Raw genomic sequence first — 56,857 nt, forward strand, 5'->3', positions numbered from 1 at the left:
GACGACAAACTCTCCGAAGCCGCGATGGAAGACCGCAAGCGCGAGGGGTACTTCTAAGCATGAGCACGATCACCGCCGAGGAACTCTCGGCCACGACCCTCCTGCGGTTCGCCACCGCCGGCTCCGTCGACGACGGCAAGTCCACGCTCGTCGGACGGCTCCTGCACGACTCCAAATCGGTCCTCACCGACCAGCTGGAAGCCGTCGAACGCGTCTCGGCGAGCCGCGGCCAGGAAGGCCCCGACCTCGCCCTCCTCACCGACGGACTGCGCGCCGAACGCGAGCAGGGCATCACCATCGACGTCGCCTACCGCTACTTCGCCACCCCCCGCCGCCGCTTCATCCTCGCCGACACCCCCGGCCACGTGCAGTACACCCGCAACATGGTCACCGGCGCCTCCACCGCCGAACTGACCGTGGTCCTGGTCGACGCGCGCAACGGAGTCGTCGAGCAGACCCGCCGGCACGCGGCGATCGCGGCCCTGCTGCGGGTCCCGCACGTCGTCCTCGCGGTGAACAAGATGGACCTGGTCGACTACCGGGAATCGGTGTTCGCCGCGATCGCCGAGGAGTTCACGGCGTACGCGCTGGAGCTGGGCGTCCCGGAGGTCACCGCGATCCCGATCTCCGCGCTCGCCGGTGACAACGTCGTGGAGCCGTCCGCGAACATGGACTGGTACGGCGGCCCGACCGTCCTGGAACACCTCGAAACCGTTCCCGTGAGCCATGACCTGGCGCACTGCCACGCCCGGCTGCCCGTGCAGTACGTGATCCGGCCGCAGACCACCGAGCACCCCGACTACCGGGGCTACGCCGGCCAGATCGCCGCCGGCACCTTCCGCGTCGGCGACGCCGTGACGGTCCTGCCGTCGGGGCGTACGACGACGATCTCCGGGATCGACCTGCTGGGCGAGCCGGTCGACGCGGCGTGGACGACGCAGTCGGTGACCGTGCTGCTGACGGACGACATCGACGTCTCGCGCGGCGACCTGATCGTGCCCAGCAAGGACGCGCCGGCCACCACGCAGGACGTCGAGGCCACCGTGTGCCACGTCGCCGACCAGCCGCTGGCCGTCGGGCACCGGGTGCTGATCAAGCACGGCACCCGCACGGTCAAGGCGATCGTCAAGGACATCCCGTCCCGTCTCACGCTCGACGACCTGTCCCTGCACCCGCACCCGGGACAGCTCGTCGCCAACGACATCGGCCGGGTGAAGATCCGCACCGCGGAACCGCTTCCGGTGGACGCCTACGCGGACTCGCGCCGTACGGGCTCGTTCATCCTGATCGACCCGGCCGACGGCACCACGCTCACCGCGGGCATGGTCGGCGAGTCGTTCGCGTCCCCGGAGCCGGTCAAGGACGAGTCCGACGAAGACGGCTGGGACTTCTGAGACATGACTCCGACCGATTTCTACGCGACGTTCGCGAAGGAGGGCGGCCGCGTCGGCAGCGGCGCCCTCGGCAGCGGGCAGGGCGGGGTGGCCCGATGTGCGCTCTGACGTACGCGCACTGCCTGCGCGCCCCGTCCCCCCACCCGACGTCCCGGAAGCGACGAAGACCTTCTGCCGATTTCCCGGCCACGACCTGAAAGACCGTGACCGCCGGGCCAACGAGAGGAACCCCTCCCGTGCCTGCCAACAGCGCAGCCCGTTCCCGCTTTCTTCGCCGCGGCATCGCCGCCGTGGCCGCTCTGCCCCTGCTGACCCTCGCCGCCTGCGGCTACGGTTCCGACGCCAAGGACGACTCGTCCGGCCAGAAGGTCGCCGCCGGTGCGGAGAAGATCGACGGACTCGACTCCGTCAAGATCGGCTACTTCGGCAACCTGACCCATGGCACCGCCCTCGTCGGGGTGAACAAGGGTTACTTCCAGAAGGAGCTCGGCGCCACCAAGGCGGCGTACCAGGTCTTCAACGCCGGCCCGTCCGAGATCGAGGCGCTGAACTCCGGTTCCATCGACATCGGCTGGATCGGCCCCTCCCCGTCGATCAACGGCTACACCAAGTCCGCGGGCAAGAACCTGCGCATCATCGGCGGTTCGGCGTCCGGCGGTGTGAAGCTGGTGGTCAACCCGGACAAGATCAAGTCCGTGAAGGACGTCAAGGGCAAGAAGATCGCCACCCCGCAGCTGGGCAACACGCAGGACGTGGCGCTGCTCAACTGGATCTCCGAGCAGGGCTGGAAGGTCGACGCGGAGAGCGGCAAGGGTGACGTCTCCGTCATCCGCACGGACAACAAGGTCACCCCGGACGCCTACAAGTCCGGTTCCATCGACGGCGCCTGGGTGCCGGAGCCGACCGCGTCCAAGCTGGTCGCCGAGGGCGCCAAGGTGCTGCTGGACGAGTCCGACCTGTGGCCCGACAAGAAGTTCGTGATCACGAACATCATCGTGTCGCAGAAGTTCCTCACGGAGCACCCGAAGGCCGTCGAGGCGGTGCTGAAGGCGTCGGTCGAGGCGAACAAGTTCATCAACGCCAACCCCGACGAGGCGAAGGCCGCGGCGAACGCGCAGCTGAAGGTGGACTCCGGCAAGGAGCTGCCCGCGGACGTCCTGGACCCGGCCTGGAAGTCGATCCAGTTCACCAACGACCCGCTGGCCTCCACGCTGAACAGCGAGGCCGAGCACGCGGTGAAGGCCGGTCTGCTGGAGGACCCGCTGCTGAAGGGCATCTACGACCTCACCCTGCTCAACAAGGTCCTCACGGCCGCGGGCGAGAGCACGGTCGCCGACGCCGGTCTCGGCGCCAAGTAACCCCAGAGTCCGAAGAGTTCCCAGGAGGTGACGACCATGGCCACCACCCTCGCCAAGGCCGACGGTGCCGAGACGGTGGAGCACGCCGCCCGCATCGAGCACGTCTCGAAGTCCTTCGCCGGGCCCGCCGGACAGCAGCTCGTCCTGGACGACATCACGCTCGATGTCGCGCCGGGAGAGTTCGTCACCCTCCTGGGGGCCTCCGGCTGTGGCAAGTCCACACTGCTGAACCTGGTGGCGGGTCTCGACGACCCGTCCTCGGGCAGCATCACGACCGACGGGCGTCCGGCTCTGATGTTCCAGGAGCACGCCCTGTTCCCGTGGCTGACCGCGGGCAAGAACATCGAACTCGCCCTGAAACTGGGGGGAGTTCCGAAGAGCGACCGGCGCGAGAGGGCCGAGCGGCTGCTCGAGCTGGTGCGGCTGAAGGGTTCGTACGGCAAGCGCGTCCACGAGCTCTCCGGCGGTATGCGCCAGCGGGTCGCGCTGGCGCGGGCCCTCGCGCAGGACGCCCGGCTGCTGCTGATGGACGAGCCGTTCGCGGCACTGGACGCGATCACGCGTGATGTGCTGCACGACGAGCTGACCCGGATCTGGAAGGAGACCGGGGTGTCCGTCCTGTTCGTCACGCACAACGTGCGGGAGGCGGTGCGCCTCGCGCAGCGCGTCATCCTGCTGTCCTCCCGGCCGGGCCGGGTGGCGCGCGAGTGGACGGTCGGCATTCCGCAGCCGCGCCGCATCGAGGACGCCCCCGTCGCCGAACTGTCCCTGGAGATCACCGAAGTCCTGCGTGGGGAGATCCGCCGTCATGGCCAGCACTGAGACGAAGACGACGGACGCCGGCGCCGGGGGCGACCAGCAGATCGCCTCGGTGGAGGCGGGCCTGGACGCGCTGGAGAGCGGTGTCGTCGGCCGTACGTCCTTCCGGCAGACCTTCGTCAACAAGATCCTGCCGCCGATCGTCGCGATCGCCGTCGTGATCGTGGTCTGGCAGGCCCTGATCACGTTCAACATCGTCGACGATCCGGGCAAGCTGCCCTCGCCCTCCGACGTCGGGGACGAGTTCAAGGAGGCCTGGCTGGAGGGCAGGCTTCTCGAGTACATCTGGACCAGCGTCTCGCGCGGTCTGCTCGGCTTCCTGTTCGCGCTGGCCATCGGTACCCCGCTGGGTCTGCTGGTGGCGCGGGTGAAGTTCGTGCGCGCCGCGATCGGCCCGATCCTGTCCGGCCTCCAGTCGCTGCCGTCGGTGGCGTGGGTGCCGCCGGCCGTGCTGTGGCTGGGCCTGAACAACTCGATGATGTACGCGGTCATCCTGCTGGGCGCGGTGCCGTCCATCGCCAACGGTCTCGTCTCCGGCATCGACCAGGTGCCGCCGCTGTTCCTGCGGGCGGGCCGCACGATGGGCGCCACCGGCCTCAAGGGTGCCTGGCACATCGTCCTGCCGGCCGCGCTGCCGGGCTACCTGGCGGGCGTGAAGCAGGGCTGGGCGTTCTCCTGGCGCTCGCTGATGGCGGCGGAGATCATCGCCTCCTCGCCGGACCTCGGCATCGGCCTGGGCGCGCTGCTGGAGAACGGCCGCAACGCCAGCTCGATGTCCATGGTGTTCGAGGCCATCATCCTGATCCTGTTCGTCGGCATCGCCATCGACCTGCTGATCTTCAGCCCGCTGGAGCGGCGGGTGCTGCGCAGCCGCGGTCTGCTGGTGAAGAGCTGAGGCCGTCCCATGCACCGGAAACCCGTTCTGCTCGTCATCGCCCACGGCAGCCGTGATCCGCGGCACGCCGCGACCGTCCACGCCCTCGTCCGGCGGGTACGGTCGCTGCGGCCGGGGCTGCGGGTGGAGACCGGTTTCCTGGATTTCACCCTCCCGTCCGTGCACGGGGTGCTGGAGTCGCTGGCGGCGGAGGGCGTCCGTGACGTGGTCGCCCTTCCGCTGCTGCTGACCCGGGCGTTCCACGCCAAGGCGGACATCCCGGCGGTCCTGCGGGACGCGCCGCCGCGGCTGCGGATCCGGCAGGCCGAGGTGCTGGGCCCGTCCCCGCTGCTGCTGTCCGCCCTGGAACGGCGGTTGTACGAGGCGGGGCTGACGCCCGCCGACAAGTCCTCGACCGGGGTCGTCCTGGCCTCGGCGGGGTCCACCGACCCGGAGGCGATCGCGGTGATCGCAGAAATCGCGCGGGAGTGGCGGCACACCGGCTGGTGCGCCGTGCGGCCCGCGTTCGCCTCCGCTGGTTCTCCCGCGGGGTTCTCACGCACCGAGGACGCGGTGCGCGCGTTGCGGGCGCTGGGCTGTGCCCGGGTCGCCGTCGCCCCGTACGTCCTGGCCCCCGGCTTCCTGCCGGACCGTATCGCGCGGGGCGCCGCCGAGGCGGACGTCCTGGCCGAGGTGCTGGGCCCGGCACCCGAGGTGGCACGGCTGCTGCTGGAGCGGTACGACGAGGCCCGGATCGCTCCCGGTCTGTCGGCGTTGGCCGCGGTGGGGGCCTGAGGGTTTCGTCCCGTCCGTCGAAGCGGGCGTCGGTGGTGTCGCCGACGCCCTTCCTCCCGTGACCGCTTCGCCGCCGTGCCGTCAGCCGGCCGCCGCCTCCGCCTCCTCGGCCAGCCGGACCAGCTCCGCCACCGGCAGGGAGCCGGGCACCCTGCGTTCGCGGGCGAACGTGTTGGCGAGGTGCTGGAGGAGTTCGTTCAGCGGGGTCGGTACGCCGTGCAGGCGGCCGAGGAGGGCGATCTCGCCGTTGAGGTAGTCGGCCTCGATGGTGCCGACGCCCCGGCTGAGGGACTGCCAGGACGAGCCGCCGCCGCGCGGGGCGCCGTCGAGCGGGACGAGCGTGACCTTGTCGCCGCGGACCGCCCGCTGTTCCTCGGCGCTCACGTACCCGATCCCGGCCGCGTCGAGCGCGGCCGTGCCCTCCGCCCGCACCCGCGCGAGCAGCGCCTCGGCCACCGGGCCGTCGACCGGTCCGCTCACCGCCTCCACGGCGTTTCCGAGGTTGGACAGCAGCTTCGCGTACTGCCAGCGCGCCACGTCCGGGACGACCGGGGCCTCGAAGTGCGCCTTCTCCAGGTCGGCGGCGATCCGGCGGACGGTGTCGTCGGTGCCGTGCGGATGGCGGCCCAGGTGCAGGATGCCGGTGAGCGGGGCACAGGGAGCGGAGACGACGCCGGCCTCCACATGGGTGGAGGGCAGCCAGACGCAGACGCCGTACACCTGGCGGAAGCGGCGCAGGGCGAGGCGCCTGCTCTCCACGCCGTTCTGCGCGCAGAGCAGCGGCAGCCGCTCGGCCGCCGTGCCGCCGCCCTCGACAGGGGCCGGACCCCAGGTCTGGAGCGCCGCCTCGCTGTCCTGTGTCTTGACGGCGAGGACGAGGACGTCGTCGGCGCGCAGCGGGCCCAGTTCGCCGGGGCCCGCCACCACGGGCAGGCGCAGGGTCAGTTCGCCCTCCGGCACCCGCAGGCGCAGTCCGCCCTCCGCGAGCGCCGCCCGGTGCGGGCCACGCCCGACCAGCACGACCTCCTGCCCGGCCTCCGCCAGCCGTCCCCCGACGGCACCGCCGACCGCCCCTGCCCCGATGATGATGTAGCGCATGGGACGAGCCTCGCACACGCGGGTGTCTGCTCCCCGGCCGGTCGGGAGATCGCGGAGGGCTCGCCCGGGACCTAGGCCACCGGGTTGACCTTCCCCCAGGGGCAAGGCCGAGGGTGCGCCGCATGGACGACTTCCACCTCAGGTACCTGAAGCAGACGCCCTACAGCGACCCCGGCGACTCTGGCGGCCTCGGCCTGCGCGCCGGCACCCTCCCCCGCGACCCGGGCCGACTGGCCCGCGTCGTACGTGATCTGATCATCCATCGGGGCGAGGGCGGACGCTTCGGTCATGTCATCCCGGAGCAACGGCTGCGCGACGACGCCGAGTCGCGGTACGTCGGCGAGCTGCTGCGCATCCTGCGCGCCCGCTCGGACAGGCCGCTCACCGAACCGCGGCCGCCCGAGGAGCGGTTCGTCGGCACCTGCCGGGACTTCGCGCTGCTGCACTGCTCGTTGCTGCGGGCCACGGGCACGCCGGCCCGGATCCGCTGCGGTTTCGCAACCTACTTCGACGAGGGCTTCCACGCCGACCACTGGGTGACCGAGTACCTGGCCCCGGACGGGAGTCGGCGGCTGGCCGACCCGCAGGTCCACCACGGGTACGACGTGCCCTTCGACCCGATGGACGTGCCGGGCGACGCGTTCCTGCGGGCCGTCGAGGCCTGGCGGATGTGCCGGGAGGGCCGGGCCGACCCGGAGTCGTTCGGGGTGCGGGACCTCAACGGGATCGGGGGTCTGACGTACACGGGCCTGTGGTTCGTGCGTGCCGGTGTGCGCAGGGACCTGGCCGCACTCAACGGGGTCGAGGTGCTGCCCTGGGACGACTGGGGCCGGGCGGTCCTGGACGACGGCTCGCTCACCGGGGAGGATCTCGCCGTGATCGACGTGGTCGCCGCGGCCTCGGGCGAGGACGAGCTGCGCCGGCTGTACGAGGATCCCCGGCTGGCCGTGCCGGACGAGATCACCTCGTACACCACCTACGACGGCGTCCGGCGGGTCACTCTGTCAGCTCGACGAGCTTGACCACGGTGTTCCAGTTGCGGGTGGTGGCGATCAGGCCCTTGGTCAGCCGGGGCCGGGCGAGCTGCTCGGCGAGCTTGGAGCGGCCCAGGCCGTCGGGGGCGTACAGGTAGAGGGCGCGGTCGCCGAGGCGGAACTCCTCGGGGAGGAAGGCCTCCTGGTCGATCTCCGCGAAGCGCTCCGCCTCGGCGGGCGCCGAGAAGTAGGTGACGTGGAGCTGCTTGGCCTCCAGTTCGGCGGCCGGGAACGGACAGGCCTCGACGATCGCCCTCAGATAGGCGTGGCCGCGCACCAGCACGTCGACCCCGAAGCCGAAATGCCGCTCGATCGCCTCCCCCAGCTCGGCGGCGAGGCTGTCCTCGTCGCCGTGCGCGCAGGAGAAGACGGCCTGGCCGCTCTGGAGGTACGTGCGGACGTCGTCGTAGCCGGTCTCCTCCAGGAGAGCGCGCAGCTCGGCCATCGGGATCTTGCGGTTGCCGCCCACGTTGATACCGCGCAGCAAGGCCGCGTACATCGTCGCCATACGCCCCACCCTAAGGCGGCCGCCCCCGAGATCGCCGGATAGATGTAAGGGGCCACGTCCTCCCCTGCGGTGAGAGAGGGCGCTCCGAGCGGAGGACTCGGCCGTCGGGTACTTCACCGGGCAGTACGACGAGATGGCCTTATCCGGGCCATACCTTCGAAACGAAAGGTGGCGGCAGGGGGCTGTCACCGCTCACGAGGGGGCACGCCCATCATGGGGAACCAAGACACGCGGGTACGGGGCCTGGCGGCCCGGGCCGGCGGCTGGAGCGCACGCCACCGATGGGCTGCCGTCGGCATCTGGGTCCTGTTCGTCGTCCTGGCCATGGGGATCGGCTCGGCGGCGGGCACGGTCGAGGTCAAGGAGAGCGACCAGCTCAAGGGCGAGACGCACACGGCCGCCAGGATCATCGAGGACGCCGGGATCGAGGAGCCGGCCAGTGAGACGGTCCTCGTCCAGTCGAAGGACGGCTCCGTCAAGGCCACGGACCCCGAGTTCCGGGACGCCGTCGCCGCGGTCGTCGCGGCGGTCGACGCGACCGGCAAGGTCACGGACGTCAGCTCGCCGTACGACACGCAGACCATCTCGAAGGACGGCCACAGCGCGCTGGTGCAGTTCGACATGCGCGGCGAGTCGGACACCGCGGGCGAGCGGGTCGAGCCGGTGCTGAAGGCCGTCGAGGGGGTTCAGAAGGACCACGCGTCGCTGCGGATCGAGGAGATCGGCGGCGCCAGCATGATGAAGACGTTCGACGACGCGTTCGGCGACGACTTCCAGCAGGCCGAGTACTCCGCGGTGCCGGTGGCCCTGGGCATCCTGCTGATCGCCTTCGGCGCGCTGGTCGCGGCCCTGGTGCCGGTGGCGCTCGCGATCACCGCGATCATGGCGACGATGGGCCTGATGAGCATCGTCAGCCACTTCCAGCCGATGGACGACACCGCCAGCTCGGTGATGCTGCTCGTGGGTCTGGCCGTGGGCGTCGACTACTGCCTGTTCTACCTGCGCCGCGAGCGCGAGGAGCGGGCGGCGGGACGGGACCCGGAGACCGCTCTGCGGATCGCCGCCGCGACCAGCGGCCGGGCCGTGATCGTCTCCGGTGTCACGGTGTGCGTGGCGATGGCGGGCATGCTGTTCACCGGGCTCGCCACGTTCGAGGCGATGGGTCTGGCCTCCCTGATGGTGGTGGCGGTCGCCATGGTCGGCTCGGTGACCGTGCTTCCGGCGCTGCTGTCGCTGCTCGGTGAGCGCGTGGAGAAGGGGCGGATACCGTTCCTGCGTCGCAGCCGCAAGAACGGCAACGGGGAGAGCCGCTTCTGGTCGGCCGTCCTGAAGGGCGTCCTCGCCCGGCCGCTCGTCTCGGTCCTGGTGGCGGCCGGAGCGCTGCTCGCCATCGCCGCTCCCGCGGTCGGCATGAAGACCCAGAACCTCACCCTGGACCAGGAGTTCGGCGACTCGCTGCCCATCGTGCAGACCTACAACCGGGTCAACGAGGCGTTCCCGGGCGGCTCCGAGCCGGCCGAGATGGTCGTCAAGGCGGACGACATCAACGCCGCCGACGTCCGCGGCGCGCTCGCGCAGTTCAAGGAGCAGGCGGTCAGCTCGGGTGCCTCGCGCGGCCCGGTCGAGATCAAGATGCACGACGCGCAGAACATCGCCTATGTGTATGTGCCGCTGGTCGGTGGCTCCGACCTGGACAAGGCGGGCGAGAGCCTGACCAAGCTGCGCGACGAGGTGCGGCCCGCCACGCTCGGCAAGGTCGACGGCGTCCAGGCGCCGATCACCGGGCAGGTGGCCGGTTCGCAGGACTTCAACGACCAGCTGGCCGGAGCGGTCGCCCCGGTCTTCGCGTTCGTCGTGGTCTTCGCCTTCGCGCTGATGCTGCTGTCGTTCCGCTCGCTGACGGTCGCGATCACCTCGATCGTGCTCAACCTGCTGTCGGTGGGCGCCGCGTACGGCATCCTCGTCGCCGTCTTCCAGCACGGCTGGGGTGCCTCGCTGGTGGGTGCGGAGGGCGTCGGCGCCATCATCACCTGGCTGCCGCTGTTCCTCTTCGTGATCCTGTTCGGCCTGTCGATGGACTACCACGTGTTCGTGGTCTCCCGGATCCGTGAGGCGCGGCTGCGGGGGCGGAGCACGAACGACGCCATCAAGCACGGGGTCGTCACCACGGCCGGAGTCGTGACCAGCGCGGCCGTCATCATGGTCGCCGTCTTCGCGATCTTCGGAACGCTGTCCATGCAGTCCATGAAGCAGATGGGTGTGGGCCTGGCGGCCGCGGTGCTGATCGACGCGACGATCATCCGGGGCGTGCTGCTCCCGGCGGTGATGGCGCTGCTGGGTGAGCGCAACTGGTACCTGCCGTCGTGGCTGCGCTGGCTGCCCGACCTCACGCACGACGAGTCGCCGGAGGCGGTCGCACCGGCGGCGCGGGACGACGAGGGCGAGCGGGTCGGCGTCTGACACGTCCGGCACCGCTGTCGAAAGAGAGGGCCCGTCGACCTCCCGGGGGAGTCGACGGGCCCTCTCCGTCGTGCACGGGCGCAGCGGCCTACCTGCGCGGCAGTTCCGCCTCGATGAGGTCGGCCGCCCGGCGGGTGCCGCCCTCTTCGGCCATCTCCGCGCGGATGCCCTTCAGCCGACGGGCCGCCTCCGGGTCGTCGACGAGGGCGAGGGCGGCCGCCCGCAGCGCCTCGGCGGTCGCGTCCTGGGTGTCCAGCCGTCGGGCGACCCCGAGGCCGACCAGCATGTCCGCGTTGCCGAACTGGTCCACGGCCTGCGGTACGGCGATCATCGGGGTGGCGGTGGCCAGTCCCTCCTGACTGCCGCCGGCGCCGGCGTGGGTGACGAACAGGTCGGCCTGCTTCAGGATCGCCAACTGCGGTACCCAGGAACGTACTTCGACGTTCTCCGGTACGTTGCCCAGGTCGGCGGGACCGACATGCCGGCCGGTCTGGAGCACCAGGTGCCAGCCGGGCAGGTCACCGAAGGCGCGCACGCACTCCCGGTAGAAGTCCGGCTGCCTGGTGTAGGCCGAACCCAGGGAGACCAGGACGACCTTCTCGGCGCCGGCCGGCCGTGTCCACTCCCCCTCGGCGGCACGGTCGCCCTGGCAGGCGCCGACGAAGCTGTGGACGGTCTCGTCGACCCGGTCGGCGTGCGGTTGCAGCGCCCTGGGGATCAGGACGATCGACCGGTCGGGCCGGCCGGCGAACGGATCGGGGTGCAGGGTGATGCCGTTCTCCTCCAGCCAGGCGTGGAAACGGGCGTAGTAGGCCTTTCCCCGGGCGGTCTCCCTCGGCTCCGCCCACAGCGGTTCGGCGACCTCCTTCTCGTAGCCCTCCCAGGCGACGAGGTTGGGCGAGAGGGAGACCGCGGGCACGCGCCAGCGGTGGGCGAGGACGCGGGCCGGGTAGGAGGCGATGTCGTGCAGGACGAGGTCGGGCTCGTCCCCGTCGTACGCGTCGATCAGCTGGGGCAGGGCCTGGATCGCGTCGGCCAGGAAGGGTTCGACGTTGTCGAGGAGGGTGGTGCCCCAGGCGGCCGGATCGTCGTCGGGCGAGGGCAGGGTGGAGTGCCACGGTTTCACCTCGGCACCGGTGGCGGCGACCTTCTCGGCGAACACGGGCGGGACGGCGTAGGTGACGCGGTGCCCGCGTGCGACGAGTTCGCGGATCACCTCCAGGCTGGGGTTCACGTGGCCGTGGGCGGCGATGGAGAACATGGCGATGTGAGCGGGACTGGTCATGCCGTCGAGCCTAAGCGAGACGAGACGTCTCGTACAACCGCTTTTGGCCGGAGCGGGCGGGCGCCTGCGCACAGGGGTCGGGAATCAGCGCTGGTAGCGCGCGAGCACCAGGTTTCCGTCTCGCTCCAGCCGGGTGCGCAGCTCGTCCAGGTCGATCGCGCCGCTGTAGTACTCCTGGAAGGCGGGGGTGGCCACCTTGTCCTTCCACTCCGGGTAACCGCGCACCGACTGGGCGGGCGCCGGGCGCAGGTGCGCGGCGAGGGCGGTGCCGGTGGCCCAGTCGTTCTCGGCCGTGTGCAGGGCGGGGTCCTTCAGCGCCTCGGTGCCGGTGGGCAGCATCCAGTCGCCGAGCGCCAGCCGGACCATGTTCGGCGGCCGGAGCAGGAAGTCGACGAAGGCGACGGCCTCCTTCTTGTGCGGGCTGTCCTCGGCGACGGACAGCGTCTGCGGACTGACGCCCTGGGCGAGCCCGTCGGCGCCGGCCGGGGCGGGCAGCACCTGCCAGTCGAAGCCCTCGGGCGCCTGCTGGACGATCTGCTGGCGGTAGGAGAAGCCGAGCGGGACCATCGCGTACCTCCCGCCGAAGAAGCCCGGCAGGGTGTCCGATCCGCCGCTGCCCAGGGTGGTGGGCGAGGCACTGCGGTCGGTGCCGACCTGGTCCCGGACGGTGCGCGGGACGACCTCGTCGCCGGCCTCGAAGCGGACGGTCACCTTGCCGTCGGCGCCGCGGTGGAACAGCCGGCCGCCCGAGGACAGGGACAGGTTGAGGGTGGCGGAGACCGGGTCCTTCAGCGGCCAGGCGATGCCGTACTTCCCGTCGCCGCTCAGCTGCCGGGTGACCGCCGCGAACTCCGGCCAGGTCCAGGGGTGTTCGGGCGTCGGGATCCGCACCCCGGAGCGTTTGAGCCGGGTCGCGTCGGCGATCAGGACCCGTGGTTCCTGGAGGAACGGCACGCCGTAGATCCCGTCGCCGAAGGTCGTCGTCCGCCAGCTGTGGGGCGGGATGTCGGAGGTGAGGCGGTCCGGCAGGAGGCCGGTCAGGTCGGCGAGGTAGCCGCCGTAGGCGAAGTCGGCGAGGTCGTCGGAGGCGTCGTGGATGACGTCCGGGGCCTCACCGCCCTCGAAGGAGGTGAGCAGCTGGTCGTGGACGCTGTCCCAGCTCCCCTGCACGTACTCGACCTTGACGTCCGGGTGGGTCGCGTTCCACTCCTCCACCAGGTCCTTGTTGGCCGCGACGGACTCCTCCTGCCAGGCCAGGGACTGGAACCGGAGCGTGATCCGGTCGTCGTCGCGTGTCCCTCCGCCCGAGGAGCAGCCGGCGACGAGCAGCAGAAGCACCGCACACACCCATCGGCTCCGCATCAGCTCTTCACCGCCCCGGTGAGCATCCCGCCCGTGATCCGGCGCTGGATGACCGCGAAGACGACCAGCGAGGGGAGCGTGGCGAGGAAGGCGGCGGCGGCCAGCGGCCCCAGGTCGGCCACGCCCTCCGCCCCGATGAAGTGGGTGAGGACGACCGGCAGCGTCTGTTTCCCGGGCGTCTTCAGCAGCACCAGCGCGAAGAAGAACTCGTTCCACGCGGTGATGAAGGCGAACAGCGCGGTCGCGACGATCCCCGGCGCCAGCAGCGGTGCCGTCACCGACACCAGGGTGCGCAGCCGCCCTGCGCCGTCGATCGCCGCCGCCTCCTCCAGCTCCACGGGCACGGCCCGGACGTACCCGGTGAGCATCCACAGGGCGAACGGCAGCGCCCACACCACATAGACCAGGACCAGCCCCGGAAGGGAGTCGATCAGCCGCAGGTTCTTCAGCACCAGGAACAGCGGGATGATCACCAGCACGAACGGGAACGCCTGGCTGACCACCACCCAGCCGGTGGCGGCGCGGGCGAGCAGGGTGCGCCGCCGGGCCATGACGTACGCCATCGGCGTGGCGACGGCCACGGCGATCACGGCGGCGCCGAGCGCGGCGAGCAGGGAGTTGAACGCGGCCCGCAGGAGGGGCTGTTCGTCGAAGGCCTGGCGGAAGTTGGCGAGGGTGGGGCCCTCGGGGATCCAGGTGGGGTGCAGGCTGCCCAGTTCGCGGGGCGGCTTGAAGGCGGTGGACAGCAGCCACAGGAGCGGGAAGGCGAGGAAGACGAGGTAGGCGAGCAGCGCGGCGTACTGGCCGGCCCGGGCCGCGGGACGGGTCCTCATGTGTCGTCGCCTCCCCTGAGCCGGCCCACCAGGAAGAGGGCCAGGAACACCGAGATCACCGCGACCATCACGCAGCCCATGGCGGCCGCGTAGCCGAACTGGCCGTAACGGAAGGCCTCTTCGTAGGCGAAGAGCATGGGCAGCCAGGTGCGGCCGCCGGGTCCGCCGCCGGTGAGCACGTAGACCAGGGCGAAGGAGTTGAAGTTCCAGATGAAGTTCAGGGCGGTGATCGCGAGGGCGATGGGCTTCAGGGCGGGCCAGGTGACCGTGCGGAAGCGGCGCCAGGCGCCCGCGCCGTCGACGGCGGCGGCCTCGTGGAGTTCGCGCGGGGTGTTCTGGAGGCCGGCGAGCAGGGTGACCGTCGTCTGCGGCAGGCCCGCCCACACGCCGACGACGATCACCGCGGGCAGGGCGGTCGCCAACCCGCTGAGCCAGTCCCGGCCGTCGCCCAGGCCCAGGTCGCGGAAGGTCTCGTTGAGGATGCCGGCGTCCGGGTGGTAGACGAGACGCCACATGATGCCGACGACGACCTCGGGCATCGCCCAGGGAACGATCGCGAGCACGCGGGCCAGCCGGCCCAGCCGGAGGTCCTGGTCGAGGAGCAGGGCCAGGCCGAGGCCGAGGAGAAACTGCGGGACGGTCACCCCGACCGCCCAGACCAGGCCGATCCGGAACGACTCCCAGAACAGGGTGTCGTGCAGGAGGTCCCGGAAGTTGAGGCCGCCGATCCACCGGGTGGGCGCGGTGCGGCCGGACTGGGCGTCGGTGAAGGCCAGCAGGATCCCGTACAGCAGCGGGCCGACGCTCAGCAGCAGGATGGGGATCAGCGCGGGCAGCACGAGGAACCAGGCGCCCCGGTCGGCGGTGGCGCGGGGTGGGCCGGTGGCGGGCGCGCGGCGGACGGTCCGTCTCCTTGCGGTCGCCGACGACACGAAACGGCCCCCTTCCCGCGACGGTGACGGGCCTGGCCATGGTCGTGAAGGCGGGGTACGCCGTCAAGACACCGCACACACCGTCCGACCTGTGCGAATGCGAGACTGGCCGCCGGATGGCCGGATCCCGGCGGCATCCCGGCGAGCGGGCCGGGCACGACACGGAGGCGGACGATGGACGAGGCAAGGGCGCGGGACGTACTGGGCGCGGCGGGGGTGCTGCCCGGCCGGGCGGTGGACGCGCGGCTCCTCGCCCTGGGCGAGAACGCGGTGTTCGCCGCCGGTGACCTGGTGGTGAAGGTGGGCCGGGCCGCCGAGCTCCTCGACCGGGCCCGGCGTGAGCTGGACATCGCGGCATGGCTGGCGGACGCGGGCGTCCCCGCGGTGCGGGCGGCGGAGCCGGAGCCGCTGTTGGTGGAGGGGCACCCGGTGACCGTGTGGCACCGGCTGCCCGACCCGGTGCGGCCCGCCGGCCCTCGGGATCTGGCCGAACTGCTGCGCCTGGTGCACGCGCTGCCCGCGCCGTCCTTCGGGCTGCCGCCGCGCGATCTGTTGTCCGGGGTGGAGCGCTGGCTGCGGCTCGCGGGCGAGGCGATCGACCCGGCGGACGCGGACTTTCTGCGCGAGCGCCGTGACGGGTTCGCCGTGGCGGCCGCGGCCCTCGCCCCGCGGCTGGCGCCGGGCCCGATCCACGGCGACGCGCTGCCCCGCAATGTGCATGTCGGCCCCGACGGCCCGGTCCTGGTCGACCTGGAGACCGTCTCCGCCGATCTGCGCGAGCACGATCTGGTGGTGATGGCGCTCTCGCGGGACCGCTACGGGCTGCCCGCCGAGGCGTACGACGCCTTCGCCGAGGCCTACGGCTGGGATGTGCGGGAGTGGGAGGGGTGCGCGGTGCTGCGCGGCGCGCGCGAGACGGCGAGCTGTGCCTGGGTGGCCCAGCACGCGCCCACGAATCCCGGGGCGCGGGCGGAGTTCGTGCGCCGGGTGGCGTCCCTGCGGGACGGGGACGAGGCGGTGCGCTGGTATCCCTTCTGAGCGGGAGTCACGCGGTGGGGCTGTCGGCCGGCTCCCGGACCGGCCAGACCCCGTCCACCACGGCGTCCGTCTCGCCCTTGCGGCGCAGGAAGCTCTGGAAGTCCGCCGCCCACTCGGCGTACCAGGTGATCTGGCGGCGGTGCAGTTCGGCCGGGCCGAGGGCCGCCACCTTGGGGTGGCGGTGGGCTATCGCGCAGGCCAGCCGGGCGGCGGCGAGGGCGTCGGCGGAGGCGTCGTGGGCGGAGTCGAGGGCGATGCCGTACTCGGCGCAGACCGCTTCGAGGTTGCGCTTGCCGCGGCGGTAGCGGTCGGCCCAGCGGTCGATGGTGTACGGGTCGACGACCGGTGCCGGATCCAGGCCGCCCAGGCGGTCGCGCAGGGACGGCAGGCCGTGGCGGCGCAGCTCGGCGGTGAGGAGAGTGAGGTCGAAGGCGGCGTTGTAGGCGACGACCGGGACGCCGGTGCGCCAGTAGCCCGTCAGGACGTCGGCGAGGGCGTCCGCCACCTGGTCGGCGGGGCGGCCCTCGGCCGCCGCCCGTTCGTTGCTGATGCCGTGGACCGCGACCGCGTCCGCCGGGATCTCCACGCCCGGGTCCGCCAGCCATTCCCGGCGCCCCAGGACCTGCCCGTCCCTGACCTCGATCACGGCCGCCGTGACGATGCGCGCCTCGCGCGGATCCGTCCCGGTCGTCTCCAGGTCGAAGCCGATCAGCAGCTCCTGGTACCAGGCCATGGTGGCCCCCCTTCTTGGTGGTGCTTCCCCCAGTGGTCTCCACCTTCCCATGGGCCACTGACAATCAGAGGACCGCGTTCCGCTTAACGGGAGAGAGCGATACTTCAGGACACAGGGCGCGAATCAGCCCAAGCCAGCTCGTACTCCTCGCGGTATGCCGCGAAAAGCCCCCCTTCGTCCACCTCGCCCGGTTTGACCACCCGGTTGCCGTTGCGCAGCACCAGGACGGGCGCCTCCATGCCGCGCATCCGTCGCAGATAGGACTGGACGACGGCGATGCCGTCGCTGCCGTCGCCGTCGACGAGGTAGGCGGTGAAGCGGGGGGTCTCGTCGTACACCTGGATCTGGAAGGCGCCCGGGTCGCGCAGCCGGGAGCGGACCCGGCGCATGTGCAGGATGTTCATCTCCACGGCGCGGCTCAACTCTCCGCGCTTCATGCCGAGTTCGCGTTCGCGGCGCTTGACCGCGCTGGAGGCCGGGTTGAGGAAGAGCAGCCGGACGCGGGCGCCGGCCTCGGCGAGACGGACCAGCCGGCGGCCGGAGAAGTTCTGCACGAGCAGGTTGAGGCCGATGCCGATGGCGTCGATGCGGCGGGAGCCGTCGAAGATGTCCTCTGCGGGGAACTGGCGCAGCAGCCGTACCCGGTCGGAGTGGACGGCGACCACGTCCGCGTACCGGTCGCCGACGAGGTCCTCGACCGCGTCGACCGGCAGCCGGCGCGCGGAGGGCACGTCGCCGCCGGTGCCGAGCATCTCCAGCAGCCGCGCGGAGGCCCGTTCGGCCTGGCCGAGGACGGCTTCGGACAGGGCCCGGTTGCGGGAGACGACATTGCGCGTCACCTCCAGCTCGTCCAGGGCGAGTTCGACGTCGCGGCGCTCGTCGAAGTACGGCTCGAAGCAGGGCCAGTGCTGCACCATCAGCTCGCGCAGCTGCGGCAGCGTGAGGAAGGAGATGACGTTGTCGTCGGCCGGGTCGAGCAAGTAGCCCTTGCGGCGACTGACTTCACGCACGGCCACCGCGCGCTGCACCCATTCCTGCCCGGCGGGGCCGGCCGCGGCGACCACCCAGTCGTCGCCGTGGACGGGTTCGTAGATGGGTCGCAGAACGGCGGCCACGACGGCACGCAGCCGCTGTTCGACCAGGTTCAGCCAGATGTAGGCCCGGCCGGCCCGCTGGGCGCGGGTGCGTACCTCGCGCCAGGCGTCTGCGTCCCAGTCCAGCTCCGGTCCGATGGAGTTGGCCTCCATCGGCCGGGCCAGGGACACCGTGCCGGGCGGGACGTCTGCGGAGCCCCCCTCGTGACTCTCGTCACCAGGGGGCAGCTCCAGCCCTCCCGAGCCCACCCAAGCACCGCCTTCCGCTCCCCCGAGCTCTCCCTGTGCCAACGATCAAGGAAGGGTACTCCGGGAGCGGTCGGCGGTGCAGCCGGATGGGCAGGTCGTTTCTCAACTGCCGGTGTTCGGGCGACCGTTCTGGTCGGCGAGCGCCGGCGGAGTGAGCGGATTCATAGCGGTGACGTCCCGGGGGGCGATGGAGAAGCCCTGCCAGTGGACCGGCATGGGCTGCTGGTCCTCGTCGCGCGCGACATGGTGGAAGCCCACGTTCACCCAGGCCACCGGGTGCTTGAGGGTCTGTCCGTCGACCCACTTGTCCACGGACTTCGGGTGTCCCGTGCCGCAGGCGAGGGGGTTGTTGTTGGCGTACATCTCGCACTTGTTGTACTCGGTGAAGTACACGTCGTGCTTGGTGAAGGCGCGTCCGGAGTACTTGGTGGTGGCACCGGGGACGAGCTCGTACGAGCGCTGGTGGCCGTCCTTGTTCTTGCCGGTGTTGCTGACCACGCGCCACCAGCGCATGTTCTTGGCGTCGCCCGCGAGTTCCTTGGTGACCGGGGTGCGGGTGGTCTTGTTGGTCGGGCCCTGCTGGCCGCTCGCCGGCGGGCTGACCACGGAGTCGTACTGCTCGATCTTGTTGGCGGAGGAGCCGTCGAGGCCGAAGTCGAGCCGCCAGAAGACGTTGTGGCTGTGGCTGGTGGCCTTGGCCTGGGCGCCCTTGCCTATCGGCCAGCCGCGGCCGTCGCCGGCGTCGTAGTCGAAGGGCGAAAGGCTGCCGGTGGCGCCGACGTTCATGTTGACCGTGCCGTCGTCGGAGAAGCGCCACTCGGTCATGTACTCGTACCAGCCGACCTTGTTGACCGTGTAGATCAGCAGGTCCTTGCCCTGGGCCTGGTAGACCTTGTTGTTCTCGGCCTGCATCCGGTAGGCGTGGCCGCGCGAACGGGTCGTGGTGCACAGGCCCTTGACGTTCGGGTTCTCGTTGAACGACTCGGGGACCTTCACCGTCTTGATGGTGCCGCCCGGGCACTCGGCGGGCGCCAGATTCACCAGGCCGGCGCCGAAGTTGTAGTCCGTGACGTCGTTGTACTCGTTCTTGCCGTCGTCGTAAGGGACGTGGATCTGGGCGAGCTTGGCGCTGGTGAGGACCCGGATCGGCTTGGGCTCGCCGGGCGGCTGGTAGGTGACCTTCTCCAGGATGAGCCCGGACTTGGCCTCGTAGCGCCAGCACATGCGCCAGGTCGTGCCGGTGGAGAGCTTCTGTTCGATGCGGTAGGCCGCGCTGCAGTCCGCGGCGGGCGCGGGGGCCGCCTTCGGCTGGGCGACGGCGGGACCCGCCCCGGCGGTCGCGCCGGCGGCCAGCGCGGCCAGGGACAGGCCGACGGCCGCTCCCTTGCGGGTGCGGCTGATGTGGTTCACGCGCATGAGGACATGACTCCTAGGACAGGAGAAGTGAGTGGGAAAAGTGGACTCGGAGAGGACGGCTCAGCCGTCGAGCTCGACGACCTTGCCGGCGCTGAGATCGATCACCAGGGACCTCGCGTCGATCCACGGGCCGTTCTTCACCTTCGGCAGCAGACGCACGCAGCGGTGCTGTCCGCACACGTCCAGCGCGGACGGCTGGGCCCCCGGTACCGCCCGGTAGATCATGCTCGCGAGCTGGAGCTGGTCCGGGGCGGTGAGCTTCTTGCCGGTGGCGTCCTGGTAGTCGGCGCGCAGGCCGGCGCCGAGCGGGTCGGCGATCAGCAGCCGGGCCGCCTCGTTCTGCTCGGCGTTGCTCAGCGGCGGCTGCACTCCGCTCTGCGTGGCGGTGTTCTCGACCTTGCCGGTGTCGAGGTTCACGGTCTTGGTGACGACGGTGTCGTTCTTGTAGTCGTAGAACGTCACGTCGGCGCGCCGGGGCGCGTCGGGGTCGTCCACCTCGTCGGCCTCGGGCGCGGCGAGGTCCACGCCGAGGCGCTGCGGGCCTCGGTCGCCCTCGACGTCCTGGCTGGCGTTGAAGAGCTGCCGGCTGAGCGCGATCCGCTCGACCCGCTTCAGCTCGTCGTCGGTGAGCGGGTCGCTGCCCGTGCCCTTCTCACCCTCGGCGGGGGCCTGCTCGACCACACCGGGCTGCACCGTGCCGCCCTGGTCGCCGGCCGCCGCCTGTCCTGTCGTCTGTCCGGTCTTGCTGCCTCCGGTGTCGTCCGCCCCCGCCGTGCCCGGGAGAGTGATCCCGACCATCACGGCTGTCGCGGCCACCGCGAGAGCCGTACCCGCCACCACCTTGCCCAGGTGGCGGCGCACTGTCGTGCGCACAATTGCCCCCTACTCCCCCTGCTGCCCGGGAGTATGTCCGTCTGCCCCACTGGTTCGGCATACGCCGTATGCCGGCGTATGCACAGGTCGTCAGGTAAGAGGGACGTAAGTCGCAGGTGGTTCCCTCACTTTCGGGGAGACTCGACCTCAAGGCGCCCCCGGCGCGACGGCACACCTGAAAGAGTCGTGTCATGCAGGTCTGGCCTGGAGAGGCGTACCCCCTCGGTGCCACGTACGACGGTGCCGGAACGAATTTCGCGGTCTTCACGGAGGCCGCGGACCGAGTGGAGCTGTGTCTGCTGCACGACGACGGCTCGGAGACGGCGGTGGAACTGCGGGAGAGCGACGCGTTCGTGCGGCACGCGTACGTGCCGGGCATCATGCCGGGGCAGCGCTACGGCTTCCGTGTGCACGGCCCTTACGATCCCGCGCGCGGGCTGCGCTGCAACTCGGCGAAGCTGCTGCTGGACCCGTACGCGAAGGCGGTCGCCGGGTCGGTGCGCTGGGGCGAGGAGGTGTACGGCTACCACTTCGGCGCCCCCGACCGGCGCAACGACCTGGACTCCGCGCCGCACACCATGACGTCGGTGGTGGTCAACCCGTACTTCGACTGGGGCGACGACCGGCTGCCGCGCACCCAGTACCACCGCACGGTGATCTACGAGGCCCATGTGAAGGGCCTGACCATGCGCCACCCGGGGCTGCCGGAGGAGCTGCGCGGCACCTACGCGGGGCTCGCCCACCCGGCGGTGATCGAACACCTGACCAAGCTCGGGGTGACGGCGCTGGAGCTGATGCCGGTGCACCAGTTCGTCAACGACCACCGACTGGTCGACATGAGCCTGAACAACTACTGGGGCTACAACACCGTCGGCTTCTTCGCCCCGCACAACGCGTACGCCTCCTGGGGCGACCGGGGCCAGCAGGTGCTGGAGTTCAAGTCGGCGGTGCGGGCGCTGCACGCGGCGGGGATCGAGGTGATCCTCGACGTGGTCTACAACCACACCGCCGAGGGCAACCACCTGGGGCCGACGCTGTCCTTCCGGGGCATCGACAACGAGCGCTACTACCGGCTGTCGGAGGACCGCCGTTTCTACACCGACACCACGGGCACCGGGAACTCGCTGCTGATGCGGTCCCCGCACGTACTCCAGATGATCATGGACTCGCTGCGGTACTGGGTCACCGAGATGCACGTCGACGGGTTCCGCTTCGACCTGGCGGCGACCCTGGCCCGGCAGTTCCACGAGGTGGACCGGCTGTCGTCGTTCTTCGACCTGGTGCAGCAGGATCCGGTGGTGTCACAGGTGAAACTGATCGCCGAGCCGTGGGACGTGGGCGAGGGCGGCTACCAGGTGGGCAACTTCCCGCCGCTGTGGACGGAGTGGAACGGCAAGTACCGGGACACCGTGCGCGACCTGTGGCGGGGCGAGCAGCGCACGCTCGCGGAGTTCGGCTCCCGGCTGACCGGCTCGTCCGACCTCTACCAGGACGACGGGCGCCGCCCGCTGGCCTCCATCAACTTCGTGACCTGCCACGACGGGTTCACCCTGCACGACCTGGTGTCGTACAACGACAAGCACAACGAGGCCAACGGGGAGGACAACCGGGACGGCGAGAGCCACAACCGGTCCTGGAACTGCGGGGCCGAGGGCGAGAGCGACGACCCGCAGGTGCTGGAGCTGCGGGCCCGGCAGATGCGGAACTTCGTGGCGACCCTGATGCTGTCCCAGGGCGTGCCCATGATCAGCCACGGGGACGAGTTCGGGCGCACCCAGCGGGGCAACAACAACGCCTACTGCCAGGACAGCGAGCTGGCCTGGGTGCACTGGCCGGAGGACGGCAGCGAGCTGCTGGACTTCACGCGCGCGCTGGTGTGGCTGCGCAAGGAGCATCCCGTCTTCCGGCGGCGCCGCTTCTTCCACGGGCGGCCCGTGGAGGGCACCCACGACGAGCTGTCGGACATCGTCTGGTTCACCCCGGAGGGCCAGGAGATGACCCAGCGGGACTGGGACCGGGCGCAGGCGTCGGCGCTGTCGGTGTTCCTCAACGGCAACGCGATCTCGGAGCCCGGCCCGCGCGGGGAGCGGATCGCGGACGACTCCTTCCTTCTGCTGTTCAACGCCTCGCCCCGGCCGCTGGAGTTCGTGGTGCCGGTCGACCACGGACGGCAGTGGCAGGTGGTCGTCGACACCGCGGACCCGGAGGCGGTGGCCCGGGGCACCGGCCGCAAGGTCCAGGCCGGGGACCGGCTGACCCTGGTGGACCGGAGCATGACGGTGCTCCAGCGGCCCGCCTAGGTCGTGGACGCACGGTGGCGTCGCCGGCCGGACGGGACCGTGCGGGCACGGCCCGGCGGCGGCCGCCCGGCGGGGAAGCCCCGCCAGGTGGGCGCCGGGATGACACGAAACGGGGCTGGGCGGGTACGTAGGGTTCCATGACCCCTGCGTCCCCTGTCCCCGTCGTGCCCACGGCCACCTACCGGTTGCAGGTGCAGCCCGCGTTCCCGTTCGCCGCCGCGGCGGCGGCCGTGCCGTATCTGGCGTCGCTCGGTGTGTCGCACCTGCATCTGTCACCGGTCCTGGAGGCCGTGCCCGGCTCCCCGCACGGCTACGACGTGGTGGACCCCACGCGCGTGCGCGAGGAACTGGGCGGCGAGGAGGGGCTGCGGGCGCTGGCGGGCACCGCGCGCGAGCACGGGCTCGGCCTGGTCGCGGACATCGTGCCGAACCACATGGCGATGGCCCCGCGCCACAACCGCGCCCTGTGGGAGGTGCTGCGGGAGGGCCCGAAGTCGCCGTACGCGCGCTGGTTCGACATCGACTGGGAGGCGGGCGGCGGCCAGGTGCTCGTCCCGGTGCTCGGCGGGCCCGTCGGGGCGGAACTGGCGCACCTGCGGACCGACGGCGGTGTCCTGCGCTACCACGACCACGTCCTGCCGCTGCGCGAGGGCACCGAGGAGCTGCCGCTGCCGCAGCTGCTGGACGCCCAGTGGTACCGGCCGGTGTGGTGGCGGCTGGCCCGCACCGAGCTGAACTACCGGCGCTTCTTCAGCATCTCGGAGCTGATCGGGGTGCGGGTGGAGGACCCGGAGGTGTTCGAGGCGACCCACGGCACGGTCCTGCGGCTGCTGCACGAGGGCGTGCTCGACGGACTGCGCGTCGACCACCCCGACGGCCTCGCCGACCCCGACACCTACCTGGAGCGGCTGCACGAGGCCACCGGGGGCCGCTGGACGGTCGTGGAGAAGATCCTCGCCGACGGAGAGCGCCTGCCGGCCTCCTGGCCCGTCGCCGGCACCACCGGCTACGACGCCCTGCGCCGCGTCGACGGCCTCTTCACGGACCCGGAGGGCGCCCGGCGGCTCCTGGACCACTACCGGCACTTCGCGGCCCCGCAGACGGACCGGGGCGGCGACTGGGCGGCGACCGCGCGGCGGGCGGCGTACGGGGTGCTCTCGCACGAGCTGGCGGCCGAGCTGGACCGGCTGACCCGGGTCGCGTCCCGGGTCTGCGCGACCTCCCCGGACCCCGCCCTGCGCGACCGGGCGCCGTGGGCGCTGCGCACGGCGCTGGAGGAGCTGCTGGTGCGTCTGGAGGTCTACCGGCCGTATTCCTCGGGCGATCCGGCGGACGTGGTCACCGAGGAGGCCGCCGAGCAGGCGCGGGCGGCCTTCGCGGTGCCCGAGGAGGCGGGCGCGGTCGACGTGGTGCGCGGGCTGGTGCTCGGCGGCGCGGGTCCCGCGCGCGCGGACTTCCGGGCCCGGTTCGCGCAGACGGCCTCCGCGTTGCGCGCCAAGTCGGTGGAGGACACGGCGTTCTACCGGTACGTGCCGTTCCTGGCGGCGAACGAGGTGGGCGGCGACCCCGGCAGCCCCGGGGTGTCCCCGGCGGACTTCCACGCGTACTGCGCGCGCGTGCAGCGCGACTGGCCGGCCACCGGGACGGTGGTGTCGACGCACGACACCAAGCGCAGCGCCGACGTGCGGGCCGCGCTGGCCGTGCTCACCGAATGCCCCGCACGGTGGGCGGAGGAACTGGCGCAGGCCACGCACGCGGAGGAGGGCGGGCCGGACGGGCAGCTGGCGTGGGCGGCCTGGCAGACCGTCTTCGGGCTCGGCCCGGCGGCCCCCGAACGCGTCCGGGAGGCGATGCTCAAGCACGCGCGCGAGGCGGGCCTCTACACGAGCTGGACCGAGCAGGAGCCGCCGTACGAGGACGCGGTGGCCGCGTTCGTCACGGCGGGGCCGTGCGGGGTGCCCGGGGAGCGGGTGGCCGCGCTGCGCGACGCGCTGGAACCGCACGTCCGGGCCAATGTGCTCGGCACGGCGCTGGTGCATCTGACGATGCCGGGTGTGCCGGACGTCTACCAGGGCACGGAGCACGAGTACCTGGCCCTGGTGGACCCCGACAACCGGCGTCCCGCGCGCTTCGCGCCGCCCGAGCCGGGAGAGGAGAGCGCGAAGGGCTCGGTCACCACCGCCGCGCTGCGGCTGCGCCGTCGACGGCCCGAGGTCTTCGGGGCGTCGGCGACCTACGAGCCGCTGGCCGCCGAGGGTCCGGCCGCGGCACACTGCCTGGCGTTCGCGCGCTCCGGCGGGGCGGTGACGGCGGTGACCCGGCTGTCGCTGCGGCTGGCCGAGGCGGGCGGCTGGCGGGAGACGGTGCTGCCGCTGCCGCCGGGGCGGTGGGCCGACGCGCTGGCTCCGGAGCGTGCGTTCACGGGGCACGCGCGCGTGGCGGAGCTGTTCGCGCGGCTGCCGGTGGCGCTGCTGGAGCGGGTGGACTGAGGAGGAACCGGCGGGCCGGGGCGACGGCGCCGGGGTTTCACCCGGGCCCGCCGCCTCGGCCGGACCGTGGGACAGTCACCCGGGAAGTGCGGGCGGCATAGGCGCGCGAGCGGCCGCACCCGCCCGCGCATGCCTCCGGAAGCCCCCGGGAGCCTCCCCGGGGGAGTACTTGACAGGCCACAGAGTCCGTGGGGTACTGCGGATTGCGAGCAGGGCGGACGTAACGGGGGTGAGTCTCCTGCCGGTGCTGCGCTACCCGACGGTGACCGAACTGACCTCCTCCGCCCGGGCGCTGGCCGCCCAGCAGCCCGGCCTGTGTGCGCTGCGCCAGGTGGGTCTCTCGCGCGCCGGCCGGCCGCTGCACCTGCTGTCGGTGGGACACGCGCGGCGTGCCGTGCTCGTCGTCGCGGGCGCCCACGCCAACGAGCCGACCGGCGGCCCGACCCTGCTGGCCCTGGCCGAACGGGTGCTGCACGAGCGGGAGTTGCGTACCGGTACCTCCTGGCACTTCCTGCTGTGCGCGGATCCCGACGGGGCGAGCCTGCACGTCACCCCGGCGCCGCGCAGCCTGCTGGAGTACCACCTCGGCTTCTTCCGCCCCGCCGGCCCCGAGCAGCCGGAGTGGTCGCCCGCCGTGCTGCCGCCGGACCGGCTGCCGCCCGAGACCCGCGCGCTGACCCGGGTCATCGACGAGCTGCGGCCCTACCTCCAGGTGACGCTGCACGGCACCGATCTGGGCGGCAGCTGGGTGCAGTTGACGAGGGACATCCCGGGGCTCGCGGAGCCGTTCGCCAAGTCGGCGGCGCAGCTGCACATCCCGGTGGAGACGGGCGCCTCCGACGCGGCGGGCTGGCCGGCGTCCGGTCCCGGCGTGCACGTGATGCCGGACCCCGGCGCCGACGTGGCCTACCCGAGCATGCCGGACGACGCCCGGCACAGCACCTGGTACCACGCCCACCGCTACGGCGGCCTGACCGCGGTCGTGGAGGTGCCGATGTGGGCGAGCGACCTGGTGGACGACCCCGCCCCGCACCCCGCGCCCGCCGCGGCGATCCGGCGGCTGGCGGTGCGGCTCCAGCGGGACGCGAGGGAGGTGGAGCAGGTGCTCGCCGAGGCGCTGCCGCGTCTGGAGGGCGACGAGGGGCCGCTGCTGCGGGCCGCCAAGTGGGCGCTGGAGCTGGTGCCGGGGCTGGCCTCGGACTGGACCCATGTGCCGCCCGCGGACACGACGATGGCGTACGTCGGCAGCGTGGACGCCTTCGCCCGCCGGCTGCCGCTGCGGGCGGCCGCGATGCTGCGGCGGGTCCTCCAGGAGAGCGACGACCACGCGGCACCGCGCCTGGAGCAGCTCGTCGAGACCTGGAGCGACGCCTTCGCCGTACGCTTCGGGGCCCGCTGGGTGCCGCTGGAGCACCAGGTGGAGCACCAGTCCCGCACGGTGGTGGCGGCGGCCCTGCACGCGCGCGAGGGGGCGGCGTAGCGCACACGCGCGTACCCCGCACCGCCCCAAGGCCCGGCGTCACACCTCGGGCGCGTCGGCCTTCCCGGTCTCCCCGCCCTTCCCGGTCTGCCCTGCCTCCCCATCAGCCTCATCCGCCTCATCCGCCTCGTCGAGGGCGAACACCGCGCCCGTGAGCGCCGCCAGCTCGCAGGCGTTGCCGAAGGTCCGGCTGTACTCGACCGGGCGCCCGTTCCACCGTCCGCTCGCGCGGGCCGTGACCGGGGCGTAGACCATCGCGCAGACGGCGTCCTGCGCCGCCGTCAGACCGCCGGGGTCGCCGTCCACCGCCGCGAGCTGCCCGCACGCCTCGACGGCACGGGAGTGGCCCTGGGGAGGGTCGCACAGGAGCAGGGCGCCCCGGCCGTCGGCGGACGGCGAGGTGCCCCGGGTGACGGTGAGCTGGAGCCAGTTGCCGGGGAAGGCGTCCCGGGCGGCCGCGTGGGCCGGGACGACGGCCGCGGCGAGAAGGAGGACGGCGGCGGCCGGCAGGACGCGCCGGACCGCTGTCGTGGGGAAGGAGTGCTTCATTCCCGGTGCATCGGCACGGCGGCCTGTGTCCCCCAGTCCGGCTCACCCGATCGTGCGCGGGCCCCGTGCCGGCCGGCCAGTTCGAACGCGGCGAGCACGACCCGCGCCTGGTACCCCGCGGTCCGTACGGCGATCCGTCGGCCGGCGATGCCGAGGGCGGTCAGATGGCCGGCGGTGAGCGGCGGCAGCGGGCGGCCGGGGTCGGCGGTGTCGGGGTCCCAGGCGTCGGCGAGGCCGGGGCAGACCAGGAGGTAGTCGTCGACGGGCGCGAGCAGGCGGGCCGCGTCGGGGGTGCCGCCCAGATGGGGCCGCACGCGCGCGAGGAGACGTTTCAGCACGCGGGTGTCGCGGCGCAGGGCGTCGCTGACGGTGTGCAGCACCGCGTCGCGGTCGGTGGGCGGGGAGCCGTCCTGGACCGCGGCGACACCCCACATGGGTGCCTCGACGACGGCGGTGACGGTGCCGTGCCGGTGCGGGTGGTACCAGGTCGACTCGACGGCGGCCTCGGTGATGGCGGCGGCCAGGTCGCGCGGTCGCGGCGGCGGGATCCGGTAGACGGCGGGTCCCAGCCGGGGCCAGTACAGGGTGTCGTAGGGGCCGAGCTCGCGCGGGATGCCGAGGCGGGCGGCCGCGTACGCCATACGGCGGTCGAGGCCGGGCAGGTCGTGGGTGAGTTCCACGAAGCCGCCGCCGACGTCGACACCGTGCAGCGAGCACTGGAAGAAAGGTTTCAGTTCGTCCTGGAGGCGGAGCAGTGCCCGGGTCTCCGGCAGCACGGCGGCGGCCGCTCCGTCGGGCAGCCACTCGGGCTGTTCGCGGAATCCGGGCCGGAAGAAGTTCCGGAAGTAGCGGCCGAGGGTGTACGGGCCGCTCAGCCAGCGCTCGTTGCGGCGCAGGCCGTCGGGGTCGAGGCAGAGCAGCAGGTTCCAGGTGGCGTCGGCGCCCTCGGTGAGCCGCGGGTCCGCGAGCACGCGTTCGGCCAGCCGCAGGACGGTGGCGCCGCCGACCGGCTCGTTGGCGTGCGGCCCGGCCACGACCAGGGCCTGGCGGGCGCCCCGGCCCAGGGAGAGCAGCCACAGGGGCGTGCCCGCGCGGGAGACGCCGACGCGGCGCAGCCGGGCGTCCCGGGGCCGTCGGGCGGCGATCAGGGCGGCGCGGGCCGCGATGTCGTCCACGGTCGGATAGCGCAGGAGGGGCGGCAGGGCACACCTCCAGGGCGATGCCGTCGGTTCACCGGGCGTGTCCGGTCTACGCACAGTGAGTCATCACCCAGGGGTACGTCAACACCGCCGGACGCGCCGGGACTTGGGTGCGACGGGCCCCGCGCGCGGGCTCGCGGGCGGACTCGGCGGGCGGGCTCGCCGCCCAGGCCCGGCGGGCGGGCTCGGCGGACGGGCTCGGCGGGACGGCTCAGTTCGCCGAGAGGCGGAACGCCATCCGTCCGAACGAGATCTGGTCGCCCTCGCGGACGACGGCGGCGCCGATGACCCGGCGTCCGTTGACGGTCGTGCCGTTGGTGGAGCCGAGGTCGCGCAGCACCCACATGCCGCCGTGGCGGCTGAGCTCGGCGTGCACCCGCGAGACGCTCTCGTGGGTCAGCCGCAGGCCGTTCGCGGGGTCGCGGCCGATGCGCAGGGAGTGCTCGGTGCCGGGGTGCGGCAGCAGCAGCTTGGGCAGCCGCTCGGCCTGCCAGGCCCGCCGCAGCCGTACGGTGAAGCCGGAGACCGCCTCGACGGTGCCGAAGACCAGGCGCGAGACGCGCTTCTCCCTGGGCAGGTCGGCCGTGAGCGCGGCGAGTTCGTCGGAGCGCCGGGCGGCGAGGGCCAGCTCCATGCGCCGGATGAACGTGTCGTGCGAGAGGCGTCCCATGGCGACGCCGTCACGCAGATCCTTCAGCGCCCTGTCGCGCTCCGCGTCGGACAACCGCGCGGGGTACGTGTTGAACTCGAAAGACGACGTCACGCTCGTGATTGTCGGTCAGTGAACCCCGGGTGTCCAGAAAACGGGTGAAGGCCCCCACGCGCGCGTGGCCGACGACACCTTCCGCAATGGGGGTGTTCCGCCCGTGGATCGATCGCCGGTGGAGCACGATGGACGGACTCCATCACGGTCAGCAGACGAAGGGGAACCGTCCGTGCAGTTCGAGGTGTGGGCACCGCAGGCCGAACGCGTGACACTCCGGTGCGACGGGGTCTCGCGGGCACTGGAGCGCGATCCGGAACGGTCCGGGTGGTGGACCGGCGAGGCGGAGGCGCGGGACGGTTCGCGGTACGGCTTCGCGGTGGACGACGGCCCGGTGCGCCCCGACCCGCGCTCGCGCCGCCAGCCGGACGGCCCGGACGGGCCGAGCGCGGTCGTCGACCAGGGCCGCCACACATGGCGTACCCCGTGGCCGGGGCGGCCGCTGCCGGGCGCGGTCCTGTACGAGCTGCACGTGGGCACGTACACCCCCGAGGGCACCCTGGACGCGGCCGCGGGACGCCTCGGCCATCTCGCCGGACTGGGCGTCACCCACGTCGAGTTGATGCCCCTGTGCCCGTTCCCCGGCCGGCACGGCTGGGGGTACGACGGGGTCGCGCTGTGGGCGGTGCACGAGCCGTACGGCGGGCCCGAGGCGCTGAAGCGGTTCGTGGACCGGGCGCACGAACTGGGGCTGGGCGTGGTCCTGGACGTCGTCCACAACCATCTGGGTCCGTCCGGGAACCACCTGCCCGAGTTCGGCCCGTACTTCACCGACCGCCACCACACGCCGTGGGGCGCGGCCGTCAACCTGGACGCGCCCGGCTCGGACGAGGTGCGGGCGTTCCTGCTGGGCAGCGCGCTGGCCTGGCTGCGGGACTACCGGCTGGACGGGCTGCGGCTGGACGCGGTGCACGCGCTGGCGGACACGCGCGCGTACCCGTTCCTGGAGGAGCTGTCGGCGGCCGTGGACGCCCTGGCCGCCGAGACGGGCCGGCCGCTGTTCCTGATCGCCGAGGCCGACCTGAACGACCCGCGGCTCGTCACGCCCCGCCGGGCGGGCGGCCTGGGGCTCCACGCGCAGTGGAACGACGACTTCCACCACGCGCTGCACACCGCGCTCACCGGCGAGTCCCAGGGCTACTACGCCGACTTCGCGCGCGCTCCCTTCGAGGCGCTCGCCAAGACCCTCACCGGCGGCTTCTTCCACGACGGCACGTACTCGGACTTCCGGGGCCGCCGTCACGGGCGCCCGCTGGACCGGTCCCGGATCCCCGGCCACCGGCTCCTGGGCTACAGCCAGACCCACGACCAGGTCGGCAACCGCGCCCAGGGCGACCGGCTCGCGGCGTCCCTCTCCCCCGGGCTGCTGGCGTGCGCGGCGGCCCTGACGCTGACCGCCCCGTTCACCCCGATGCTGTTCATGGGCGAGGAGTGGGCGGCGGGCACCCCCTGGCAGTACTTCACCGACCATCCCGACCCGGACCTGGCGGAGGCCGTACGGCGGGGCAGGAGACGGGAGTTCACGGCGCACGGCTGGGCCGAGGACGAGGTGCCCGACCCGCAGGACCCGGCGACCCGTGACCGCTCCTGCCTGGACTGGTCCGAGCCGGAACGCGAGCCCCACGCGCGCGTGCTGGCCTGGTACCGGGAGCTGATCGCGCTGCGGCACGCGCAGCCGGACCTCACGGACCCCGACCTCGCCGACATCAAGGTCGCCCACGACCCCGTGGCCCGCTGGCTCGCCTTCCGGCGCGGGGACGTCCGCGTCGTCGTGAACCTCGGCAAGGGCTCGGCGGCGATCCCCCTGGGCCCTCGCCCCGCCCGGGTTCTGGCGGCCTGGGAGCCGGTGGAGACCCCGGGGCCGGACGGGCTGCTGCACGTGCCCGGAGAGTCGTGCGTGGTACTGGAACAGGAGTGAGCGGGTCAGCGCCGCCGCGGGGCCGACGCCGGTGCGGGGCGGGCGCGCGTCGTGTCCGGGTCCCCGGCCCGCGCCGCCGAAGCCCACCTCGTCCGCCCAGCCGGCCCTCCTCGTCCGCCCCGTCAGCCCTCCTCCTCCCCGTCCTCCCGCAGCTCCGTCACCCGCTCCAGCAGGATCGCCTCCCAGGCCCGCCGCAGCTGGGTGCGCAGCAGCGGCGCGGGGTCGGTGCCGCGGCCGTCGAGGCGTTCGGCGAGGCGTACGACGGTGTCGCAGCGGGCGAGCCAGAGGCCGCGCAGGCAGGGGCGGGCGCCGTAGCCGGCGAGGGTGGCGGCGCGGACGGCGGCGCCGGAGCCGACCGCGAGGGCGAGTCCGGCGATGTCCTCGGCGGGGTCGCCGAGGACCACGTCCGTCCAGTCGAGCACGCCCCGCACCCGGCCGTCGGCGCTGACCACGAGGTGCTCGCCGCGCAGGCGGTGGTGGACGAGGACGGCCGAAGCGGGCTGGGCGGCGAGCTGGGCCGCGCCGGGCGGGGTGAGCTGGTGCAGCCGCGGGGCCTCGAACTCGTCCGCGCGGGCGAGGCGTTCGGCGGCGGCGACGGCCATCCGGCGCAGCGCCTCCAGGGAGCGCGGGGCGGCGCGCGGCACGCCGAGCGCGTCGGCCTGCCGGGGCGGCACCTCGCGCAGCCCGCCGAGCAGCCCGGCGAGGTCGGCCTCGCCCACGGCCGACACCTCGTGCTCCTCGGCGGTGCCGCCGGGCACCTTGGTGTCGAGGGTGTAGGTCAGCCCCGGGGACCATTCGCCGTGCGCCACGCCGGTCGGCACGGCGACCGGCACATGCGGCCGGACGAGGTCGCGCAGCCGCAGTTCGCGGCGCTGGCGGACGGCCGCGTCACGGTCGGGGGCGAGCCGCAGGACGTGACGGGTGCCGACCCACCAGGTGAAGGCCGCGCCCTCCTCCCGGACGGGCCGCACCTCGGGGCCGGGGCCGTCGGCGCCGCCCTCCTTCAGGAGCGCACGGACCAGTCTGCGGACGGTGTCCGCGGTGGGTGTCGGTGCCTGGGTCATGGTCGGGCCACTGCCGTTCGGGTGGGTGCCGGGGCTCCTGGGGGTGTGGGCTCCTGGGGGCTCAGTCCACGACGACCAGCTCGCGGGTGGTGTCGTTGAGACGGCGGCCGCCGTCCTCGGTGACGGTGACGATGTCCTCGATGCGCACCCCGAACCGGCCGGGCAGGTACACACCGGGCTCCACCGAGAAGCACATGCCGGGCACCAGGGGCCGCTCCTCGCCCTCGATCATGTACGGCGGTTCGTGGGTGGTCACGCCGATGCCGTGGCCGGTGCGGTGGATGAAGTACTCGCCGTACCCGGCGTCGGCGATGACCGCGCGCGCGGCCCGGTCGACCTCCTGGCAGGCGACCCCGGGGCGGACGGCCCTGAAGCCCGCCTCCTGGGCCTCGCGGACCAGGTCGTGGACCCGGCGTTCCTCGGCGGTGGGTTCCCCGACGTGGACGGTGCGGGAGGTGTCGGAGCCGTAGCCGTCCTTGAGGCCGCCGAAGTCGAGGACGACCATGTCGCCGACCTCGATGACGCGGTCCCCGACCTCGTGGTGGGGGTTGGCGCCGTTGGGCCCGGAGGCGACGATGGTGAAGTCGACCTGGGAGTGCCCGAAGCGGCGCAGCAGGTCGGCGAGGTCGGCGCCGACCTCCCTCTCCCGGCGGCCGGCGAAGCGCACCGTGCGGATCTCCTCGAACGCCCGGTCTGCGGCGGCTCCGGCGGCCGCCATCAGCTCCAGCTCCGCCGCGTCCTTGACGGCCCGCAGCATCGGCAGGACCTCGGTGAGGGAGGCGTACGAGGTGGCGGGCAGGGCGCTCTGGAGGCCCAGCAGGTGCATCGCCCAGGCGTTGTCGCTGATGCCGAACCGGCCGCCCGCCCCGAGGAGGCCGGCGGTGGCGGCGTAGGGGTCCTTGCCGTCGGTCCAGTCCCGCAGGGTGAGCGCGGGGGCGCCGGCCGCCTTGGCGGCGTCGGGGGCCTCCAGGGTCGGCACGACGAGGACCGGGTCGTGGCCCGCGGCGAGGACGAGCAGGGTGAGCCGTTCGGTGATCGCGGTGGGCGTGTAGCCGGTGAGCCAGACGAGGTCGGGTCCGGGTGCCACGAGAAGCCCGGCGAGTCCGGCGTCGGCGGCCTGCCGCGCGGCCCGTTCCATGCGGGCCCGGTAGTCGTCGGCGGTGAAGGGCGCATGTGCGGTGCCGGTCATCCGGACCTCCCTGGCAGGACATGGTGACTACGGGCAGCATCCTGCCCGGACAGCGGGAGCCGCGCGAGCCGGTCGGCACGGGATTGCGGCCCGCCGGGCTCCGGTCCGCCGTCGTGGGCCGGCCCGGAGGCGGCCGGCGGGGGCAGCGAGGTCGGCATGACGCCCATGGTGGCGCGCGGGGTCCGGTGTGGCCAGTGAGATACCGGATCCGTGAGATACCGGATCCGTGGGGTGCCCGCCGGACGACGCGCATGGCCGGTGAGGTGTCCGGCCTGTGCGGCACGGGGCGGCCCGGGACGTGCCTGGCCCGTGGCCCGGGACGTGCCTGGCCCGTGGCCCGGGACGTGCCTGGCCCGTGCCGGCGGCAGGACGACGGCCGGGCCGCCGTGCGCCCGCCCGTGCGGGACACCGTCAGGTGACGATCCCCGGTACCACCGCCAACTGCTGATATCCCCCACTTGCATGACGGATCGTCAGCTTGGCCTCCCGTCCGGGACGGGCCGCCTGGACCGCCCGTACGAGGTCCGTCGCCGAGTCGATCCTGGCCTCGCCGAAGGTCAGCAGGACGTCTCCGCGCACCAGGCCGGCCGTGAAGCCGGGGCCGGGGACATGGACGGCGACGATCCGGGCGCCCGCCTTCTCCGCGTCCACGACCTCCAGGCCGAGGCTGGCCCGGGCGGGGGCGGGCGAGGCCTCCGACGAGGGCGGGGCCGGGGCCGGGGATCCCGGGCGGGCGGACGGCCGGGTGCCCGGCGCGCCCCCGCCGCCCGCCGCCGTCGCCCGCTGGAGTTCCGCGAGCTTGCTCAGGCCGATCACGGTCGCCCCGGCCGTGCCCAGTCCGACGCCGGTCAGGACGAGGACCGTGCCGACGAGCAGCCCGGTCAGCAGGCTGGTCAGCCGCCGGTGCCGGTGGCGGGCGGCGTGCGGACGCCGGCCTCGGCCGTCCGGTTCGGTGCCGCCGCCGGGCTCCTGGCCGGGGATGGGCTTGGGACGCAACGCGGTCTGTTCCATGGATCGCCTCCGGCTGGTGCTCTACCCGGCGCACCGGCGCGCGACCTGCCACGAACGAGTGAGACTGACCCAGGGTCAGCAGCGGTAGGGCCGCGCCGACCAGGGACGGAACGGCTCAGGAGCGCACGGACAGCGCCGCCACGAGCGCGGCCGCCGCCCCCGTCGGAGTACCGACGTACACGAGTTCGATCCGATGGACGACCCGGGGCTCGGTCAGCGGGACGGCGACCGCGCCCGCGACACCCGTGGCGGCCGTTCGGGGCAGCATCGCCAGCCCGTGCCCCGCGGCGGCGAGGCCGGTCAGGACGCGGACGTCGGTGCCGTCGTAGCGCAGGGCGGGACGGAAGCCGCGGCCGCCGTTCGCGGCGCGCAGCCGGTCCAGTGGCAGGGCCGTGTCGGGGGAGTCCAGCCAGCGCGCGTCGGCGAGGTCGCCGAGGCGCAGCCCGGCGCGCCCGGCCAGCGGATGCGCGGCGGGCAGCAGGACACAGACCGGTTCCTCCGCAACGGCGTACGTCGTCAGCGGGGCCACGTCGGGCAGCCGGAGCGGGTCGCTGGGCGCGGCCAGACCGTCCACCAGACCCAGATCGGCCGTACCGGCGGCGACGGCGGCGGGGACGTCGTCGCGGGCCAGCACCCGCAGGGTCACCCCGGCGGGCGGGAGGGCGGCCAGGACCCGGGGCGGGAGGGCGGCCGGCGAGGCGGCCAGGGTCAGCCCGAGGGCGGGCGCGGCGGCCATCCGTACGACGTCGGCGCGGGCCGCCTCCAGGCGCAGCAGCAGCGGGCCCGCGTGTTCGAGGAGCCGCTCACCGGCCGTCGTGGGGGCGACGGGACGGCGGGTGAGCAGCGGCGCCCCGAGATCCTGTTCGAGGGCCGCGATGTGCTGGGAGACGGCGGACTGGGTGTAGCCGAGGTCCCGGGCGGCCTCGGAGAAGGAGGCCAGACGGGCCACGGTGACGAAGGTGCGCAGGAGATGCGGGTCCATCCCCCCAGCCTCTCATCAGAGATGCTGATGGGAAGTCCAGCAATCATCGTTGGACGTGAACCTCGGGCCGCGCCCAGGATGAATGCCATGACCGACGCACACACGCACTCCCCCTCCTCCGCCGACAGCACGGCCCGGATCGCCAAGGTCGCCCTCGTCGGCGACCGCTCCCCGAACGTCGTCTCGCACTCCCGTATCCCGCTGCTGCTGGACGCCCTCGCCACCCGGGAACGGCTGGTCCTGGACACGTACTGGATCCCCTCCGCGGACGCCGAGGAGGCGGACGCGGTGCGCGGCTTCGACGCGGTGTGGGTGGTGCCGGGCAGCCCGTACCGCAGCGAGGCCGGTGTGCTCGCCGCGATCCGCACCGCGCGTGAGGAGGGCATCCCGTTCCTCGGCACCTGCGGCGGTTTCCAGCACGCGCTGCTGGAGTTCGCCCGCAACGCCTGCGGGCTGGCGCACGTGGCGCACGCCGAGAACGACCCCGACGCCGACGACCCCCTGCTCGCCCCGCTGGCCTGCTCCCTCGAAGGCCACGAGGACACGGTCGTCCTCACCCCGGGCTCGCTCGCGCACACGGTGATCGGCGCGGAGCGCACCGTCGAGCGCTACTCCTGCCGCTACGGCCTGGCCCGTCACTTCGACACCCTCACCGCCCACGGGCTGCGCTTCTCCGGGCACGACGCGGCGGGCCAGGTGCGGATGGCGGAACTGCCCGGCCACCCCTTCTTCCTGGCCTCCCTCTTCCAGCCGGAGCTGCACGGCGACGGCTCGCGCCCGCACCCGATGGTCCAGGCGCTGGCACGAGCCGCGGTGGAGCACGCCGCGCGGACGGGGCGTCAGCCCGTGTGACCCCCGCCGTGGCCGCCGTGCCCCGCGCCGTGGTCGAACTTCAGGGCCTCGGGCGGCATGACGACGAAGGGCCGCATCATGCCCATGTCCTCGTGTTCGAGGAGGTGGCAGTGGTACATGAACCGCCCGTACGCCCCGTCGAACTTCCCCATCACCCGCAGGGCCTGGGGCCCGGGCACCTGGAAGACGTCCTTGTGCCCCAGCTCGTTGGGCGCGAGCGGGATCCGGGTGCCGGCGTCGAACCGCACCGGCGTCCGGGTGCCGCCGAGGGTGAGGTCGAAGCCGGACGCGTCGTAGGCGTCACGGCCGAGGACCTGGAAGTCGGCCAGGTGGATGTGCATGGGGTGGAGGATCGGCGAGAGGTTGAGGAAGGTCCACTGCTCGTAGGTGCCCTCCCCGATGGTGAAGCCGAGACCGTCGTTGAACGTCCGTGCCGTACGGCGGTACGTCTTCGTCGTGCCGTTGGCGCCGGTGACCTGGATGACGCCCTCGGCCGGGATCGAGACCTCGGCCGGGTCCTCGACCTCGGCCATCTCCCAGATCTCCGGGTGGCCGCCGGAGCCCTTGGTGCCGGGCGGGGTGAGCACGATCAGCCGGTGGCCGTGCGGGATGTCGTGGGAGAGCCGGCGGAAGGAGCCGGAGAGCACCTCGGGCAGGGCGAAGGAGTCCTCCTCGCAGGTCTCGCGGACCCGGAACTCCATGACCTCCGGGTAGCGCACCCCGCCCACCGGGTCGGGGGTGCCGGCCGGCTGGCCCGGGCCCTTGTCGACCAGCCGGAGCCGGCGGCCGCCGAGGCCCCGGAAGTCGACCAGCAGGTCGAAGCGCTCGGCCGGGGCGGCCGTCAAGGCCGGCAGGGCCTCGTCGAAGTCGACAGGCACCGGGCGCGGCAGCAGCCCGCCGTCGCTGCCGATCTGATGGATGATCCCCGGCACCGGCTGGTCGTCCTCGTCGATCAGGACGAGGTTGTAGATGCGCGCGTTGGACGCGTTGACCAGCCGGAAGCGGTACCAGGCGTCGTCGACGTCGGCGTACGGCCAGATCTGACCGTTGACCGTGTTGTACGGGCCGAAGAACGGGATGGAGACCGGCTTGCCCGTCTCCGGATTGGACTGCTGGACGATCAGCGTCTTGTGCAGCAGCCGGCCGTTGAGGCGGCCGTCCTCGTCGGTGTCGAGGTTGCGGTCGGCGAGGAGCAGTGGGATCTCCCGCTCCCCGGAGGGCAGGCCCAGCGCGTCCTCCTCGTCGTCACGGACGAGGTAGGTGCCGTACAGGCCCGCCATCACGTTCCACCGGGTGATGTTCATGGCGTGGTCGTGGTACCACCACTGCACCGCCTGGTGGTCGTTCGGATACTCCGAGAGCTGGGCGTCGCCGAAGCCGACCGCGTTGTCCGTCCAGCCGTCGTTGCCGCCGCCGGTCTGCGCGCCGTGCAGATGGGTCACGGTCCAGGCGGGCAGCGCGGCGACGTCCTTGTTCGGTTCGGCGCCGCCGCGGCCCGGTTCGGTGTTGGCCGCCGGGGTGCCCGGCGGCCCGATGGGCACCTCGACGGCGGTGACCGGGTACTCGCTCCCCTTGGGGATGCGGTTGGTCCAGGCGATGCGGACGCGCTGTCCGCGCCGCACCTCGATGGTCGGGCCCGGCACCTGGCCGTCGTACCCCCACATGAGGGTGGGCGGCAGCTGCGGGTGGAGGCGCACCCAGGCGGGGCGCAGGGCGATCTCGGTCTCGTGGGTCACGTCGTCGGTCGCGGGCCGCAGGACGGGCGGGACGGTCAGCGGCGCCACGTACGGCGTCAGCTCGCCGGGCGCCGGTGCCTGGTCGCGCTCCTTCGCTAAGACCTCGTTGATCGGCTCGATCGTGTCGGTCAAGGTCGAACACCCCCGTGTTCTCTTGGTCGTTCCCCTTGCCCCATAAGACGCCTGACGCCCCGGACGCGTTCCCCGAATGCCCTATTCCGTATATGTAAGTCCTGAAAGCAGGAGATGAACGGGCGGAGCCGCCGACGACCGGTCCGGCACGAAGCCATGGGCGCGGCGGGCCAGGTAGCCGGACTTGTAGCGGTCCACCTCGCGATGCCAGTGCAGGATGCCCGAGAGCCAGTTCCGGAGGTCGCCCACGTAGTTCCCCAGCGCCGCGCGCGCCTCGGCCGACAGCGCGAAGTCGTCCTGGAGGACGGGCAGTTCGTGGGTGATGATGTGCTCGAACTGCTGCATGCGCTGGGTCATCAGGTCGTGCACGATGCCGAGCGCGGCCGGGTAGTCGCAGCCGAAGAAGTGCTGCACGACGAGGATCGCGTTGTGCATCTCCCCCTCGTACTCGATCTCCTTCTGGTACGAGAAGACGTCGTTGGTCAGACACGCGTAGTCGATGGCCGCGTTCTCCAGCGCCCGGACGGGCCCGCTGCGGTAGACCTCCGGCGGGATCGCCGGGCCCGCGCCCATGCGGCACAGGCTCAGCGTGAGGTCGGAACCGAAGGTGGCGCGGCGCATCTCCAGGTAGTCCACCGGGTCGGGGACGCGGTTCTGGAGCTGGTTGGACAGCTCCCACACCCAGCTCTCGGTCATCTTGTCGACCGCGTCGCGCAGGGTGCGCCGCTGACCGGGGGTCATGCCGGCGGTGGTGCGGGCCCACAGATCGATCAGGCCGCGCTCCATGCCGTTGACGGGGACGACCGGCACCTGCTCACCGTCGACGGGCATACAGGCCGACAGCCGGGCCGTGGTCAGCCGGGCGGCGGCGAGGTCACGGCGGCCACCGAAGACCAGCGGGTAGTAGTCGTCGCCGTAGGTGCCCCAGGCGAGCCAGTGGGCGCTGAGGTCGAGGGCCTGCTCGGTGGCGTCCGGGTCCAGGCCGGCCGAGCAGAGCGGGAGGTCGTAGGCGGCGAGCTTGTCCTCGTCCCACACGCCCTCCTCCAGCATGCCCATGCGGTGCATCCACGCGGTCAGCCGCGGACGGCACGCCTCCAGGTGCGGGCTCAGCTCGACCTGGTACGGCATGTGGAAGTCGGGCAGCAGCGAGGGCCCGACCTTCTGGAAGGGCACGTGCGCGTACGCGCGCAGCCGCTCCGCGGCGGCCGAGGCGAGCAGCGCCACGACATCGGAGGCGGACGTACCGGGACCGGTCAGCCGCTGCCAGGGCGCGACGGAGGCGGCACCCTCGTTCATGTAGCGGCTGGAGCGCATGTGCCACTCGTGGCCGCCGGACTGCCAGTCCTGGAGCCCCTTGGCGTACGCGGCGACGGCGGCCACCTCGTCGAGGCGCAGTCCCTTCTCCAGGGCCAGCGCGGGGACCTCGGTGAACGCGGTGTGCTCGAACTGGTGGAGGCGGGAGGTGAGGATGTCGTTGACGGTGTCGGCGGCCTCCTGGGTGGTGCAGCCGAAGAAGGTCTCCAGGACGAGCACGCCGTTGCTGTTCTCCCCCTCGTCCTCGACCTCGCGCTGGTACGAGAACAGGTCGTTGCGCAGGTGGACGGCGTCGGAGAAGGTCTCCATCAGCACCCGCAGCGGCCGCGACCCGGCGACGGCCGTCGGGACCTCGGCGGTCGCGTACTCCACGAGCCCCGCCGACCAGGGGGCACCGCCCACCTTGCGGCGCATCTCGATGTACTCGACGGGGTTGGCGATCCGCCCCTCGTGGATGTTGGACAGCTCCCACATCGACTCGTTGAGCAGGTGCTCCGTCGCGACGGCGAACCGCCGCCGCCAGTCCTCGGACATGGCCGGCACCGTGCGCGCCCACAGGTCCTTCAGGCCGGCCTCGACCGGGTTCAGCGGCTCGGGCACGGGCGTCGCCGGGTCCGGCGGCATGAAGAGCGGAAGCCGGTCCAGGTGCGCCTTTCCGGCGGCCCGGTCCGGGGTGCGCTTGAACATGTCGAGGAAGTGGTCGTCGAAGAAGAACACCCACACGTACCAGTCGGTGATCAGCGACAGCGCGGGGCCGTCGCAGTCGGGGTGCGTGTAGGCGCAGAGCAGGCCGTAGTCGTGCGCCTCCAGATCGGCCTGCTCCCAGATCCCGGACCCCTCCAGCATGCCCATGTCGCGCGCCCACCGCGTCGAGTGGGCGCGCGCCTGATCGACATGCGGGTTCAGCCGCGCGGGATGCGGCATGTAGAAGTGCGGGAGTTCGAACGGCTGCTTCATGGCCGGGCCCTACCCTCGGCCTGCGCGGGCCATCCGTGGGGCGGCACATGATCACACCATCCAGTGAACCGGACGGGAAGCCCTGCGCGGGACGGGAGTCGCGCCGCGCGGGCAGCGCACGCACGGGACTTCGACCGCGGCCGGGCCGGCGGGCTCGCGCCCTTGCCGGACACCGCGGCCGGGGTCACCGTGGTCCCATGGCATCCTCCCCGGAGACCCTCACGCCCGCCCACGCGACTCCCGCCGCCGGGCACCACCCGAGGGACGCGACACCGCCGGAGCCGGTCCGGGTGGGGGAGGACTTCCTCCGGGCGGACTCCCTCGGAGAGGGCGGATCCGCGTGACCGTGCGCGAGACCCCGCCCGCGCCGGACGTCTTCGACCCCCGGCAGTACGCCGCCGGCGTGCCGTACGCCGCCTACCGCGTCCTGCGCGACCACCACCCGGTGTCCTGGCAGGCCGAGCCGGAGGTGCTGGGCTGGCCCGCCGGGCCCGGATTCTGGGCCGTGACCCGGCACGCGGACGTCGTGCGGGTGCTGAAGGACTCGGCGACCTACTCCTCCCACCTCGGGGCCACACAGATCCGTGACCCCGCTCCCGGGGACCTGCCGTTCATCCGGCGCATGATGCTCAATCAGGATCCGCCGGACCACGGACGGCTGCGGAGACTGGTGAGCCGGGCCTTCACCCCCGGCCGGATCGAGCGCTTCACCGCACTCGCCGGGGAACGGGCCCGCACCCTGTGCGCCCGCGCCGTCGCACACGCCCGCACGGCGGACGGGACCGTGGACCTGGTGGCCGCCGTCACCGACGACTACGCCCTGCTCAACCTCGCCGACCTGCTGGGCGTCCCGGAGAGCGACCGCGCACTGCTGCTGCACTGGACGCGCCGGGTCATCGGCTACCAGGATCCCGACGAGGCCGGTCCCGGCCGGCACGACGCCACGGGCCGGCCGGTCGACCCGCGCTCCCCCGCCGCCCTGCGGGACATGTTCGCGTACGCGCAACGACTCGCCGGCCACAAGCGGCACCACCCCGCAGACGACGTGCTGACGGTCCTGGCCCTCGACGGCGAACTCGCCGACGCCGAGCTGGAGATGTTCTTCTTCCTGCTCACCGTCGCCGGCAACGACACCGTGCGCAGCGCCGCCCCGGGCGGGCTGCTTGCCCTCGCCGAACACCCTCGCGGGTACGAACGGCTGCGCGCGGGCGAGATCGAACTCGCGCCCGCCGTCGACGAGTTGCTGCGCTGGCATCCACCGGTGCTGACCTTCCGGCGCACCGCCGCCCGGGACACCGAGCTCGCGGGGCGGCCGATCCGCGCGGGCGACAAGGTGGTCGTCTTCCACGCCGCCGCCAACCGGGACGAGCGGGCCTTCCCCGACCCCGACCGGCTCGACCTGTCCCGTACGCCCAACCCGCACGTGTCCTTCGGCGACGGACCCCACGTCTGCCTGGGCGCGCACTTCGCCCGGCTCCAGCTGCGCGTGCTCTACCGGGAGGTGCTGCGGGCCCTGCCCCGGCTGCGGACCGCCGGGCCGCCGAGGCGGCTGGTCTCCAATTTCATCAACGGGATCAAGTCGCTGCCGGTGCATGTGGATTGAGCGCACCTGGCGGACCGGACGGGCCCGGACGGGCCGGCCGGATCGCGGGTCACGGTCGCACCTGCACCAGGGCGTGGGTGCCGCCGGTGCGCCAGCGCTGCACCTCGGCGGCCACCAGGGCGGCCTCGGTCCGTGCGGACAGACCCGTGATCACTTCGGACTTCAGGGTGCGCAGCGCGGCCACCGGGCCGGGGAAGTACGCGGTGACCTCGGCGAAGGGGGTGGTCGGCGGCCACCGGCGGTCACCCACCAGACGGCGGTAGTTGAGGTCGCCCTTCACGATCGTCACGGCGGCCGCGGCGAACTCCGCCCGCAGATCGTCCGGCAGCTCCGCGTACGGCAGCGGGCCCGCGGAGAAGGGGTGGGCGCGGACCGTGAGACGGCCGTCCGCCATGGCCTCCCACAGTCGCCTGCCGTATCCGGCAGCCGCACCCGGCGCACGGGTCAGCTTCCGCAGCGCGTCGACGACGTCGGCGGGTGTGGCGTCGGAGACGTAGTAGGGGTACGGCTTGACCTGCAGTACGACCCGCCCGGCCCGGCCGTGGGCGAGGAGGTGCGCGGCGAGGAGCAGATCGGGGATCAGCTCACGGCCCGCGTTGTCGGCGATCAGACAGACGGTGCGGGTGGGCGCGGCGGCGCTCTCGTCACCGGTGCCCGCACCACGGTCGGGGGCCGGCAGCAGCGACCAGAGCGCCTCGCTGTCGTCGGCCACCAGGCCCGGTGCGGCGTCCCGTTGCTCCGCCTCGGCGTCGGAGAGACGAAAGCCCAGGTCGGCGCGGTTGCCCCAGAGCGAGCCGTGCAGCAGGGCGCGGGCCCGTTCGTCGGCGGGGCGGGTTTCGAGGGTGTCGAGGACGGCCAGTTCCTCGTCGGTCTCGGGCGCGTCGAGTTCGGCGAGCTTGAAGGGGCGGAACGGGTCGATGCCCTGCCAGACACCGGTACCGAAGTAGCCGACGGCGTCGAGGAGGCGACGGTAGAAGTAGCTCTCCGACCAGAGCCAGGGCACGTCGAACCAGGACCGGCCCGCGTACGCGTCGAGCCCCCAGTCGCGCCACCGCTCGCCGTCGTGCGCGTCGGCGGGAAGCGGTTCGATCACGCCCTTGACGCAGCTCTCCAGCAGCGCGTCCAGGGCGCGGTGGACGGCGCGGTCGTACGGGAAGGCGTCCCGTACCTGCCGGATGATCGCCGGGTGCCGTTCGGCGAGGACGCCGTGGGGGAAGGAGCCGGGCTCGTCGCCGAGGATCACGGGCGGCGGGGCGGGGGTGTCGGGCATGCGCCTCACCGTATCGCGCACACCGCCGACCTCCCCGTTTCCCGGGGTTTCTCCTCGTTTCCCCCGGTCACCCCACCATGATCTCGCGCTCCAGGCGGGCCGCCAGGCTGAGGTAGCGGGGCCGGCGGGGTACCGGCACCAGGCCCCGGATGAGGACGTGCCACATCTCTGCCATCCTGCGGGGCAGCCGGGCCGCCGGTTCCCGGGAGCGGCCGACGACCCGGGTACCGACGAAGAAACAGACCAGGGAGTGGGCGACGGCGTCCACGTCGACGTCCGCGTGGATGTCGGATTCCTTCACCGCGCCGATCAGCCGACGGGTCATCAGCTCCAGCCACTCGGTGAAGGGGTGGCGCAGGGGCGGTTTGACCTTGACGCCCCCGGTGGCGAGGCGGAGCCCCGCGCGAGCGATCGGGCCCTCGACCGACAGCCGCGCGAGGCCGAACGTGAGGCGCATCAACGCTTCCAGGGCCGGATAGCCGCGGTCGTCGATGTCGCCGGCGACCCGGCGCGAGGCCTGGGACTGGAGCTCCATGATGGCGTGCGCCAGGTCCTCCTTCGCCGCGAAGTGGAAGTACAGGGCGCCTTTGGTGACATGGGCGTGCTCGACGATGTCACTGAGGCTGGTCGACTCGTAGCCGTGCCGGTCGAACAGGTCGGCTGCGGCCGTGATGATCGTCGCGCGGGTCTGTTCGGCGCGTAACTGCCTCGCCATCGAGTGGACTCTCCTGGGCCGGTAAAGAACGGGTCGTGCCGTTTGTTTCTTACCCCCTGTACACAATAGCTCACCGTACGGCGGTGCCGACCAGGCACTCGAAAAACGTCGACTCCCCTTGTGTTCCGACGACTTGCACGTCGGTGCCGTGACCGCCCTTGATGTCGATCCAGATGGGTTCGTCCAGTTCGGCGTACCGGTGGAACAGGGCGTGGTACGCCACGGGCACCTGGCCGTCGGGTCTGCGCAGCCGGGCGGCCTGGCGCGCGGCCTCCAGGAGGAGCATGCCGGGGACGTGGTCGAGCGGGTGGTCGAAGAAAACGGGGTGTGCGGTATCTACTCGCAGTCGCCGGCGGTCGGGGTCACCGGTCGCGGCCAGGACGACGTCCGTGGGCAGCACGCGGTCCACGGCGGCCGGCGGCAGGCCGGGCGGGACGGGCAGGGCGGTCACCGTCTCGGGGCTGCGGCCGCCGCGCAGTCTGCGGTAGACGGACGGGCCGACACTGGTGAAGGCGACGTCCGCGGAGGCGACGCGTGCGCCGTCCCGCAGGACGTGCGCGGTGTAGCGGGCGCCGGCCAGGCGCCGGCCGCGGTGGCGGACGTCGGTGAAGACCAGGGTGATCTCCGGCTCGGCGGGCAGCGGGCCGACATCCAACTGTGCGGCGACCGTGTCGACTTGGAACTCCTGGAGGACGAACTGATGATCCAGGGGTACCTCGTACTCGGCGTGGGCGATGAGGGTGCCGGCCTGCCGGACGGTCTCGACGACGAGCAGCGGGTCGTACGCCGACCAGTCGGGGGACACGTGTAATCCGTGTGCGCGCGGCCATTGCACGGAGACCGCGAATCGGTCGGCTCCGGTGCGCCGCCAGCCGGTGAGCAGGGTCTCCGCGACCGCGGCGCGGTGCACCAGTTGGCGGGGCACGGTTGCGGTCAGCGTCGGAGCGTCGGCAAGCTGCCGCGGTCGAGTCATCTCTCTCCCTACGGTCCCCCGAAGGCAACGGCAGACGGCGAGCCGTCCGCTCCGGTTGGCGTTAGAGTACGAGGCGACCGGTTTGTTTTCAATGAGATCAGTCGACGGCATCCTATGATCGGGCCGAACCAGTGGACGATCGGCGGAACCGGCCAACTCGGTGCCGTTAAGGGGCTCTTATGGCGAAACAGGAGCGCGCCATCAGGACGCGCAGGGCGATCCTGGAAGCGGCCGGCGCGGTCTTCGACGAGCACGGCTACACGTCCACCACCATCGCCATGGTCCTGGAGCGCGCCGAAGTCACCAAGGGCGCCCTGTACTTCCACTTCCCGTCGAAGGAGTCGCTCGCCAGGGCGGTACTGGACGAGCAGGTGCCCTTCGGGGCGGTGCCGCCGCAGCCGTGCAAGATCCAGGAGATCGTCGACATGACGTTCGTGGTGGGCCAGCGGCTGCTGAGCAACTCCCTGCTGCGGGGCAGTGTCCGGCTGGCGGTGGATCAGGAGACGCCGTCCGGGGTCGACCACGGGGAGCCGTTCCTCCAGTGGGCGCGAGCGCTGACCAGTCTGCTCGAACTGGCCCGGGACCGGGGCGAGTTGCTGCCGACGGTGAAGCCGCCGGAGACGGTGGAGCTGCTGGTGGGCTCCTTCACCGGCATCCAGTTGATGTCACGGGCGCTGACGGACCGCGCGGATCTCGGCGACCGGCTGTCGGTGATGTGGGCGCACATGCTGCCGAGCATCGCCGTGCCCGGTCTGCTGCCGGGCCTCGACGCGCGGGCCGACCGGGGCGTGCGGGTGCTGGCCTCGCTGGAGGAGCGGGCGGCCTCCTGAGGAACGCCGAGCGGCGGGCCGGCCGGTGTCCATCCACACCGGCCGGCCCGCCCGTTCAGATCACGCGGAGAACGCCGCGTGGCGGTGTCAGAAGGTCAGCTTCCAGCCGTTGATCCGGCCCGTGCCCTGGGCGGCGGTGTCCTGGACCCGCAGCTTCCAGGTGCCGTTGGCGCTCTCGGTGGACGCGTTCACCGTGTAGGTGGTGTTGACATTGTCCGCGGAGTCGGAGGAGCTGGCGGCCTTCAGACGGTAGGCGGTTCCGTCGGGGGCGATCAGGTCGATCACCAGGTCACCGCGGTAGGTGTGGGTGATGTCCACGCCGACCGGGAGGGTGCTGGGGGCGTTGCCGGTGCGGCCGGTCACCGCGATCGAGGACTCGACGGCTGCGCCGTTGTCCGGGATCGACAGCGCGGTGGTGCTGGAGAAGACGGTGCCGGTCGAGCCGCCGGTGCCGCTCACGGCCGCCACGGTCTTCGCCGCGTCCGCCAGACCCGCGCCGCAGCCGCCCGAGCAGGCGCCGGGCAGGGCACGGGCGTTGTTCTTGATGGCGGTCTCGATCTGGGCCGGGGTCAGCGAGGAGTTCGCCGACTTCATCAGCGCGACCAGGCCCGCGATGTGCGGGGTGGCCATGCTGGTGCCCTGGTAGTAGGCGTAGTTCTCGCCGGACGCCGTCTTGGTGCCGGAGTTCAGCGTGGACAGGATGCCGTTGGCGGTACCGGTGCTGGTCTGGCCGCCGGGCGCCGAGATGTCCACCAGGGAACCGTAGTTGGAGTAGGACGCCTTGGCGCCCGTACGGTTGGTCGCGGCCACCGAGATGACGTTGTTGCAGTTGCCCGGCGAGTGGTTCGCGACGTTGTCGCTCTCGTTGCCGGCGGCCACGACGACCGTCGTGCCGCGGTTCACGGCGGCGGTGATGGCGCTCTGGGTCGCCGAGGTGCAGGCGCCGTCGCCACCGAGGCTCATGTTGATGACCTTGGCGACGTTGGAGTTGGCGGGGACACCGGACACGGTGCCGCCGGACGCCCAGGTGATGGCGTCGATGATGTCGGAGTCGTAGCCGCCGCACTTGCCGAGGACGCGGACCGGGGAGATCTTCGCGCCGTGGGCGATGCCCGCGACACCCTTGCCGTTGTTCGTGACGGCGGCGATGGTGCCGGCCACATGGGTGCCGTGCCAGGAGGAGTTGCTGGCCGGGATGCCCGAGCCGCAGTCGTTGGCGTTGTACCAGTCGCCCGGGTCGGCCGGGTTGCTGTCGCGGCCGTCGCCGTCCACCGAGACGGCGGTGTCGCCGATGAAGTCGTAGCCGCCGACGATGTTCGCGGCGAGGTCGGTGTGGGCGACGTAACCGGTGTCGATGACGGCGACGGTGACGCCGGTGCCGGTGGTGGTCGCCCAGGCGCCGGGCACGTTCATGCCGGCGGTGGCCTCGAAGAGGTCCCACTGCTTGGCGTACTCGGTGTCGTTCGGGTCGGCCTTCGGGGTGTTCAGGCGGTCCGGGACGACATAGGCGACCTGCGGGTCGGCCTGGTACTCGGCGACGACGTCGGCGACGTCCGCCCCGGTGAGGTCCGCGCCCAGGTCGACCAGGGCGGCGCCGGTGCCGAGACGGCGCTGGAAGTCGAGGTCCTCGCCGGTCTCCTTGCCCTTGGCGGCGGCGTCGGCCTCGGCGGCCGCGTTCGAGGTGGCCTCGGTGGCACCGGACCTGTAGCCGACGATCAGTCGCTCGGCCGGGGTGCCGGGCGCGGCCTCGGTCTGAGCCGTGGGAACGGCGGAGGCGGCGGATCCCTGGGAGCCGGCGTCCTGGGCGGCGACGGCCGAGGCCGTGGACGCGGCGGTGAGCAGGGCGGCGGAGAGCGCGGCGGCGGATATCAGCTTTCGCCGCAGAGCGGGTGAGGTGCGCAAGGGCGTGCCTTTCCTGGCCGACTCCGGGCAGGGCGGAGCGGCGGTCGAGGTGCTTCGGCATCGAAGCGGCGGGGGGTTGGATCGCGATGGCCGGCCAGGCGCGGGAGCGGACTCCGTGAGGGGTTACCTGTGGGTCGGCTGTGGTGGAACGATAGGCAAAGGAACAGTCATACGGATACAGGGGAAACCCTCGATCAGGCCGGAAACCCACCCTCTTCCTCGGCGACTTGGCCGCCCCTGTCCCGCTTCGCTCTCGCGAAACGCACGCGGGACCGCATTGAACGCGCCGGGCCCGATTCCCGTACTGGAGCGGACAGACCCCTCTCGCCGGCCGAGGAGACGTCCCCGATGCCCCGGATGACCGCCCACCGCACCGCCGCCCTGGCGGCCGCCGCCGTGACCCCGCTCCTGGTGAATCTGTGGGCCGCGGGTCCCGCCCTGGCGCACGGCGCGCCCACGGATCCGGTCAGCCGGGTGTACGGCTGCTCCCCCGACGGCGCGCAGAACGGCAGCGCGGCCTGCCGGGCCGCGGTCGCCGCGAACGGAACCGCGTTCACCGCCTGGGACAACCTGCGGATCGCGAACGTCGCCGGCAAGGACCGCCGGATCGTTCCCGACGGCAAGTTGTGCAGCGGCGGACTGCCCGCCTACAAGGGGCTCGACCTGGCGCGCGCCGACTGGCCGTCGACCCGGGTGACGGCGGGTGGGACGCTGCGGATGACGTACGCCTCGACGATCCCGCACACCGGTACGTTCAAGCTGTATCTGACGAAGCAGGGGTACGACCCGACGCAGCCGCTGACCTGGGCCGATCTGCCGGATCGTCCGTTCGCGGAGGTCAAGGACCCGAAGCTGACCAACGGTGCCTACCGGTTCGCCGCGCAGCTGCCGACCGGCCGGACGGGCCGTCAGGTGCTGTACACGATCTGGCAGAACAGCAGTACGCCCGACACGTACTACTCGTGCTCGGACGTGGTGTTCCCCGGAGCGGCGAGCGCGGGAGGGACGCAGAAGAGCGGGGAGACGCAGAAGGCAGCGGAAACGGGTAAGGAGACGAAGGCGGCGCCGTCGGCCACGCCGACACCGGCCGCGACGCCCTCCCCCGATACTGCGAGCCCGTCGGGCGCCGCCACCGCGGACGTCGGCGCCGGTGCGCGGGCCGCCGCGGCCACCGGGGAGAGCGGCCCGGCGGCGGACGCCGCCGGGGCCGGGGCCGGATCCGGGCCGTCCGCGCCGCTGCTGGCGGGCGGCGCCGCCACGGTGCTGGTGCTCACCGGCGGCGCCGCCCTGGTCCTGCGCCTGCGGCGGCGCTGAAGCCCACCAGTACGAGGGTCAGTTGACAGTGACCACGTCGGTCCCGTCGGTCACCGGGGCGTACTTGGCGGTGAAGTAGCCGGCGGAGGGGCAGAGCGTCGAGCCGGACGACTTGGTGAACGCCTGGTTGGCGAAGGCGATGCTGTTGTCGGTGTTGCTCGCCGTGCCGGACAGACCGGCCGCCTGGTAGACGCAGGTGACGCTGCCCAGCAGGGTGCGCAGGACGACGGTGGTCTGGACGGTGGAGCCGCTCGGCGGGGTCACCGTGACAACGCCGTCCGAGGTGACCGTGGCGGTGTACGGCAGGTTGTTGACGGTGATGCTGGTGACGCCGGTGACACCGAGGACGTTCGAGGTGCAGTTGCTGAACGTCTGACCGGTGACCGACTCGGTGGCGGCGCCGGGGGCGGCCGGGTTGTCGGTCACCGTGGCGCTGAAGGTGGACGTGGCACAGGAGATGCCGCTGGTGCCGGTCGAGCTGTTGTACAGCGTGGCGGCCGTGCCGCTGGCCAGTGACGCGTTCAGGACGTCACCGACCGCGACGTCGCCGTTGACAGTGGTGAGGACCGCGCCGGCCGCGGAGGCCGGGGTGACCGCCGGGAGGGTGAGGGCGACAGCGGTGCCGGCGACAGCAAGGAGGGAGCGAATGCGCATGCGGGTGCCTCTTTCTCAACTGGGTTCTACTTGGGGGGAGTTGAGGGAGCCCGAGGGCTCCCTGGGGGTGGTCTCATGAGATGGGGCGCGGGTCGGCGTCCGCCGCCGCCGGTCCGTGACGCCTTCTCCGTACGTGACGGACCGGCGGCGGCGGACGGCCGGTGACCGGCCGGAGGGCACGGGGTGGCACCCTCCGGCCGGGCCGGGCGATAGGGGCGACCGGGCGCGGCCCGCGGGGGGAAGCGGCCGTACCGGCGCCATGGAGACATCGGACTCGGGACCGGCGACCCGCGTGTCGACGGGGCCGCCGGTCATGGTGCGAGCAGTCCGGGAACGCGACCGAGGTCGTCGCGCGACGGATCCGGCGCCACGGATCCGGGCTGAGCCAGGGAGAGTTGTAGACCTGATACTCCGTCAACGTCAATACATTGTAAGGAAGTTGACGGTCCGACAGATATATGCACAGGAATTGTGCCCGACTTGATCCACAAGCGGCACACGGTGAACACTCTTTTTCCACATCTCCCTTGACCCCTGCCTGTAACCATCGGTAACTTCCTCGTTGGCTACTGCCGCGTAACCAGAAAGCCCTTGCGTCTTCCGGGAGTTGTGAGGAGGCGTACGCGGCAGCCGCTGTCCGCGCCAGGACAACGCGCCACTGAAGCCCAACCCGCACCGATCAGCGCATGGGAGCAGACATGGCCTCGTCCCCGGACGTCACGTCGTCCGCCGACAACACCCCCGGGAGCCCGGTAAACGGTTCCGCAGAAAGACGCGGCCGGGTCCGGCTGCGCCGGGCCGCGGTGATGGCGGTGCCGGCCGCCGCGGTCGCCGCCGGACTGGCGATCCTGACCGCCGAGGGAGCCCTCGGTGTGCAGTTCGCGATCTCCGGCATGCCGTTCGTGGTCACCGCCGACAAGCTCGAAGGCGAGGGCTTCGCCCAGTTCGGCGGACTGGACAACATGATCGAGAACAGCCCCAACCAGGGCGACACCGGCGGCCAGGTACTGGTCGTCACCTCGGTCGTGAAGAACGGCAAGCTGACCAACCTCTGTCAGAGCGTCGACCTCGGCGGCATCCAGCTGGTGCTCACCGCCGGCGACGGGTCCACACCGGTGAGCGTGAAGAACCTCGCCATCGACTCCGACGACATCACGGGCAACGCCGAGTTCAACAACATCGAGATCGGCCGCGACTCCAGCACCTTCGACAAGGTGCCGATCAAGGGTCCCGAGGGTGTCTACGGCCAGCAGGCCGACTCGGTCGTCATCACCGACCTGTACCAGCACAACTACGCCGCCACCGCGGCCGTCTTCAAGCTGCCCAACCTGCACATGAGGTTCGGGACGGAGGGCTGCCCGAAGTGAGCCGGTTCCAGCGATCGCGGGACGCCTTCCGGCAGTGGAGGGGCCGTCGGCCGTTCGTGGGCGGCCTGCTGCTCGTCCTGGCCGGCGGCGAGATCCTGCTGACCATGAAGGCACCGCTCCCGGTCATCCTGCACGTCGGCATGCAGGGCCTGGCGGGTTACCTCCTGCCCACCCTGATGACGGTCTGCGGCCTGCTGATCCTCTTCAACCCGGCCCAGCGGCTGTTCTACTCCGTGATCGCCGTCCTGCTCTCGCTGGGCACCTGGCTCACGTCCAACATCGGCGGTTTCATGGTGGGCATCGTGCTGGGGGTCGTGGGCAGTTGCCTGACCTTCGGCTGGCTGCCGGACCAGGATCCGCGCGTGAGCCGCCGCAAGCGGCGCAAGGAGGCCCGTGCGGCGGCCACGCAGACACTGCGGCCGGGCACGCTGCCCGAGGCGGGGGAACCCGCCTGAGACAGGGGCGCTCGCACTGTTCGGATGTACGTCACCTCACCGGCGGGGCCGGGACGACCTGCTACGGCAGGCGCTCCCGGCCCCGCCGCTTCCGTTCGGCACCGGCTCGTCAGGGCTCGGCGGTTCCCTTCGGCGCCGGCCCGTCAAGGCTCGGCGCTTCCGTTCGGCACCGGCTCGGCGGGCCGTCGCGGGAGGCTCGGCCGGCGCTTCGGGACCGACGGGGACGGTTTCAGGACCGGTTCCCTCCAGGACGCCGGAACTTCTCCGCCGGTCCGGTAGTTTCTACATTGCTGTAGAGATGTAAGAGCCATAGACGAGCGTCAGGAGCACACATGGCCCTGTGGGACCGCATCAAGGAGTCCGCGTCGACGATGCAGACCCAGTTGGTGTCGAAGAAGAACGACCTGAAGAGCGGTGCCTTCCGGGACGCGAGCATGGCGATGTGCGCCCTGGTCGCGGCGGCGGACGGCACCATCGACCCCTCCGAGCGACAGCGCGTGGCCCAGCTGATCTCGGGCAACGAGGTGTTGCAGAACTTCCCCGCCGACGATCTGCGCCGCCGCTTCGAGGCCAACCTCGACAAGCTCACGACCGACTTCGCCTTCGGCAAGGTGAGCGTGCTCCAGGAGATCGCCAAGGCCAAGAAGAAGCCGGCCGAGGCGCGGGCCGTCATCCAGATCGGCATCGTCATCGGCGGAGCGGACGGCGACTTCGACAAGGACGAGCAGGCGGTCGTCCGCGAGGCCTGCTACACCCTCGATCTGCCGCCGCACGAGTTCGACCTCTGAGGAACCCGGTTCTTCCGCGTTTCCCCGTTGTCCGTACCTGGCCCGGCCGGGCCAGGTACGGACAACCGCTCCCCGACGGGCCCGCACCCCGCCCCGTCGGCGAGCGCGGGCGGCCGGTGCGGCCCGGCAAGATATTGACGATCAGTCAAACGACCTGCGGCTATGTCGTTTTCCGCTCGTTTCCGCTCGCACCCGGCCGACCCCACATCACAATGCGGCAGCGGGACTTCACACCATGTGGTTGTTTACTTGACTGTCAGCGGTCACACAGGGTTGGCTCCGAGCCAACGCCAGGTTTTCACCGGTGCCCCATCCCTACCGCACCGGCGGCGCTCGCCCCATCCTCTGCTCTGCCGCACAGCGAGGTGCAGCCCCCCATGAACACTCCCCTCCCCGCCCCAGCCGCCTCCAGATCCGCCCGCCCCGCCACCCCGACCGTCCCCACCGCACTGACCGCCCTGGCCGCCGTCTGCTGTCTCCTCCTCGCCGGCTGCTCCGGCGACGCCCCGTCCGGCTCGGACACCGACGCGGGCCGCTCGGGCGGCCGGTTCACGGTCACCCTGGTCACCCATGGCGCGGAGAGCGACGCCTTCTGGGAGCTGGTGCGCAAGGGCGCCGAGGCGGCGGCCGCCAAGGACGGCGTCGAGCTGACGTACGCGAGCGACGCCGACGCCGCCGGGCAGGCCGAACTGGTGCGGAGCGCGATCCGCGACAAGGTCGACGGCATCGCCGTGACGCTCGCCAAGCCGCAGGCGATGAAGGGGCCGGTGGCCGAGGCCGAGGCGGCCGGGATACCGGTGGTCGGACTCAACTCCGGTATCGACGCCTGGCAGTCGGCCGGACTCCTGGAGTACTTCGGCCAGGACGAGAGCGTCGCGGGCCGCGCCGTCGGCGAGAAGCTGGACGATCTCGGCGCGAAGCACGCCCTGTGCGTCATCCACGAGCGGGGCAACATCTCCCTGGAAGCACGCTGCGCGGGCGTGAAGAAGACGTTCGCCGGCCGGACCGACATGCTCTACGTCGACGGCACCGACATGGACGCGATGCGCACGGCCGTGACGGCGGCGCTGCGCCAGGAGCCCGACGTGGACGAAGTCATCACCAACGGGGCGCAGTTCGCGCTCGCCGCGGTGAAGTCGGCCGAGGAGGCGGGCAGCAGGGCCGAGGTCGCCACCTTCGACCTGAACAAGGACCTGGTCGGCGCGGTGCGCGACGGCAGTGTGCAGTTCGCCGTGGACCAACAGCCCTACCTTCAGGGCTATCTCGCCGTGGACGCGCTCTGGCTCTACCGGACGAACGGCAACCTCAGCGGCGGTGGGGTGGCCCCCGTGCTGACCGGTCCGGCCTTCGTCACGAAGACCAACGTCGCCGCGGTGTCCAGGTTCGCCGCCAACGGCACGCGCTGACGCACACGTCGCCCCGGCCACATCCCGAAGCTCCCTCCTCGTTCTCCCCCTCCCCCTCCCCCCCCGTTGATTCGCCCTAGGACGACTATGTCTCCACGGACAGGTGCCCGGCGCCGCCGTCTCGGCTCCATACGTCTCTCCCTGATCCTCCTGGCGCTGGTGCCCGGCGTCACGCTCACCGCGATGTGGGGCGTGACGACGATCCAGATGTTCTCGGAGGGGCTGCGGCTGCGCGCGCAGACCGAGTTGAGCCGCTCGACCGGTGCCATGGGCACCGAGGCGACGCTCGCGCTCCAGCAGGAGCGCAGCCTGTCGGCCGTGTGGCTGGCGACGCCCGACAGTTCCCGCGCGCCGCTCGACGCCGCGCGGAGGCGGACCGACGCGGCGGTCGCCAAACTGGTCGCGCGGGCGGACGACATCCAGCAGGCGCCCACCCGGGTGCGGGACCGGCTGTACTCGGTGGTCGCCTCCGTGAGCAGCCTGGAGTACTACCGGGGCCAGGTGGACGACCCGGCCGACATCACCGCCGCACAGGCGCTGGACCAGTACACGTCGATCATCGACGACCAGATCCACGCCTTCCGGGAGCTGTCGCAGGTCGACGACGGCGACCTCACCTCGCAGTCCGGACCGCTGGTCGCGCTGGAGCACGCGGCCGAACTGGTCTCCGAGGAGGATCTGCACCTCACCCTGGCCGGTCCGCGGCACCGCATGGACGAGAAGGCCTGGGCCGCGTTCGCGCAGACCGTGAACGCGCGCCGCTGGCTGGTGCAGGACCAGATCGTCCCCTCGCTCACCGGTTCGGCCAAGACGGAGACCGAGCGGATCCTGCAGAGCAAGGAGTGGCGGACGCTGGAGTCCGTCGAGGACCGGGTGCTGGCGGCCCGGACGGACCAGGCGGCGAACGGCGTCATCCCGCTGCCGGACGTGCAGAAGGAGTGGCGGGGGGCGCTCATCAAGGTCTCCGACGAGTACTCGGCGCTCATCCGGCAGCAGACCGCGTCGCTGCTCGGGCACAGCGGGGACGAGGCACGCTCGCTGCTGATCAAGGCCGGAGCGCTGAGCGCCGGCGGCCTCGTGGCGCTGCTGGTGTGCGTCGTGATGTCCTGGCGGATCACCCGTTCGCTGTCCCGGCGGCTGCGCGGGCTGCGGATGGCCACGCTGAGTCTGGCGCACGAGCGCCTCCCGGATGTGGTGGCGCGGCTCGACCGGGGCGAGACTGTCGACGTGGACTCGGCGACTCCGCCGCTCGACTACGGCGGTGACGAACTCGGCCAGGTGGCCAAGGCGTTCAACACGGCGCAGCGCACCGCCGTGCACACCGCCGTCGAACTCGCCGACACCCGGCGCGGCTTCCAGAAGGTCATCCTCGGGATCGCCCGGCAGAGCCAGAATCTGGTCAACCTCCAGCTCAGCAAGCTCGACGCGCTGGAGCGCACGCACCAGGACCCGGAGGTGCTCAAGGGCCTGTACGAACTGGACTCCACGGCCAGCCAGTTGCGCCGCTACGAGGAGAACCTCGTCATCATCAGCGGCGGCCGGCCCGGGCGCAGCTGGTCGGAGCCGGTGGCGCTGATCGACATCCTGCGCAGTGCGGTGGGCGAGGTCGCCGAGTACCGGCGGGTGGAGGTGCACACCGAGGAGGAGGTGTCCATCGCGCCGCCCGCCGTCGCCGACGTGATCCATCTGCTGGCCGAGCTGATCGACAACGCCACCTCCTACTCGCCGGCGCCGAGCCCGGTCGGCGTGCGGGCCACGCTGGTGGCCAAGGGGCTGGCGATCGAGGTCGAGGACCGTGGTCTCGGTCTGTCCGAGGAGGACTACGCCTCGTTCAACGCCCAGTTGGCCGTGGAACCGCAGTTCGACGTGGTGGCACTCGCCGACGACCTGCGGCTGGGCATGTTCGTGATCGCCCGCCTGGCCACACGGCACGGTATCGCCGTGACCCTGCGCTCCTCCCCGTACGGCGGGACGACCGCGATCGTCCTGGTGCCGCACGACGTGGTCGTACGGGAGACCCCCGGGGCGGAGCACCCGGTGACGGGGCCGTCCGCCCCGCCGGAGCAGGCCGTCCCCGCGGTGCCGGAGCGGACGCCTTCCGTACCGGGCACGCCGGGTTCCCTGCCCGAGCCGTCCCCTGAGGCACCCGAGGCATCCGCAGCCACGGCCACGGCCACGCCCGAATCCTCGGGCGCCCCCCGGGACCACCAGCCGCCGCTGCCGGTACGCCACCGCACCACGCCGCCGCCGGCCACGGTGGACGGCACTTCGGGTGGCACTTCGGGTGGCACGCCGGACGGCGCATCGGACGATCCCGCCCGCCCCCACGGCCTCACCCCGCTCCCCCGGCGGGTCCCCCAGACCAGCCTCGCCGTCGAGCTGCGCGAGGAGGCCGGAGCGGCGGCCGTGGAGGAGGACGGCTTCCTCGACGACTTCACCGCGGAGCGCGCCGCCGCCTCCCTGGCCGGCTTCCAGCGCGGCACGCTCCGGGCGCGCGACTTCGACGACGCGCCGCCCGGCCCGGAGTCCGACGACCCGCCGTCCGGGCCCGAGGAGGACGACCCGGCCGAGGCACCCGGCCCGCCGGTCGCCGCCCGTGCCCCCAAGACCCCGACCCCGACCGCCGACCGCCCGTGAAGGACACCCCGATGACACGCTCCCTCCCCGCCACGAACACCCAGCTCGACCAGCTGCTCACCGGTCTCGTGGACCGGGTCGCCGATGTGAACCAGGCCGTCGTGCTCTCCGAGGACGGGCTGGTGGTCAGCAAGTCCACCGGGTTCCCGCGCGAGGACGCCGAACGGCTGGCCGCGACCGCCTCCGGTCTGATGAGTCTCAGCAAGGGCGTCAGCATGGACTTCCGGGGCGGCCCGGTGCGCCAGGCGCTCATCGAGATGGCGCACAGCTATCTGATCCTCACCTCGGCCGGCCCGGGGGCGCATCTGGTCGTGCTGGCCGGCTCGAACGCGGACGTCGGCGTGGTGGCGTACCAGATGAACATGCTGGTGAAGAAGATCGGCGAGCACCTCAGCGCGGCGCCGCGGACCGGTGTCGGTCCGGCCGTCGGCACCCTCGGCGGGTGAGGTGAGCGGAGGCGACGAAGCGGGCCGGCTCGTCAGACCGTTCACCCTCACCGGTGGGCGGACCCGGCCCAGCCGCGCCGACTTCACGCTCATCACGACCGTGACCGCGGTGGACCCGCCGCCCGAGCGGGCCGTACGGCCGCAGCCGGAGCACACCCGGATCCTGCGGCTGTGCGCCCGGCCGGTCGCGGTGGCGGAGCTGGCGGCCCATCTCGACCTGCCGGTGAGCGTGGTCGTCATCATGCTCTGCGATCTGCTGGAGGCGGGCCTGATCACCGCCCGGCCGCCGCGTTCCTTCGCCGGCACACCGGACCTGGATCTGTTGCAGAAAGTGAGGGACGGCCTTGGCCGGATCTGATCGCACCGCCGAGGCGGTCGTGGCACCCGACGCGGTGAAGATCCTCATC

The 56,857-nt window shown here is 72.4% G+C and carries 48 protein-coding genes and 1 pseudogene (1 of these 49 cut by a window edge); 25 read left to right on the forward strand and 24 right to left on the reverse strand.

Annotation, left to right across the window (positions count from 1 at the left end; genetic code table 11):
- Window positions 1–59 precede the first annotated feature (59 nt).
- From IE275_RS31870 to IE275_RS31895, 5 genes are all read left to right on the forward strand, one after another.
- Window positions 60–1,394, forward strand: a complete 1,335-nt coding sequence (locus tag IE275_RS31870; RefSeq protein ID WP_189715586.1) for a sulfate adenylyltransferase subunit 1 — start codon at window positions 60–62, stop codon at window positions 1,392–1,394.
- A gap of 236 nt (window positions 1,395–1,630) precedes the next feature.
- The gene (locus IE275_RS31880; protein ID WP_189715588.1) at window positions 1,631–2,752 is read left to right on the forward strand and encodes an aliphatic sulfonate ABC transporter substrate-binding protein; all 1,122 of its coding nucleotides are present in this window, start codon (window positions 1,631–1,633) and stop codon (window positions 2,750–2,752) included.
- A gap of 36 nt (window positions 2,753–2,788) precedes the next feature.
- Window positions 2,789–3,574 (forward strand): ABC transporter ATP-binding protein, encoded by a 786-nt coding sequence (locus tag IE275_RS31885; protein ID WP_189715589.1) that lies wholly within the window; start codon window positions 2,789–2,791, stop codon window positions 3,572–3,574.
- Window positions 3,561–4,466 carry an ABC transporter permease gene (locus IE275_RS31890; protein WP_189715590.1) on the forward strand — a complete coding sequence of 302 codons (906 nt, stop codon included), beginning with the start codon at window positions 3,561–3,563 and terminating at the stop codon, window positions 4,464–4,466. The genes IE275_RS31885 and IE275_RS31890 overlap by 14 nt, the downstream gene beginning before the upstream one ends.
- A gap of 9 nt (window positions 4,467–4,475) precedes the next feature.
- Window positions 4,476–5,240 carry a sirohydrochlorin chelatase gene (locus IE275_RS31895; protein WP_189715591.1) on the forward strand — a complete coding sequence of 255 codons (765 nt, stop codon included), beginning with the start codon at window positions 4,476–4,478 and terminating at the stop codon, window positions 5,238–5,240.
- Window positions 5,241–5,321: 81 nt separating this feature from the next.
- On the opposite strand, the gene IE275_RS31900 is transcribed toward IE275_RS31895, so the two are convergent.
- Entirely contained in the window at window positions 5,322–6,338 is a 1,017-nt protein-coding gene (locus tag IE275_RS31900; protein WP_189715593.1) for a ketopantoate reductase family protein, read from the reverse strand.
- A 122-nt stretch (window positions 6,339–6,460) separates the two neighbouring features.
- On the opposite strand from IE275_RS31900, the gene IE275_RS31905 reads away from it, so the two are divergent.
- Window positions 6,461–7,360 carry a transglutaminase domain-containing protein gene (locus tag IE275_RS31905; protein ID WP_189715595.1) on the forward strand — a complete coding sequence of 300 codons (900 nt, stop codon included), beginning with the start codon at window positions 6,461–6,463 and terminating at the stop codon, window positions 7,358–7,360.
- On the opposite strand, the gene IE275_RS31910 is transcribed toward IE275_RS31905, so the two are convergent.
- On the reverse strand, window positions 7,335–7,880 hold the full coding sequence (locus tag IE275_RS31910; protein ID WP_189715597.1) for a DUF1697 domain-containing protein: 546 nt from the start codon (window positions 7,878–7,880) through the stop codon (window positions 7,335–7,337). The genes IE275_RS31905 and IE275_RS31910 overlap by 26 nt on opposite strands.
- 213 nt (window positions 7,881–8,093) lie before the next feature.
- Between IE275_RS31910 and IE275_RS31915 the strand changes: the two genes are divergently transcribed.
- Window positions 8,094–10,340 (forward strand): MMPL family transporter, encoded by a 2,247-nt coding sequence (locus IE275_RS31915; RefSeq protein ID WP_189715598.1) that lies wholly within the window; start codon window positions 8,094–8,096, stop codon window positions 10,338–10,340.
- 88 nt (window positions 10,341–10,428) lie between these two features.
- Here IE275_RS31915 and mgt read toward each other — a convergent pair.
- The 4 genes and pseudogenes from mgt to IE275_RS31935 all read right to left on the reverse strand — a co-directional run bounded on the left by mgt (window position 10,429) and on the right by IE275_RS31935 (window position 14,752).
- Window positions 10,429–11,710 (reverse strand): annotated as a pseudogene (mgt, locus tag IE275_RS31920) (macrolide-inactivating glycosyltransferase).
- Window positions 11,710–12,987, reverse strand: coding sequence for an ABC transporter substrate-binding protein (locus tag IE275_RS31925; RefSeq protein WP_189715602.1), 1,278 nt, complete (start codon window positions 12,985–12,987; stop codon window positions 11,710–11,712). The pseudogene mgt and the gene IE275_RS31925 overlap by 1 nt, the downstream one beginning before the upstream one ends.
- On the reverse strand, window positions 12,987–13,820 hold the full coding sequence (locus IE275_RS31930) for a carbohydrate ABC transporter permease (protein ID WP_189715604.1): 834 nt from the start codon (window positions 13,818–13,820) through the stop codon (window positions 12,987–12,989). Before IE275_RS31930 ends, IE275_RS31925 begins: the two co-directional genes overlap by 1 nt.
- The gene (locus tag IE275_RS31935) at window positions 13,817–14,752 is read right to left on the reverse strand and encodes a carbohydrate ABC transporter permease (protein WP_189715606.1); all 936 of its coding nucleotides are present in this window, start codon (window positions 14,750–14,752) and stop codon (window positions 13,817–13,819) included. The genes IE275_RS31930 and IE275_RS31935 overlap by 4 nt, the downstream gene beginning before the upstream one ends.
- Before the next feature lie 174 nt (window positions 14,753–14,926).
- Here IE275_RS31935 and IE275_RS31940 point away from each other — a divergent pair, with 174 nt between their 5' ends.
- The gene (locus IE275_RS31940) at window positions 14,927–15,790 is read left to right on the forward strand and encodes a phosphotransferase enzyme family protein (protein WP_189715608.1); all 864 of its coding nucleotides are present in this window, start codon (window positions 14,927–14,929) and stop codon (window positions 15,788–15,790) included.
- A gap of 7 nt (window positions 15,791–15,797) precedes the next feature.
- Here the strand turns inward: IE275_RS31940 and IE275_RS31945 are convergent, their stop codons facing one another.
- The 4 genes from IE275_RS31945 to IE275_RS31960 form a co-directional block, all read right to left on the reverse strand.
- Complete coding sequence (locus tag IE275_RS31945; RefSeq protein ID WP_189715610.1) at window positions 15,798–16,523, reverse strand: 3'-5' exonuclease; 726 nt, start codon at window positions 16,521–16,523, stop codon at window positions 15,798–15,800.
- 104 nt (window positions 16,524–16,627) lie between these two features.
- Entirely contained in the window at window positions 16,628–17,866 is a 1,239-nt protein-coding gene (locus IE275_RS31950) for a DUF5919 domain-containing protein (RefSeq protein WP_189715612.1), read from the reverse strand.
- Between the two features lie 102 nt (window positions 17,867–17,968).
- The gene (locus tag IE275_RS31955; RefSeq protein ID WP_189715614.1) at window positions 17,969–19,282 is read right to left on the reverse strand and encodes a copper amine oxidase; all 1,314 of its coding nucleotides are present in this window, start codon (window positions 19,280–19,282) and stop codon (window positions 17,969–17,971) included.
- Window positions 19,283–19,342: 60 nt separating this feature from the next.
- A complete protein-coding gene (locus IE275_RS31960; protein ID WP_189715616.1) occupies window positions 19,343–20,155 on the reverse strand; it encodes a Tat pathway signal sequence domain protein in 813 nt (270 codons plus the stop codon).
- 191 nt (window positions 20,156–20,346) lie between these two features.
- Between IE275_RS31960 and glgX the strand changes: the two genes are divergently transcribed.
- From glgX to IE275_RS31975, 3 genes are all read left to right on the forward strand, one after another.
- On the forward strand, window positions 20,347–22,455 hold the full coding sequence (gene glgX / locus IE275_RS31965) for a glycogen debranching protein GlgX (RefSeq protein WP_189715618.1): 2,109 nt from the start codon (window positions 20,347–20,349) through the stop codon (window positions 22,453–22,455).
- 137 nt (window positions 22,456–22,592) lie between these two features.
- Window positions 22,593–24,944 (forward strand): malto-oligosyltrehalose synthase, encoded by a 2,352-nt coding sequence (treY, locus tag IE275_RS31970; protein WP_189715620.1) that lies wholly within the window; start codon window positions 22,593–22,595, stop codon window positions 24,942–24,944.
- Between the two features lie 229 nt (window positions 24,945–25,173).
- A complete protein-coding gene (locus tag IE275_RS31975) occupies window positions 25,174–26,424 on the forward strand; it encodes a M14 family zinc carboxypeptidase (RefSeq protein WP_189715622.1) in 1,251 nt (416 codons plus the stop codon).
- A 39-nt stretch (window positions 26,425–26,463) separates the two neighbouring features.
- On the opposite strand, the gene IE275_RS31980 is transcribed toward IE275_RS31975, so the two are convergent.
- The 3 genes from IE275_RS31980 to IE275_RS31990 all read right to left on the reverse strand — a co-directional run bounded on the left by IE275_RS31980 (window position 26,464) and on the right by IE275_RS31990 (window position 28,935).
- Window positions 26,464–26,973, reverse strand: coding sequence for an SSI family serine proteinase inhibitor (locus IE275_RS31980; RefSeq protein WP_189715624.1), 510 nt, complete (start codon window positions 26,971–26,973; stop codon window positions 26,464–26,466).
- The gene (locus IE275_RS31985; protein WP_189715626.1) at window positions 26,970–28,148 is read right to left on the reverse strand and encodes a M14 family zinc carboxypeptidase; all 1,179 of its coding nucleotides are present in this window, start codon (window positions 28,146–28,148) and stop codon (window positions 26,970–26,972) included. Before IE275_RS31985 ends, IE275_RS31980 begins: the two co-directional genes overlap by 4 nt.
- A 235-nt stretch (window positions 28,149–28,383) precedes the next feature.
- On the reverse strand, window positions 28,384–28,935 hold the full coding sequence (locus IE275_RS31990) for an FHA domain-containing protein (protein WP_189715628.1): 552 nt from the start codon (window positions 28,933–28,935) through the stop codon (window positions 28,384–28,386).
- A 172-nt stretch (window positions 28,936–29,107) separates the two neighbouring features.
- Here IE275_RS31990 and treZ point away from each other — a divergent pair, with 172 nt between their 5' ends.
- Window positions 29,108–30,853, forward strand: a complete 1,746-nt coding sequence (gene treZ / locus IE275_RS31995; RefSeq protein ID WP_189715630.1) for a malto-oligosyltrehalose trehalohydrolase — start codon at window positions 29,108–29,110, stop codon at window positions 30,851–30,853.
- Between the two features lie 122 nt (window positions 30,854–30,975).
- On the opposite strand, the gene IE275_RS32000 is transcribed toward treZ, so the two are convergent.
- The 4 genes from IE275_RS32000 to IE275_RS32015 all read right to left on the reverse strand — a co-directional run bounded on the left by IE275_RS32000 (window position 30,976) and on the right by IE275_RS32015 (window position 35,099).
- Window positions 30,976–31,917 carry an aminoglycoside phosphotransferase family protein gene (locus tag IE275_RS32000; protein WP_189715633.1) on the reverse strand — a complete coding sequence of 314 codons (942 nt, stop codon included), beginning with the start codon at window positions 31,915–31,917 and terminating at the stop codon, window positions 30,976–30,978.
- Window positions 31,918–31,978: 61 nt separating this feature from the next.
- Complete coding sequence (locus IE275_RS32005; protein ID WP_189715635.1) at window positions 31,979–33,106, reverse strand: aminopeptidase P family protein; 1,128 nt, start codon at window positions 33,104–33,106, stop codon at window positions 31,979–31,981.
- A gap of 411 nt (window positions 33,107–33,517) precedes the next feature.
- Window positions 33,518–34,117, reverse strand: a complete 600-nt coding sequence (locus IE275_RS32010; protein WP_189715637.1) for a PDZ domain-containing protein — start codon at window positions 34,115–34,117, stop codon at window positions 33,518–33,520.
- A 115-nt stretch (window positions 34,118–34,232) separates the two neighbouring features.
- Window positions 34,233–35,099, reverse strand: a complete 867-nt coding sequence (locus tag IE275_RS32015) for a LysR family transcriptional regulator (RefSeq protein ID WP_189715639.1) — start codon at window positions 35,097–35,099, stop codon at window positions 34,233–34,235.
- An 87-nt stretch (window positions 35,100–35,186) separates the two neighbouring features.
- Between IE275_RS32015 and IE275_RS32020 the strand changes: the two genes are divergently transcribed.
- Window positions 35,187–35,951: a CTP synthase C-terminal region-related (seleno)protein gene (locus IE275_RS32020; protein WP_229870761.1), complete on the forward strand. Its 765-nt coding sequence runs from the start codon at window positions 35,187–35,189 to the stop codon at window positions 35,949–35,951.
- Here the strand turns inward: IE275_RS32020 and phsA are convergent.
- Window positions 35,939–37,819, reverse strand: coding sequence for an O-aminophenol oxidase PhsA (phsA, locus tag IE275_RS32025; protein WP_373299329.1), 1,881 nt, complete (start codon window positions 37,817–37,819; stop codon window positions 35,939–35,941). The genes IE275_RS32020 and phsA overlap by 13 nt on opposite strands.
- 81 nt (window positions 37,820–37,900) lie before the next feature.
- Window positions 37,901–40,090, reverse strand: coding sequence for a germacradienol/geosmin synthase Cyc2 (cyc2, locus tag IE275_RS32030; protein WP_189715643.1), 2,190 nt, complete (start codon window positions 40,088–40,090; stop codon window positions 37,901–37,903).
- A 197-nt stretch (window positions 40,091–40,287) separates the two neighbouring features.
- On the opposite strand from cyc2, the gene IE275_RS32035 reads away from it, so the two are divergent.
- Window positions 40,288–40,434 carry a hypothetical protein gene (locus IE275_RS32035; protein ID WP_189715645.1) on the forward strand — a complete coding sequence of 49 codons (147 nt, stop codon included), beginning with the start codon at window positions 40,288–40,290 and terminating at the stop codon, window positions 40,432–40,434.
- The gene (locus tag IE275_RS32040; RefSeq protein WP_189715647.1) at window positions 40,431–41,693 is read left to right on the forward strand and encodes a cytochrome P450; all 1,263 of its coding nucleotides are present in this window, start codon (window positions 40,431–40,433) and stop codon (window positions 41,691–41,693) included. The genes IE275_RS32035 and IE275_RS32040 overlap by 4 nt, the downstream gene beginning before the upstream one ends.
- Before the next feature lie 49 nt (window positions 41,694–41,742).
- On the opposite strand, the gene IE275_RS32045 is transcribed toward IE275_RS32040, so the two are convergent.
- The 3 genes from IE275_RS32045 to IE275_RS32055 all read right to left on the reverse strand — a co-directional run bounded on the left by IE275_RS32045 (window position 41,743) and on the right by IE275_RS32055 (window position 44,651).
- Window positions 41,743–42,963, reverse strand: coding sequence for a damage-control phosphatase ARMT1 family protein (locus IE275_RS32045; RefSeq protein ID WP_189715649.1), 1,221 nt, complete (start codon window positions 42,961–42,963; stop codon window positions 41,743–41,745).
- A 67-nt stretch (window positions 42,964–43,030) separates the two neighbouring features.
- Complete coding sequence (locus tag IE275_RS32050) at window positions 43,031–43,678, reverse strand: ScbR family autoregulator-binding transcription factor (RefSeq protein WP_189715651.1); 648 nt, start codon at window positions 43,676–43,678, stop codon at window positions 43,031–43,033.
- A 70-nt stretch (window positions 43,679–43,748) separates the two neighbouring features.
- Window positions 43,749–44,651 (reverse strand): ScbA/BarX family gamma-butyrolactone biosynthesis protein, encoded by a 903-nt coding sequence (locus tag IE275_RS32055; protein ID WP_189715652.1) that lies wholly within the window; start codon window positions 44,649–44,651, stop codon window positions 43,749–43,751.
- A 179-nt stretch (window positions 44,652–44,830) separates the two neighbouring features.
- Between IE275_RS32055 and IE275_RS32060 the strand changes: the two genes are divergently transcribed.
- On the forward strand, window positions 44,831–45,481 hold the full coding sequence (locus IE275_RS32060) for a ScbR family autoregulator-binding transcription factor (RefSeq protein WP_189715653.1): 651 nt from the start codon (window positions 44,831–44,833) through the stop codon (window positions 45,479–45,481).
- A gap of 87 nt (window positions 45,482–45,568) precedes the next feature.
- On the opposite strand, the gene IE275_RS32065 is transcribed toward IE275_RS32060, so the two are convergent.
- Entirely contained in the window at window positions 45,569–47,383 is a 1,815-nt protein-coding gene (locus tag IE275_RS32065; RefSeq protein WP_189715654.1) for a S8 family peptidase, read from the reverse strand.
- A gap of 348 nt (window positions 47,384–47,731) precedes the next feature.
- On the opposite strand from IE275_RS32065, the gene IE275_RS32070 reads away from it, so the two are divergent.
- Complete coding sequence (locus tag IE275_RS32070) at window positions 47,732–48,697, forward strand: lytic polysaccharide monooxygenase auxiliary activity family 9 protein (protein ID WP_189715655.1); 966 nt, start codon at window positions 47,732–47,734, stop codon at window positions 48,695–48,697.
- A gap of 18 nt (window positions 48,698–48,715) precedes the next feature.
- Here the strand turns inward: IE275_RS32070 and IE275_RS32075 are convergent, their stop codons facing one another.
- Window positions 48,716–49,351, reverse strand: a complete 636-nt coding sequence (locus tag IE275_RS32075; RefSeq protein ID WP_189715656.1) for a Tat pathway signal sequence domain protein — start codon at window positions 49,349–49,351, stop codon at window positions 48,716–48,718.
- A gap of 698 nt (window positions 49,352–50,049) precedes the next feature.
- Between IE275_RS32075 and IE275_RS32080 the strand changes: the two genes are divergently transcribed.
- The 8 genes from IE275_RS32080 to IE275_RS32115 all read left to right on the forward strand — a co-directional run.
- A complete protein-coding gene (locus tag IE275_RS32080; RefSeq protein WP_189715658.1) occupies window positions 50,050–50,718 on the forward strand; it encodes a DUF6230 family protein in 669 nt (222 codons plus the stop codon).
- Window positions 50,715–51,173 carry a DUF6114 domain-containing protein gene (locus tag IE275_RS32085; protein WP_189715660.1) on the forward strand — a complete coding sequence of 153 codons (459 nt, stop codon included), beginning with the start codon at window positions 50,715–50,717 and terminating at the stop codon, window positions 51,171–51,173. The genes IE275_RS32080 and IE275_RS32085 overlap by 4 nt, the downstream gene beginning before the upstream one ends.
- 332 nt (window positions 51,174–51,505) lie before the next feature.
- Window positions 51,506–51,961 (forward strand): tellurite resistance TerB family protein, encoded by a 456-nt coding sequence (locus tag IE275_RS32090; protein ID WP_189715662.1) that lies wholly within the window; start codon window positions 51,506–51,508, stop codon window positions 51,959–51,961.
- A 377-nt stretch (window positions 51,962–52,338) separates the two neighbouring features.
- Entirely contained in the window at window positions 52,339–53,367 is a 1,029-nt protein-coding gene (locus tag IE275_RS32095) for a substrate-binding domain-containing protein (RefSeq protein ID WP_189715664.1), read from the forward strand.
- 87 nt (window positions 53,368–53,454) lie between these two features.
- Window positions 53,455–56,004 (forward strand): sensor histidine kinase, encoded by a 2,550-nt coding sequence (locus IE275_RS32100; protein ID WP_189715666.1) that lies wholly within the window; start codon window positions 53,455–53,457, stop codon window positions 56,002–56,004.
- 11 nt (window positions 56,005–56,015) lie between these two features.
- A complete protein-coding gene (locus tag IE275_RS32105; RefSeq protein WP_189715668.1) occupies window positions 56,016–56,450 on the forward strand; it encodes a roadblock/LC7 domain-containing protein in 435 nt (144 codons plus the stop codon).
- Window position 56,451: 1 nt separating this feature from the next.
- Window positions 56,452–56,808, forward strand: a complete 357-nt coding sequence (locus IE275_RS32110) for a DUF742 domain-containing protein (protein ID WP_189715670.1) — start codon at window positions 56,452–56,454, stop codon at window positions 56,806–56,808.
- Window positions 56,795–56,857 carry the 5' portion of a GTP-binding protein gene (locus IE275_RS32115; RefSeq protein WP_189715672.1) on the forward strand. It continues 537 nt past the right edge of the window, so 63 of the gene's 600 nt are visible here — the first part of the coding sequence; its start codon is at window positions 56,795–56,797; the stop codon falls past the right edge of the window. Before IE275_RS32110 ends, IE275_RS32115 begins: the two co-directional genes overlap by 14 nt.

The organism is Streptomyces phaeofaciens (assembly GCF_014648915.1).
Lineage (GTDB): Bacteria > Actinomycetota > Actinomycetes > Streptomycetales > Streptomycetaceae > Streptomyces > Streptomyces phaeofaciens.

Excerpts from the sequence above, each read along its gene's own strand:
- IE275_RS31870 (WP_189715586.1), top strand. The coding sequence starts at position 60 with ATGAGCACGATCACCGCCGAGGAACTCTCGGCCACGACCCTCCTGCGG.
- IE275_RS31885 (WP_189715589.1), top strand. The coding sequence starts at position 2,789 with ATGGCCACCACCCTCGCCAAGGCCGACGGTGCCGAGACGGTGGAGCAC.
- IE275_RS31890 (WP_189715590.1), top strand. The coding sequence starts at position 3,561 with ATGGCCAGCACTGAGACGAAGACGACGGACGCCGGCGCCGGGGGCGAC.
- IE275_RS31895 (WP_189715591.1), top strand. The coding sequence starts at position 4,476 with ATGCACCGGAAACCCGTTCTGCTCGTCATCGCCCACGGCAGCCGTGAT.
- IE275_RS31900 (WP_189715593.1), bottom strand. The coding sequence starts at position 6,338 with ATGCGCTACATCATCATCGGGGCAGGGGCGGTCGGCGGTGCCGTCGGG.
- IE275_RS31905 (WP_189715595.1), top strand. The coding sequence starts at position 6,461 with ATGGACGACTTCCACCTCAGGTACCTGAAGCAGACGCCCTACAGCGAC.
- IE275_RS31910 (WP_189715597.1), bottom strand. The coding sequence starts at position 7,880 with ATGGCGACGATGTACGCGGCCTTGCTGCGCGGTATCAACGTGGGCGGC.
- IE275_RS31915 (WP_189715598.1), top strand. The coding sequence starts at position 8,094 with ATGGGGAACCAAGACACGCGGGTACGGGGCCTGGCGGCCCGGGCCGGC.
- IE275_RS31925 (WP_189715602.1), bottom strand. The coding sequence starts at position 12,987 with ATGCGGAGCCGATGGGTGTGTGCGGTGCTTCTGCTGCTCGTCGCCGGC.
- IE275_RS31930 (WP_189715604.1), bottom strand. The coding sequence starts at position 13,820 with ATGAGGACCCGTCCCGCGGCCCGGGCCGGCCAGTACGCCGCGCTGCTC.
- IE275_RS31940 (WP_189715608.1), top strand. The coding sequence starts at position 14,927 with ATGGACGAGGCAAGGGCGCGGGACGTACTGGGCGCGGCGGGGGTGCTG.
- IE275_RS31945 (WP_189715610.1), bottom strand. The coding sequence starts at position 16,523 with ATGGCCTGGTACCAGGAGCTGCTGATCGGCTTCGACCTGGAGACGACC.
- IE275_RS31955 (WP_189715614.1), bottom strand. The coding sequence starts at position 19,282 with ATGCGCGTGAACCACATCAGCCGCACCCGCAAGGGAGCGGCCGTCGGC.
- glgX (WP_189715618.1), top strand. The coding sequence starts at position 20,347 with ATGCAGGTCTGGCCTGGAGAGGCGTACCCCCTCGGTGCCACGTACGAC.
- treY (WP_189715620.1), top strand. The coding sequence starts at position 22,593 with ATGACCCCTGCGTCCCCTGTCCCCGTCGTGCCCACGGCCACCTACCGG.
- IE275_RS31980 (WP_189715624.1), bottom strand. The coding sequence starts at position 26,973 with ATGAAGCACTCCTTCCCCACGACAGCGGTCCGGCGCGTCCTGCCGGCC.
- IE275_RS32000 (WP_189715633.1), bottom strand. The coding sequence starts at position 31,917 with ATGACCCAGGCACCGACACCCACCGCGGACACCGTCCGCAGACTGGTC.
- IE275_RS32005 (WP_189715635.1), bottom strand. The coding sequence starts at position 33,106 with ATGACCGGCACCGCACATGCGCCCTTCACCGCCGACGACTACCGGGCC.
- IE275_RS32010 (WP_189715637.1), bottom strand. The coding sequence starts at position 34,117 with ATGGAACAGACCGCGTTGCGTCCCAAGCCCATCCCCGGCCAGGAGCCC.
- IE275_RS32015 (WP_189715639.1), bottom strand. The coding sequence starts at position 35,099 with ATGGACCCGCATCTCCTGCGCACCTTCGTCACCGTGGCCCGTCTGGCC.
- IE275_RS32020 (WP_229870761.1), top strand. The coding sequence starts at position 35,187 with ATGACCGACGCACACACGCACTCCCCCTCCTCCGCCGACAGCACGGCC.
- cyc2 (WP_189715643.1), bottom strand. The coding sequence starts at position 40,090 with ATGAAGCAGCCGTTCGAACTCCCGCACTTCTACATGCCGCATCCCGCG.
- IE275_RS32035 (WP_189715645.1), top strand. The coding sequence starts at position 40,288 with ATGGCATCCTCCCCGGAGACCCTCACGCCCGCCCACGCGACTCCCGCC.
- IE275_RS32045 (WP_189715649.1), bottom strand. The coding sequence starts at position 42,963 with ATGCCCGACACCCCCGCCCCGCCGCCCGTGATCCTCGGCGACGAGCCC.
- IE275_RS32050 (WP_189715651.1), bottom strand. The coding sequence starts at position 43,678 with ATGGCGAGGCAGTTACGCGCCGAACAGACCCGCGCGACGATCATCACG.
- IE275_RS32055 (WP_189715652.1), bottom strand. The coding sequence starts at position 44,651 with ATGACTCGACCGCGGCAGCTTGCCGACGCTCCGACGCTGACCGCAACC.
- IE275_RS32060 (WP_189715653.1), top strand. The coding sequence starts at position 44,831 with ATGGCGAAACAGGAGCGCGCCATCAGGACGCGCAGGGCGATCCTGGAA.
- IE275_RS32070 (WP_189715655.1), top strand. The coding sequence starts at position 47,732 with ATGCCCCGGATGACCGCCCACCGCACCGCCGCCCTGGCGGCCGCCGCC.
- IE275_RS32075 (WP_189715656.1), bottom strand. The coding sequence starts at position 49,351 with ATGCGCATTCGCTCCCTCCTTGCTGTCGCCGGCACCGCTGTCGCCCTC.
- IE275_RS32080 (WP_189715658.1), top strand. The coding sequence starts at position 50,050 with ATGGCCTCGTCCCCGGACGTCACGTCGTCCGCCGACAACACCCCCGGG.
- IE275_RS32090 (WP_189715662.1), top strand. The coding sequence starts at position 51,506 with ATGGCCCTGTGGGACCGCATCAAGGAGTCCGCGTCGACGATGCAGACC.
- IE275_RS32095 (WP_189715664.1), top strand. The coding sequence starts at position 52,339 with ATGAACACTCCCCTCCCCGCCCCAGCCGCCTCCAGATCCGCCCGCCCC.
- IE275_RS32100 (WP_189715666.1), top strand. The coding sequence starts at position 53,455 with ATGTCTCCACGGACAGGTGCCCGGCGCCGCCGTCTCGGCTCCATACGT.
- IE275_RS32105 (WP_189715668.1), top strand. The coding sequence starts at position 56,016 with ATGACACGCTCCCTCCCCGCCACGAACACCCAGCTCGACCAGCTGCTC.